The organism is Brevundimonas sp. KH_058, from assembly GCF_057838505.1.
The window spans coordinates 2175360-2229798 of record NZ_CM174469.1; the positions used below are offsets into that span (position 1 = coordinate 2175360).

Annotated in this window: 58 protein-coding genes, 1 tRNA gene and 1 other RNA gene (2 of these 60 only partly in view); 33 read left to right on the forward strand and 27 right to left on the reverse strand. The window is 66.9% G+C overall.

All coding sequences use genetic code 11. The features are described 5' to 3' along the window. Together AC3ISA_RS10525 and AC3ISA_RS10530 are read left to right on the forward strand one after the other, a co-directional pair. On the forward strand, positions 1 to 65 hold the 3' portion of the coding sequence (locus AC3ISA_RS10525; protein ID WP_489177847.1) for a hypothetical protein. The gene continues 76 nt to the left of window position 1, outside the view; 65 of the gene's 141 nt are visible here — the last part of the coding sequence; the start codon falls outside the window, past its left edge; the stop codon is at positions 63 to 65. Next, positions 62 to 313: a Tat pathway signal protein gene (locus tag AC3ISA_RS10530; RefSeq protein ID WP_489177848.1), complete on the forward strand. Its 252-nt coding sequence runs from the start codon at positions 62 to 64 to the stop codon at positions 311 to 313. The genes AC3ISA_RS10525 and AC3ISA_RS10530 overlap by 4 nt, the downstream gene beginning before the upstream one ends. A gap of 159 nt (positions 314 to 472) precedes the next feature. Here the strand turns inward: AC3ISA_RS10530 and AC3ISA_RS10535 are convergent, their stop codons facing one another. Continuing rightward, a complete protein-coding gene (locus tag AC3ISA_RS10535) occupies positions 473 to 1270 on the reverse strand; it encodes a hypothetical protein (protein ID WP_489177849.1) in 798 nt (265 codons plus the stop codon). A 74-nt stretch (positions 1271 to 1344) separates the two neighbouring features. On the opposite strand from AC3ISA_RS10535, the gene AC3ISA_RS10540 reads away from it, so the two are divergent. Next, positions 1345 to 1770, forward strand: a complete 426-nt coding sequence (locus AC3ISA_RS10540) for a hypothetical protein (protein WP_489177850.1) — start codon at positions 1345 to 1347, stop codon at positions 1768 to 1770. Positions 1771 to 1827: 57 nt separating this feature from the next. Then, entirely contained in the window at positions 1828 to 2028 is a 201-nt protein-coding gene (locus tag AC3ISA_RS10545; RefSeq protein ID WP_489177851.1) for a hypothetical protein, read from the forward strand. 132 nt (positions 2029 to 2160) lie between these two features. Here the strand turns inward: AC3ISA_RS10545 and purQ are convergent, their stop codons facing one another. Genes purQ through purC form a run of 9 tightly spaced genes read right to left on the reverse strand, consistent with a single transcriptional unit; the run spans position 2161 to position 6811 of the window. Next, positions 2161 to 2823, reverse strand: coding sequence for a phosphoribosylformylglycinamidine synthase subunit PurQ (purQ, locus tag AC3ISA_RS10550; protein ID WP_489177852.1), 663 nt, complete (start codon positions 2821 to 2823; stop codon positions 2161 to 2163). A gap of 33 nt (positions 2824 to 2856) precedes the next feature. After that, positions 2857 to 4059 carry an MFS transporter gene (locus AC3ISA_RS10555; RefSeq protein WP_489177853.1) on the reverse strand — a complete coding sequence of 401 codons (1203 nt, stop codon included), beginning with the start codon at positions 4057 to 4059 and terminating at the stop codon, positions 2857 to 2859. A gap of 52 nt (positions 4060 to 4111) precedes the next feature. After that, on the reverse strand, positions 4112 to 4591 hold the full coding sequence (locus AC3ISA_RS10560) for a YbhB/YbcL family Raf kinase inhibitor-like protein (protein ID WP_489177854.1): 480 nt from the start codon (positions 4589 to 4591) through the stop codon (positions 4112 to 4114). A 29-nt stretch (positions 4592 to 4620) separates the two neighbouring features. After that, a complete protein-coding gene (locus tag AC3ISA_RS10565; protein ID WP_372694178.1) occupies positions 4621 to 5025 on the reverse strand; it encodes a type II toxin-antitoxin system VapC family toxin in 405 nt (134 codons plus the stop codon). Further along, entirely contained in the window at positions 5022 to 5282 is a 261-nt protein-coding gene (locus AC3ISA_RS10570; protein WP_372694176.1) for an AbrB/MazE/SpoVT family DNA-binding domain-containing protein, read from the reverse strand. The genes AC3ISA_RS10565 and AC3ISA_RS10570 overlap by 4 nt, the downstream gene beginning before the upstream one ends. A gap of 44 nt (positions 5283 to 5326) precedes the next feature. Then, a complete protein-coding gene (gene purS / locus AC3ISA_RS10575) occupies positions 5327 to 5563 on the reverse strand; it encodes a phosphoribosylformylglycinamidine synthase subunit PurS (RefSeq protein ID WP_372694174.1) in 237 nt (78 codons plus the stop codon). Beyond that, positions 5563 to 5847, reverse strand: a complete 285-nt coding sequence (locus AC3ISA_RS10580; RefSeq protein ID WP_372694172.1) for a virulence factor — start codon at positions 5845 to 5847, stop codon at positions 5563 to 5565. The genes purS and AC3ISA_RS10580 overlap by 1 nt, the downstream gene beginning before the upstream one ends. Beyond that, complete coding sequence (locus tag AC3ISA_RS10585) at positions 5847 to 6053, reverse strand: DUF5397 family protein (protein ID WP_372694170.1); 207 nt, start codon at positions 6051 to 6053, stop codon at positions 5847 to 5849. The genes AC3ISA_RS10580 and AC3ISA_RS10585 overlap by 1 nt, the downstream gene beginning before the upstream one ends. Then, positions 6053 to 6811 carry a phosphoribosylaminoimidazolesuccinocarboxamide synthase gene (purC, locus tag AC3ISA_RS10590; RefSeq protein WP_159849540.1) on the reverse strand — a complete coding sequence of 253 codons (759 nt, stop codon included), beginning with the start codon at positions 6809 to 6811 and terminating at the stop codon, positions 6053 to 6055. The genes AC3ISA_RS10585 and purC overlap by 1 nt, the downstream gene beginning before the upstream one ends. 286 nt (positions 6812 to 7097) lie before the next feature. Here purC and AC3ISA_RS10595 point away from each other — a divergent pair, with 286 nt between their 5' ends. After that, positions 7098 to 7421 carry a DUF1476 domain-containing protein gene (locus AC3ISA_RS10595; protein ID WP_489177855.1) on the forward strand — a complete coding sequence of 108 codons (324 nt, stop codon included), beginning with the start codon at positions 7098 to 7100 and terminating at the stop codon, positions 7419 to 7421. Positions 7422 to 7608: 187 nt separating this feature from the next. Here the strand turns inward: AC3ISA_RS10595 and AC3ISA_RS10600 are convergent, their stop codons facing one another. From AC3ISA_RS10600 to purB, 5 genes are all read right to left on the reverse strand, one after another. Next, a complete protein-coding gene (locus AC3ISA_RS10600; RefSeq protein WP_159849544.1) occupies positions 7609 to 8241 on the reverse strand; it encodes a fasciclin domain-containing protein in 633 nt (210 codons plus the stop codon). A 106-nt stretch (positions 8242 to 8347) separates the two neighbouring features. Continuing rightward, positions 8348 to 9190, reverse strand: a complete 843-nt coding sequence (gene purU / locus AC3ISA_RS10605; RefSeq protein ID WP_489177856.1) for a formyltetrahydrofolate deformylase — start codon at positions 9188 to 9190, stop codon at positions 8348 to 8350. Further along, a complete protein-coding gene (locus AC3ISA_RS10610) occupies positions 9190 to 9711 on the reverse strand; it encodes a DNA-deoxyinosine glycosylase (protein ID WP_489177857.1) in 522 nt (173 codons plus the stop codon). Before AC3ISA_RS10610 ends, purU begins: the two co-directional genes overlap by 1 nt. Next, positions 9708 to 10439 (reverse strand): 2OG-Fe(II) oxygenase, encoded by a 732-nt coding sequence (locus AC3ISA_RS10615; RefSeq protein WP_372694160.1) that lies wholly within the window; start codon positions 10437 to 10439, stop codon positions 9708 to 9710. Before AC3ISA_RS10615 ends, AC3ISA_RS10610 begins: the two co-directional genes overlap by 4 nt. 4 nt (positions 10440 to 10443) lie before the next feature. Then, positions 10444 to 11742 (reverse strand): adenylosuccinate lyase, encoded by a 1299-nt coding sequence (gene purB / locus AC3ISA_RS10620; RefSeq protein ID WP_489177858.1) that lies wholly within the window; start codon positions 11740 to 11742, stop codon positions 10444 to 10446. 153 nt (positions 11743 to 11895) lie between these two features. Here purB and AC3ISA_RS10625 point away from each other — a divergent pair, with 153 nt between their 5' ends. The 3 genes from AC3ISA_RS10625 to AC3ISA_RS10635 are packed head-to-tail and all read left to right on the forward strand — an operon-like array spanning position 11896 to position 13084. Then, positions 11896 to 12216: a DMT family transporter gene (locus AC3ISA_RS10625; RefSeq protein ID WP_489177859.1), complete on the forward strand. Its 321-nt coding sequence runs from the start codon at positions 11896 to 11898 to the stop codon at positions 12214 to 12216. A 22-nt stretch (positions 12217 to 12238) separates the two neighbouring features. Continuing rightward, complete coding sequence (locus tag AC3ISA_RS10630) at positions 12239 to 12895, forward strand: glutathione S-transferase (protein WP_489177860.1); 657 nt, start codon at positions 12239 to 12241, stop codon at positions 12893 to 12895. A gap of 57 nt (positions 12896 to 12952) precedes the next feature. Next, entirely contained in the window at positions 12953 to 13084 is a 132-nt protein-coding gene (locus AC3ISA_RS10635; RefSeq protein ID WP_372694152.1) for a hypothetical protein, read from the forward strand. Here AC3ISA_RS10635 and AC3ISA_RS10640 read toward each other — a convergent pair. Beyond that, a complete protein-coding gene (locus tag AC3ISA_RS10640; RefSeq protein ID WP_489177861.1) occupies positions 13081 to 14721 on the reverse strand; it encodes a lytic transglycosylase domain-containing protein in 1641 nt (546 codons plus the stop codon). The two genes, AC3ISA_RS10635 and AC3ISA_RS10640, sit on opposite strands and share 4 nt — an antisense overlap. A gap of 127 nt (positions 14722 to 14848) precedes the next feature. Beyond that, positions 14849 to 15661: a uracil-DNA glycosylase gene (locus tag AC3ISA_RS10645; RefSeq protein WP_489177862.1), complete on the reverse strand. Its 813-nt coding sequence runs from the start codon at positions 15659 to 15661 to the stop codon at positions 14849 to 14851. A 195-nt stretch (positions 15662 to 15856) separates the two neighbouring features. Between AC3ISA_RS10645 and AC3ISA_RS10650 the strand changes: the two genes are divergently transcribed. The 8 genes from AC3ISA_RS10650 (at position 15857) to AC3ISA_RS10685 (ending at position 28959) form a co-directional block, all read left to right on the forward strand. After that, positions 15857 to 17512 carry an electron transfer flavoprotein-ubiquinone oxidoreductase gene (locus AC3ISA_RS10650; protein ID WP_489180096.1) on the forward strand — a complete coding sequence of 552 codons (1656 nt, stop codon included), beginning with the start codon at positions 15857 to 15859 and terminating at the stop codon, positions 17510 to 17512. Between the two features lie 206 nt (positions 17513 to 17718). Then, the gene (locus AC3ISA_RS10655; RefSeq protein ID WP_489177863.1) at positions 17719 to 19617 is read left to right on the forward strand and encodes a tetratricopeptide repeat protein; all 1899 of its coding nucleotides are present in this window, start codon (positions 17719 to 17721) and stop codon (positions 19615 to 19617) included. Between the two features lie 170 nt (positions 19618 to 19787). Beyond that, positions 19788 to 20660, forward strand: a complete 873-nt coding sequence (locus AC3ISA_RS10660; RefSeq protein WP_489177864.1) for a 4-(cytidine 5'-diphospho)-2-C-methyl-D-erythritol kinase — start codon at positions 19788 to 19790, stop codon at positions 20658 to 20660. Between the two features lie 207 nt (positions 20661 to 20867). Further along, positions 20868 to 21761 (forward strand): fasciclin domain-containing protein, encoded by an 894-nt coding sequence (locus AC3ISA_RS10665; protein WP_489177865.1) that lies wholly within the window; start codon positions 20868 to 20870, stop codon positions 21759 to 21761. A 57-nt stretch (positions 21762 to 21818) separates the two neighbouring features. After that, complete coding sequence (locus AC3ISA_RS10670; RefSeq protein ID WP_489177866.1) at positions 21819 to 22754, forward strand: glycine--tRNA ligase subunit alpha; 936 nt, start codon at positions 21819 to 21821, stop codon at positions 22752 to 22754. Further along, positions 22754 to 25063 (forward strand): glycine--tRNA ligase subunit beta, encoded by a 2310-nt coding sequence (gene glyS / locus AC3ISA_RS10675; RefSeq protein WP_489177867.1) that lies wholly within the window; start codon positions 22754 to 22756, stop codon positions 25061 to 25063. The genes AC3ISA_RS10670 and glyS overlap by 1 nt, the downstream gene beginning before the upstream one ends. A gap of 337 nt (positions 25064 to 25400) precedes the next feature. Further along, positions 25401 to 28079, forward strand: a complete 2679-nt coding sequence (gene ppdK / locus AC3ISA_RS10680; RefSeq protein ID WP_489177868.1) for a pyruvate, phosphate dikinase — start codon at positions 25401 to 25403, stop codon at positions 28077 to 28079. 352 nt (positions 28080 to 28431) lie between these two features. Then, positions 28432 to 28959 carry a porin family protein gene (locus AC3ISA_RS10685; protein ID WP_489177869.1) on the forward strand — a complete coding sequence of 176 codons (528 nt, stop codon included), beginning with the start codon at positions 28432 to 28434 and terminating at the stop codon, positions 28957 to 28959. Positions 28960 to 29031: 72 nt separating this feature from the next. Here the strand turns inward: AC3ISA_RS10685 and AC3ISA_RS10690 are convergent, their stop codons facing one another. Beyond that, positions 29032 to 29283 carry a hypothetical protein gene (locus AC3ISA_RS10690; protein ID WP_489177870.1) on the reverse strand — a complete coding sequence of 84 codons (252 nt, stop codon included), beginning with the start codon at positions 29281 to 29283 and terminating at the stop codon, positions 29032 to 29034. Between the two features lie 153 nt (positions 29284 to 29436). Here AC3ISA_RS10690 and AC3ISA_RS10695 point away from each other — a divergent pair, with 153 nt between their 5' ends. Further along, positions 29437 to 30630: a M48 family metallopeptidase gene (locus AC3ISA_RS10695; RefSeq protein WP_489177871.1), complete on the forward strand. Its 1194-nt coding sequence runs from the start codon at positions 29437 to 29439 to the stop codon at positions 30628 to 30630. 39 nt (positions 30631 to 30669) lie between these two features. Next, positions 30670 to 31131: a DoxX family protein gene (locus tag AC3ISA_RS10700; protein WP_489177872.1), complete on the forward strand. Its 462-nt coding sequence runs from the start codon at positions 30670 to 30672 to the stop codon at positions 31129 to 31131. A gap of 3 nt (positions 31132 to 31134) precedes the next feature. On the opposite strand, the gene AC3ISA_RS10705 is transcribed toward AC3ISA_RS10700, so the two are convergent. The 5 genes from AC3ISA_RS10705 to AC3ISA_RS10725 all read right to left on the reverse strand — a co-directional run bounded on the left by AC3ISA_RS10705 (position 31135) and on the right by AC3ISA_RS10725 (position 36734). Beyond that, a complete protein-coding gene (locus AC3ISA_RS10705) occupies positions 31135 to 32292 on the reverse strand; it encodes a beta-ketoacyl-ACP synthase III (RefSeq protein WP_489177873.1) in 1158 nt (385 codons plus the stop codon). Between the two features lie 117 nt (positions 32293 to 32409). Then, entirely contained in the window at positions 32410 to 34464 is a 2055-nt protein-coding gene (locus AC3ISA_RS10710) for a capsule polysaccharide biogenesis protein (RefSeq protein ID WP_489177874.1), read from the reverse strand. 215 nt (positions 34465 to 34679) lie between these two features. Beyond that, a complete protein-coding gene (locus AC3ISA_RS10715) occupies positions 34680 to 35513 on the reverse strand; it encodes an HpcH/HpaI aldolase/citrate lyase family protein (protein ID WP_489177875.1) in 834 nt (277 codons plus the stop codon). Then, the gene (locus tag AC3ISA_RS10720) at positions 35513 to 36190 is read right to left on the reverse strand and encodes an SDR family NAD(P)-dependent oxidoreductase (RefSeq protein WP_489177876.1); all 678 of its coding nucleotides are present in this window, start codon (positions 36188 to 36190) and stop codon (positions 35513 to 35515) included. The genes AC3ISA_RS10715 and AC3ISA_RS10720 overlap by 1 nt, the downstream gene beginning before the upstream one ends. A gap of 46 nt (positions 36191 to 36236) precedes the next feature. Next, on the reverse strand, positions 36237 to 36734 hold the full coding sequence (locus AC3ISA_RS10725) for a GAF domain-containing protein (RefSeq protein ID WP_489177877.1): 498 nt from the start codon (positions 36732 to 36734) through the stop codon (positions 36237 to 36239). Between the two features lie 381 nt (positions 36735 to 37115). On the opposite strand from AC3ISA_RS10725, the gene AC3ISA_RS10730 reads away from it, so the two are divergent. Beyond that, on the forward strand, positions 37116 to 38141 hold the full coding sequence (locus AC3ISA_RS10730) for a helix-turn-helix domain-containing protein (RefSeq protein WP_489180097.1): 1026 nt from the start codon (positions 37116 to 37118) through the stop codon (positions 38139 to 38141). Positions 38142 to 38181: 40 nt separating this feature from the next. Then, positions 38182 to 39654, forward strand: coding sequence for a S41 family peptidase (locus tag AC3ISA_RS10735; RefSeq protein WP_489177878.1), 1473 nt, complete (start codon positions 38182 to 38184; stop codon positions 39652 to 39654). A 36-nt stretch (positions 39655 to 39690) separates the two neighbouring features. Here AC3ISA_RS10735 and AC3ISA_RS10740 read toward each other — a convergent pair. Further along, positions 39691 to 39766: transfer RNA gene (locus AC3ISA_RS10740), tRNA-Ile, on the reverse strand. Between the two features lie 211 nt (positions 39767 to 39977). On the opposite strand from AC3ISA_RS10740, the gene AC3ISA_RS10745 reads away from it, so the two are divergent. Further along, positions 39978 to 40772: an SIMPL domain-containing protein gene (locus tag AC3ISA_RS10745; RefSeq protein ID WP_489177879.1), complete on the forward strand. Its 795-nt coding sequence runs from the start codon at positions 39978 to 39980 to the stop codon at positions 40770 to 40772. Between the two features lie 125 nt (positions 40773 to 40897). On the opposite strand, the gene panD is transcribed toward AC3ISA_RS10745, so the two are convergent. Next, positions 40898 to 41251: an aspartate 1-decarboxylase gene (panD, locus tag AC3ISA_RS10750; RefSeq protein WP_489177880.1), complete on the reverse strand. Its 354-nt coding sequence runs from the start codon at positions 41249 to 41251 to the stop codon at positions 40898 to 40900. A 223-nt stretch (positions 41252 to 41474) separates the two neighbouring features. On the opposite strand from panD, the gene sppA reads away from it, so the two are divergent. The 3 genes from sppA to AC3ISA_RS10765 all read left to right on the forward strand — a co-directional run bounded on the left by sppA (position 41475) and on the right by AC3ISA_RS10765 (position 44581). Further along, a complete protein-coding gene (sppA, locus tag AC3ISA_RS10755) occupies positions 41475 to 43253 on the forward strand; it encodes a signal peptide peptidase SppA (RefSeq protein WP_489177881.1) in 1779 nt (592 codons plus the stop codon). A gap of 196 nt (positions 43254 to 43449) precedes the next feature. Then, positions 43450 to 43806 (forward strand): hypothetical protein, encoded by a 357-nt coding sequence (locus AC3ISA_RS10760; RefSeq protein WP_489177882.1) that lies wholly within the window; start codon positions 43450 to 43452, stop codon positions 43804 to 43806. Positions 43807 to 43819: 13 nt separating this feature from the next. Beyond that, positions 43820 to 44581, forward strand: a complete 762-nt coding sequence (locus AC3ISA_RS10765; RefSeq protein WP_489177883.1) for a peptidoglycan recognition protein family protein — start codon at positions 43820 to 43822, stop codon at positions 44579 to 44581. Here the strand turns inward: AC3ISA_RS10765 and AC3ISA_RS10770 are convergent. Both AC3ISA_RS10770 and AC3ISA_RS10775 read right to left on the reverse strand, forming a co-directional pair. Next, a complete protein-coding gene (locus tag AC3ISA_RS10770) occupies positions 44578 to 44871 on the reverse strand; it encodes a type II toxin-antitoxin system RelE/ParE family toxin (RefSeq protein ID WP_489177884.1) in 294 nt (97 codons plus the stop codon). The genes AC3ISA_RS10765 and AC3ISA_RS10770 overlap by 4 nt on opposite strands. Next, positions 44872 to 45060 (reverse strand): hypothetical protein, encoded by a 189-nt coding sequence (locus AC3ISA_RS10775; RefSeq protein WP_372693208.1) that lies wholly within the window; start codon positions 45058 to 45060, stop codon positions 44872 to 44874. 78 nt (positions 45061 to 45138) lie between these two features. On the opposite strand from AC3ISA_RS10775, the gene rnpB reads away from it, so the two are divergent. From rnpB to murD, 9 genes are all read left to right on the forward strand, one after another. Further along, positions 45139 to 45530, forward strand: an RNA gene (gene rnpB, locus AC3ISA_RS10780) — RNase P RNA component class A. A 413-nt stretch (positions 45531 to 45943) separates the two neighbouring features. Beyond that, entirely contained in the window at positions 45944 to 46420 is a 477-nt protein-coding gene (locus tag AC3ISA_RS10785) for a division/cell wall cluster transcriptional repressor MraZ (protein WP_428154342.1), read from the forward strand. Continuing rightward, positions 46417 to 47394, forward strand: a complete 978-nt coding sequence (rsmH, locus tag AC3ISA_RS10790; protein ID WP_489177885.1) for a 16S rRNA (cytosine(1402)-N(4))-methyltransferase RsmH — start codon at positions 46417 to 46419, stop codon at positions 47392 to 47394. Before AC3ISA_RS10785 ends, rsmH begins: the two co-directional genes overlap by 4 nt. Beyond that, the gene (gene ftsL / locus AC3ISA_RS10795) at positions 47391 to 47834 is read left to right on the forward strand and encodes a cell division protein FtsL (RefSeq protein WP_489177886.1); all 444 of its coding nucleotides are present in this window, start codon (positions 47391 to 47393) and stop codon (positions 47832 to 47834) included. The genes rsmH and ftsL overlap by 4 nt, the downstream gene beginning before the upstream one ends. Then, complete coding sequence (locus AC3ISA_RS10800) at positions 47831 to 49603, forward strand: peptidoglycan D,D-transpeptidase FtsI family protein (RefSeq protein WP_489177887.1); 1773 nt, start codon at positions 47831 to 47833, stop codon at positions 49601 to 49603. The genes ftsL and AC3ISA_RS10800 overlap by 4 nt, the downstream gene beginning before the upstream one ends. After that, positions 49600 to 51060 (forward strand): UDP-N-acetylmuramoyl-L-alanyl-D-glutamate--2,6-diaminopimelate ligase, encoded by a 1461-nt coding sequence (locus tag AC3ISA_RS10805; RefSeq protein ID WP_489177888.1) that lies wholly within the window; start codon positions 49600 to 49602, stop codon positions 51058 to 51060. The genes AC3ISA_RS10800 and AC3ISA_RS10805 overlap by 4 nt, the downstream gene beginning before the upstream one ends. Further along, positions 51053 to 52471, forward strand: coding sequence for a UDP-N-acetylmuramoyl-tripeptide--D-alanyl-D-alanine ligase (locus AC3ISA_RS10810; RefSeq protein WP_489177889.1), 1419 nt, complete (start codon positions 51053 to 51055; stop codon positions 52469 to 52471). The genes AC3ISA_RS10805 and AC3ISA_RS10810 overlap by 8 nt, the downstream gene beginning before the upstream one ends. A gap of 9 nt (positions 52472 to 52480) precedes the next feature. Continuing rightward, positions 52481 to 53590, forward strand: coding sequence for a phospho-N-acetylmuramoyl-pentapeptide-transferase (mraY, locus tag AC3ISA_RS10815; RefSeq protein WP_159849636.1), 1110 nt, complete (start codon positions 52481 to 52483; stop codon positions 53588 to 53590). 4 nt (positions 53591 to 53594) lie between these two features. Next, positions 53595 to 54439 carry the 5' portion of a UDP-N-acetylmuramoyl-L-alanine--D-glutamate ligase gene (gene murD / locus AC3ISA_RS10820; protein WP_489177890.1) on the forward strand. The gene runs 649 nt beyond the window's last position, so 845 of the gene's 1494 nt are visible here — the first part of the coding sequence; the start codon lies at positions 53595 to 53597; its stop codon lies off the right edge, out of view.

Below are 54439 nucleotides of genomic sequence, written 5' to 3' on the forward strand. Positions count from 1 at the left end.
GCGCGTCCGCCCTGGCCGAAAAGGCCCAGAAACAGGCCGCCGACACCGAGGAGGATGCGGCATGAGCAAGCCCCACACAGACCGCATCGTCCCGGCCTCAGGCCAGCAGATGGATCGCTCGAACGATCCCGAAACGACGGCGGAGATGGATGCGGCGGCGCCAGAAGCTGCCCTGGCCAGCCGTCGTCAGCGACTGACCGGCTCGGCCGTCGGGGTCGGCAGCGTCGGCTTCGATGAAAGCGGCGCCTTCGACGTCGACGCCGACGATCACGACCCTAAGGACGACGCCATAACCGACACGCCGAAACCCTGATCAATCTCTTTTCCGCTCATCCCGGCGAAAGCCGAGACCCAGTGCTTTGGGCGCAAGTTGCTTGAGATCACGGGTCGGTGGTCATCTGACGCAATGAGGATGCGACAGAACTGGGTCCCGGCTTTCGCCGGGATGAGCGGGGAGTAGAGGGTCCGAGGCTTAGCGGGCGCGTTCGACGCCCGGCCGCAGGCGGAAGGTCAGCAGCAGCCCGCCGATCAGCAGGACGATGGCGCCGGCCAGGGCGGTGAAGGCGACGGCGGGCTTGTCCGCCTGTTCGGCGACGAAGGCGCCCAGCAGGCCCCAGGCGGTCGGCAGCGGATAGGCCATCGTCCTCAGGACCGCCGTCACCGCCAGGGCGACGACCACGACCGAAACGATGGCGACGATGGCCCACAGGCTGGGCGACAGGCCGGCGGGCAGGGCGTCGAACGCCGTAACCGTCGTGATCAGGTTCAGCGGCGCGGCCACAGTCAGCCAGCCGGCCAAAGCGGCGAGCGGCCAGGCCAGCAGGATGCGCTCGCGATCCATCAGCCGCAGCGCGCGGATATGTCCCGACACCGCCAGCAGCGGCAGCAGCAGGGCGATCAGAGAGGCGAAGATCACCCCGACGCTGGCGGCCTTCAGGTTCATGGCCGCCACGATGATCCAGAAGCCGATGCCGAAGAAGGCGACGGCGGACGGCAAGCCCATCCGGCCTAACAGCGGGCTCTCGCCCGTTTGAGGCAGGGCCTGGCGGATCGCATAGGCCAGGATGCCGATATAGATCAAACCCCAGATCGAGAAGGCGTAACCGGCGACCCGCAGGGTGGTGTTGCCGTCGGCGGCGAACTCGGCCTGATTCAGACCCAGGCCAGCCAGGTTCTGAACCACGGGCACGACGATGGCGAACAGGGCGGCGAGCAGAACGATCAGGCGCCGGGTGCGCTGGCGGGGCGTGGGGCGGATGATGGAGGACATTCGGATTCCAGTGCGACGCTTATCCGGCCTTTACGCGCCGAACCGACAGAAGGTTCACCCCGAAAGCCAGAAAAGTGAAGCTTGCATTGGCGAGCGGCGGCTTCATCTTGTGGGACATGACGCTCCGGGTCCGCCTTCTTTGCCTGTGCCTCGCGTCCTTCGCCGCCGTTGCGGTCGTGGGCGAGGGGCGGGCGCAAAATGCCTCGACCCTGACGGCGTCGGTCCAGGCGGCATGGACCCGCGTCCGCGCCGCCCTGACGCCAGAGCAACAGGCCAATGAGGTGCGCGGATTCCTGTCGGTCCTGGCCTCGGCTGAGGGTCGGCCGACCCTGCCGCCGCTGGATGCGCGCGACATCGCCTCGGGTCGTGCGGTCTCGCTGGACGATCCCGCCCTGCTGCAACGCCCCCAGGCGCACGAGATCACCGTGACGGTCGGCGGCCAGTTCCTAATCTTCCGCCCCCTGTCGCGCGCCAGCCTGGAGCCGTTTTTCGGTCGGTAGGAACAATCGCCGGGACCGAACGGTTGTCAGGATGATCCCTCAACACAGGAAACTCCCATGGCCGATATCGACAACGACCAACCCTCGTTCGAAGAAGAGGTCGAAGCCAACCGCGCCATCGAGCAAGGCCTGGGCGTCGGCGCCCGTGAACTGGCCGCCCAGCGCGAGGCCGGTGAAAAGGCGTTCGACGACGAAGAGGTCGAAGACGACGCGGCCGCAGACCTTTCGGACGGACGCGCTCAGATCAAGGATATCTAGACGGGCTCAAGGTTCGACCTTGAAATTGACGGCGAAGCGAACAAGGCGGCCGGTGTGCAGGTGTCAGCGGATTTTCGCTAGCACGGACATCATCGCCCAGCTCTCGCCGTGCCGACCAACTCGCGATTGCCGTCAAGCGGCGGCATAGATGCTCTTGAACAGCGTCGCGCCGTCGGCCGAGCCCAGTTCTGCCTCAAAAGCGCGGTCGGGATGGGGCATCATGCCCAGGACGTTGCCGCGCGCGTTCTGGATGCCCGCGATGTCGTTGACCGAGCCGTTGGGGTTGTCGACGTAGCGGAACACGACCTGCCCCTCGCCCTCGATCCGGGCCAGGGTCTCGGCTTCGGCGAAGAAGTTTCCGTCGCCATTGCCTTGTGTCATCGTCACTTCGGCCTGGCCTTGATAGCCGGCGGTGAACCGGGTCTGGCCGTTGGCGACCGTCAGGGCGATGGGTCTGCAGACGTATTTCAGGCCCTTGTTGCGCAGCAGGGCGCCCGGCAGCATGCCGGCCTCGCACAGGATCTGGAAGCCGTTGCAGATGCCGACCACGGCGACTCCGTCTTCCGCGGCCTTCTTGACCGCCTGCATCACCGGCGACTGGGCCGCCATGGCGCCGCACCGCAGATAGTCGCCATAGGAAAAGCCGCCGGGAATGACAATCAGGTCCAGGCCCTTGGGCAGTTCGGTCTCGGCATGCCACACCATGGAGACGGGCTCGCTGGTGGAGCGTTCGACGGCGACCTTGCAGTCGCGATCACAGTTGGAACCGGGGAAGACGATGACGGCTGCGCTCATGGCGCGGCCCTTTAGCAGGGTTCTTTTGGCTTGTCAGGCCGTCACGCGCGCCCGACCCGTCAGCCAGGCCACGATGAAGATGGCGAACCCGCCCAGCGACAGGCCGACGCCGACCCAGGCGGTCGAGGTCCAGCCGTAACCCGCAGCGATCGCCATGCCGCCCAGCAGGGGGCCGATGGCGTTGGCGGTGTTGAACGCCGAATGGTTCAGCGCCGCCGCCAAGGTCTGGGCGTCGCCGGCGACATCCATCAGCCTTGTCTGCAACACCGAGCCCAGTCCGCCGCCGCCGCCGATCAGGAAGACCACCCCCATCACCGCCCAAAGATTCGACGCCGCCATGGGATAAAGCGCCAGAGCCGCCGCGCTCCACAGCAACAGGCCGCCGGCCGCCTTGAACCCCACATGGTCCGCCGCCCACGCGCCCAGGATATTGCCCAGGAACATGCCGACGCCGAACACCGCGAAGACCCAGGGCATGACCTCGACGCCCGCGCCCGTCAACGCCTGCAGCGTCGAGGCCAGATAGGCATAGACGGCGAACATGCCGCCGAAACCCACGGCGCCGACACCCAGCGTCAGCCAGACCTGCCCCCGCTTCAGCGCGCCCAGCTCGCGCCAGGGGCTGGCGTCGGGATGCGCCGGATCGCGCGGCGCGAACAGGGCGACCAGAGCCATGGTGATGACCGCCAGCATGCCTACGATGGCGAAGGTCCAGCGCCAGCCATAGGCATGGCTGATGATGTTGACGACGGGCACGCCCAGCACCGTCCCGACCGTCAGCCCCATCAGTATGGTCGACACCGCCCGCGTGCGGAAATGCAGCGGCACGATGGAGGCCGCCACCAGGGCCGCCACCCCGAAATAGGCGCCGTGCGGCAGGCCGCTGAGGAAGCGGAACACCAGCATCCAGCCATAGGTGGGCGCAAGCGCGCTGAGCACGTTGCCGACGGCGAACAGGGCCATGAAGCCGATCAGCAGATGCCAGCGCGGCAGCCGCGCCCCCAGCACCGCCAGGATCGGCGCCCCCACCACGACGCCGGCTGCATAGGCGCTGATGACATGGCCGGCAGTCGGCGCATCGACGCCCAGGCCGGCGGCGAAGTCGGGCAGGATGCTCATGGCCGCGAACTCGGTCACGCCGATGGCGAACCCACCCATGGCCAGGGCGATCAGCACGAGGGCGACCGCCCCGCGCGAGCGGACGGGAAGGGCGGTGTCGAGGGCGGCGTCTGTCATGTTGCGCTGCAACCTAATCAGCGTTCATGACACGACAAGGGCGGCCGGCCGATCAGCCCTTGTTTTCGTAGGTCGCCGTGATCGAGGCCTTAGCCAGGGTGTGGAAGTGCAGGTTGAAGCCGAACACGGCGCCCGAGTTGTCGGCCGTGACGTCCAGGCTTTCCACATCCACGGCGAAGACCGTGAAGATGTATCGGTGCGGACCATGGCCGGGAGGCGGCGCAGCGCCGCCAAAGCCGGCCTGGCCATAGTCGGTGCGGCCCTGGATGGCGCTGTGCGGCAGGTGTCCGCCGGCCGATCCGGCCCCGCTGGCCAGTTCGGTCACGTCGGCGGGAATATTGGCCACGGTCCAGTGCCAGAAGCCCGAGCCGGTCGGCGCATCGGGATCATAGCAGGTGATCGCATAGCTCTTCGTACCCTCCGGCGCGCTGGACCAGGCAAGGTGCGGCGAGACATTGCCCTTGGCATGAACCTGGGCGTCCGGCAGCACGCCGCCGTCCTGAATGTCGGTGGAGGTGAGGGTGAAGGTCATTTGAAGGGGCTTTCTCGGGACTGTAGAAATCAGGCGGCGGACAGGAGGCGCGCTTTCACGCCGTTGCGATGCAAGAGCCGCACCGCCTGAACGTCGAACGAGACGAAGGTTTCCCCGCCCAGCCATTGTCCGTCATGGGCGATGACGCCGTCCGCGAAATCGCCGCCCGCTTCCAGCACGGCGAGGCCGGCCTCGGCGGCCGTGCGATCCACCGAAATGTTGCGCATATCCAGCAGACGACGAATGGCGGTGGCGATGTCCTCGCGAGAGGCGCGATAGCCCCGCGCCAGAACCCAGGCGAACTCGCAAAGGGATTGGGTGCTGACCGCGACCCGATCTGCGGTCTCCAGGGCCTCGACCGCCAGACGCTGCTGGTCTTCGTCGTCGCCGACGACGGCCCGTAACAGGACATTGGTGTCGGCGGTGATGTTCACGGCTGCTCGGGGGCTTCGCCGGCCTGCGCGGTCAGGGCGCCGATTTCTTCGATCGACAGGCGCGCGCCGTTCGTCCGGCCCTTCAGGAAACCGGACAGGTCGGACCATGAGCCGGTCATCTGTTCGGCGCTCAGCTCCGCGCGCCCGTCAGGCAGCAGATCCAGACGGATCTTCTGCCCCGGCTGGATGCCGAGATGCTGCAACACCTCCTTGCGGAAGGTCACCTGGCCTCGGCTCGTGACGGTCAGCGTGGTCATCTCGTCAATGTAATGCGATCATGCATTACATTCAACAGTCAGTGTCAGGCCGCCTCGATGCGGTAGCTTTCGATCACCGTATTGGCGAGCAGTTGCTCGCACATCTTCTTAGCCTCGGCCTGGGGGTCTTCGGCGCCGGCGAGGTCGAACTCGATCAGCTTGCCGACGCGGGCGTTCGAGACGCCCGACCAGCCCAGACCCTGCAGCGCGCCCTCGACGGCCTTGCCCTGAACGTCCAGGACGCCGGGCTTGAGGAAGACGTGAACCTTGATTTTGGCCATCAGCCGTTACCTTTCATGAAGGGGGTGAAGTCGGACCATTGTTCGATGCGGAAGGCTCGAACATCCCGAACACATTGTGGGAACCAGGTCAGCGCCTTCAGCGCGTTCATGGCTTGAAGCAGATTGGCCAGGTCCTCGACCTCGGTGACGTAGCCGCTGCCCTGGATGCGAGCAAAGCCGTAACGCTTGAGCGTGCGGCCGATCTCGTCATAGGCCTGGGTCACGCCTTTCGGATGGACGGCTTCCGTTTCGGCCACCACCAGGTCGAAAGCGATGGCGAACATCAGGCCTTGGGATCCTGTCGGGCGGCAGCGGCGGGATAGGTCAGTTCCTCGCCGCTTTGGACGACACGAATCCGAACCCTGTCGTCGCCGCTGGGACCGAGGATTTCGTAGAGGGGACCTTCTGCGCCGAAGTGGCGAAACCGTGCGACGCCCGTCATGTCGACGTCGTGGGCGAACACGGCTCCGGTCTCTTCGACGCTGCTCATCAATGCAGGCCGCCCTGGATCACTGTCGGCATGCCCTTCATGATGCCCAGGCGACGCGCGACTTCGGTATAGCTCTCGATGACATTGCCCAGGTCGCGGCGGAAGCGGTCCTTGTCCAGCTTCTCGCCGGTGGTGGTGTCCCACAGGCGGCAGCTGTCGGGGCTGATCTCGTCGGCCAGCAGCACGCGGCTGAAGTCGTTTTCCCAGACGCGGCCGAACTCGATCTTGAAGTCCACCAGGGTGATGCCGACGGCGCCGAACATGCCCGACAGATAGTCGTTCACGCGCACCGTCATCGCCAGCATGTCGTCCAGCTCCTGGGTCGAGGCCCAGTTGAAGGCGGTGATATGCTCTTCGGTGACCATCGGGTCGTTGAGCTCATCCTTCTTGTAGTAGAATTCGATGATCGAGCGGGGCAGCGGCGTGCCTTCCTCGATGCCCAGGCGCTGGCTCATCGAGCCGGCGACGATGTTGCGGCAGACGACTTCCAGCGGAATGATCTCGACTTCGCGGATCAGCTGCTCGCGCAGGTTAAGGCGCTTGATGAAGTGGTTGGTCACGCCGATGCCATTCAGGCGCGACATGATGAATTCGCTGATCTGGTTGTTGACCACGCCCTTGCCTTCGAGGACGGCCTTCTTCTGCGCGTTGAACGCAGTGGCGTCGTCCTTGAAATACTGGATCAGGGTGCCGGGCTCTGGTCCTTCGTAAAGGATCTTGGCCTTGCCTTCGTAGATTTTCTTGCGCTTGCTGTTCATCGTCCGGTCCCGCTTACGGGCGCCCTCCAGAAACAAAAATCGCGCGGCCATGATGGAGGGGAAGACCCGGTCCTGGCGGCGCGTTTCGGAATCGTTCGGGCAGTCAATCTCGTTCGGGGTCTCCTTAGCCGATGGCGAGCCGCGATACAAATGAGGATGGCGAAGGGTGCAAAGGATGGGGACAGGATGTCCACCCGAGTGAAGTCATGTTGCGTTCAGGGATGGGCGGTCTATAGACGGCCCTTGCCCCGACGTTAGCGGGGCGTACGGAGCTATGCTGAGCGAAATGACGACCTTCGACGATCGGGAAAAGGCCTTCGAGGCCAAGTTCGCCCTCGATCAGGAGCAGGAGTTCAAGGCCATCGCCCGGCGCAACCGGATGCTGGGCCTGTGGGCTGCCGAAAAGATGGGCCTATCGAGCGAGAGCGCGGATCAGTATGCCGCCGCCGTCGAGCGCGCCGATTTCGAGCAGCCAGGCGACGAGGACGTGTTCCGCAAGGTCGCCGGCGACTTCAAGGCCTCGGGCTTGTCGGTGTCGGAAGGCGAGATTCGCTCCAAGATCGACGAACTGGCTTCGATCGCCCGCGAAGGCATACGTGCCGGCGAGTAAGTCTTAGGCCTTCGGGCTGATTCCTGAGAATTCGAAAGGGCCGCACCCGGGGGAAAGTGCGGCCCTTTCTTTTTTGCCGGGGACGTTGGGGGATGTCTCACCCGGCGTACTGTGCGTCTCGCGCCCTTCAATAACTCGGGCGCCCAGATTTGGTTTCAGCCCTAAATGGGTGAGACGCGATTATTTTTTACGGCATCAAGACCGTATCCACGACGTGGACTACGCCATTGGACTGACCCACGTCGGCCTGGGTGATGGTGGACTTGCCGCCCTTGGCGTCGGTGATGACCCAGGTGTTGTTCGGGCCGGCCGAAACCTTCAGTTCTTCGCCCTGAACCGTCTTCAGCGTGGCGGTTCCGCCGTTGGCCTGGGCCTGGGCGGCGATGTCAGCCGCCGTCAGGCGACCGGCCACGACGTGATAGGTCAGGATCTTGGTCAGGTCGGCCTTCATCGCCGGCTGCATCAGGCTGGTGCGCGTCGCCTCGGGGATCTTCTCGAAGGCGGCGTTGTCAGGCGCGAAGACGGTGAAGGGGCCGGGGCCCTGAAGCGTCTCGACCAGACCCGCGGCGGTCACGGCCGAAACCAGGGTGGTCAGGTTGGAGGCCTTGGACGCGTTGGCGACGATGGTCTCGTTGGGGCTCATGGCGGCGCCGCCTACCATCGGATCGGTCGCGGGAGCCATGGCAGCACCCTCGGCCGGAGCCATGGCGGTCGATTCAGCCGGGGTCGCAGCCGCCGGTTCGTTGTTGTTGCAGGCGCCCAGCGCCATCAGCGCGCCGCCGGATACGGCGACGAGCATGAGATTGCGAAGATTGGTCATTGTGTTTCGTTCCCTTTGGGCCGCTCTCAAGGCGGTAACGGGAACGTTACGCGTGAGACCACACAATGGATGCACTGACCGCGTCAAGAAATCGCAGCTTCACCATTCAGTCTTCGAACACGACCGTCTTTGTGCCGTGCAGCAAAACGCGATCTTCTAGATGGCGACGAACGGCGCGCGCCAGGACGCGGCGCTCGATATCTCTCCCCTTTCGGATCAAATCTTCGGGCGTGTCGCGGTGGCTGATCCGCTCGACGTCCTGTTCGATGATGGGGCCTTCGTCCAGGTCGGGGGTGACATAGTGGGCGGTGGCGCCGATCACCTTCACGCCTCGCGCGTGGGCCTGATGATAGGGGCGGGCGCCCTTGAAGCCGGGCAGGAAGGAGTGGTGAATGTTGATGCAGCGTCCCACCAGCTTGCGACTGAGGTCGTCGGAAAGAACCTGCATGTAGCGCGCCAGCACGACCAGTTCGGTGCCCGTCTCCTCGATCAGCCGCAGCAGTTCGGCCTCCTGCGCCGGCTTGTCGGCCGCGCTGACCGGCAGGTGATGGAAGGGCAGGTCGCCCAGATCGACATGGCCGATCAGGTCGCGCGGGTGGTTCGACACGACCGCCGTCACCTGCATCGGCAGTTCGTCGATGCGCCAGCGGTACAGCAGGTCGGCCAGACAGTGATCGAACTTTGACGCCAGGATCATCACCTTGCGCGGCGCGGGACCTCGCAGGGTCCAGTCCATGGCGAACCGCTCGGCCAGGGGCGCGAAGGCGTCGCGTATCGCGGTCTCGGCGTCGCCGTCCGCCGGCTCGAACACCACCCGCATGAAGAAGGTGGCGCTGGAGGCGTCGCCGAACTGTTGGGCGTCGGAGATGTTGGCGTCCCGCTCCAGAAGGAAGGCGGAAACGGCCGCGACGATGCCGTGGCGGTCGGGGCAGGAGAGGGTCAGGATCATCAGGCGGCAGGCTTATCCGGGAGAAACTTCCCCAGTATGGCCCAGCTGTCCGCCTTTGCCGACAAGGATATTGCATGAGCGGGGCTGGACGACGGCAGATCGACCAGGGCGAGGCTATCCAGATCGCTCAAGATGCGCCGCCCCAGCCGGGCCGCCAGCCCGCCGTTGAAGGCGACGGCCCGCAGGTTGGGCAGGCTTTCGACCAGCCCCCGCAGATCGGCCGCCTCCGGCGAGCGGATGGCCGCGTCCAGACTGCCCGATCGCTCTGCCGAAGCGATCACGTCCCACAGACCCACGCCGCGCGCCTTCAAACGTTCGAGCCGTCGCTCATAGGGCAGGGCGGCCAGGTCTTCGCCCAGCACCCCGCCGATCAGGGGCCAAAAATCGTTGCGCGGATGGGCGTAATACTGCGCCGCCTTCAATGAGGCGTCGCCGGGCAGGCTGCCGAGGATCAACAGTCGGGTCTGCCCATCGACCACGGGAGCGAAGCCTTGCCTGCGGTCGCCGGTAGGGCCCTTCACTTGACCGGCGGGTCGTCGCGCAGCCAGCCGGTGATCGAGCGACGCTTGCCGCCGGCATAGGCGGCGACCGGCGCGACCGAGTGCATCCGCGGCGTCTTGAATACGGTCCAGACGTTGAAGCCCGGTTTGAAACCACGCTCGATGTCGCCGTTCGCATCGTGGAACATCAACTGACCGCCCCAGTCGGGCCGCCAGTCGCGCGACAGGCCCAGCGTATAGGCCGCGCGCCGTTCGCCCACGCCCGTGTCGTCATGCCGGGTCAGGAAGTCGCCGGGCCGGAACCAGGTCGCCTGGGCGTCGATCTTGGTCACGCCGGCCTCGCCCGTCACCGCCTTGGCGAAGGTGGTGAAGGGCGTGTCGTTGAAGAATTGCAGCAAGACATGGGTGGCGTGACCCTGGTCCTGGCCGGTCAGCAATGCCGGGATGATCGGATAGGCCAGATAGATGAAGGAGAATCCGCTGCGGGCTTCCGACAAGGCGTGCTGGATTCTGGCGGTGACCGCTTCACGACTCAACTCGGCCATCTCCTGAGGCGACAGCAGCTTGCCGCCTTCGGGGGTCTTCAGCGACAGGCGCCAAGCCGTGTCATGTTCCAGCGCAAGGTCCAGCCATTGGGCGCTTTCCTCGTCCAGCAGGTCTGGCACCTGCACCATGCCGTCGCGCGCATAGGCCGTCGCATAGTCGCGGGGATCGAGCCGGGGATTGAGCCGGATCGTGCGCTCGCTCATGGTCTCAGTCTCCGAACACCCGCTTGAACACCACGTCCACGTTCTTGGTGTGATAGTCGAGGTCGAACAGGGCTTCCAGCTGATCGGCGGGCAGGGTGACGCGCGCGTCGGCCTTCAGGAAGTCGATGAAGACCCCTTCGCCGCGCCAGACCTTCATGGCGTTCTCCTGCACCGCGGCATAGGCGTCTTCGCGCGAGATGCCGGCTTGTGTCAGGGCCAGCATGACCCGTTGCGAATGAACCAGACCGCCCAGGCGGTCGATGTTCTTCTGCATGTTCTCAGGATAGACGTTCAGCCGCTCGACCACGTTCGCCAGACGTTGCAGGGCGAAGTCCAGATGGATGGTGGCGTCGGGGCCGATGCCGCGCTCGACCGACGAGTGGCTGATGTCGCGCTCGTGCCACAGGGCGACGTTCTCCATCGCCGGGATCACGGCCGAACGGACCAGACGGGCCAGGCCGGTCAGGTTCTCGGTCAGGATTGGGTTGCGCTTGTGGGGCATGGCCGACGAGCCCTTCTGGCCCTTGTCGAAGAATTCCTCGGCTTCAAGGACTTCCGTGCGTTGCAGGTGGCGGATCTCGACGGCGAGGCGTTCGACGGACGAGGCGACGACGCCCAGGGCGGCGAAGAAGGCGGCGTGACGGTCGCGCGGGATGACCTGGGTCGAGACCGGCTCAACCTGAAGGCCCATCTGGTCGGCCACATACTGCTCGACCGCCGGATCGACGTTGGCGAAGGTGCCGACGGCGCCGGAGATGGCGCAGGTGGCGATCTCTTCCTTGGCGGTGATCAGCCGGCGCTTGGCGCGCTGGAACTCGGCATGATAGCCGGCCAGCTTCAGGCCGAAGGTCACCGGCTCGGCGTGGATACCGTGCGAGCGGCCCACGGTCGGGGTGTGTTTATGCTCCTTGGCGCGTTTCTCCAGCGCGGCCAGAACCCGGTCGACGCCGTCGATCAGCAGGTCCGACGAGCGCGCCAGCTGGACCGCGAAACAGGTGTCCAGCACGTCCGACGAGGTCATGCCCTGGTGCAGGAAGCGGGCTTCCTCGCCCACGATTTCCGACACATGGGTCAGGAAGGCGATGACGTCGTGCTTGGTGGTGCGTTCGATCTCGTCGATGCGGTCGGCGTCGAAGGTCGCATCCTTGCCCTTGGCCCAGATGGCGTCGGCCGCCTCCTGCGGGATCACGCCCAGCTCGGCCATCTTGGTGGCGGCGTGGGCCTCGATCTCGAACCAGATCTTGTATTTGGTCTCTTGCGACCAGAGGGCGGCGGCGACGGGGCGGGAATAGCGCGTGATCATGGGCGGGTCGTGTCGGTCTCAAGGGCTTCAGAGTCAAGGTTCGTCGCTTGACTTCGCGACGGCCTGTCCCAGATATCCGTTCAGAGGACGACCTCTCCCTTCATCGGGCATGACCGCCGGGACGACCCGGCTCGCCATGCAAGGGAGACCGTCATGGCCTGGATATTCCTTCTTTTCGCCGGCCTGCTCGAAGTCGTCTGGGCCTTTCTGATGAAGGCGTCGGCCGGTTTCACCAAGCCGTGGCCGACCATCGGCATGCTGGTCTTCATGATCGGATCGTTCGGCCTGCTGTCGATGGCGATGAAGACCCTGCCGCTGGGCACGGCCTATGCCATCTGGACCGGGATCGGGGCGGTGGGCGCCTTCGTCGTCGGCGCGGTCTTTCTGGGCGAGCCGCTGACGCCGCTCAGGATCGCGGGCGTCACCCTGATTGCCTCGGGACTGGTTGTGCTGAAGCTGGCGTCCAGCCATTGAGAGAGCGAACGGGAGACCTGCAATGGAACTGATCATCGGGCCGCGGGCCTATTCGACCTGGTCGCTGCGCGGCTGGCTGACGATGAAGGCGACGGGCGCGGACTTCTCCGTCATCGACGCCCGCTATGACACGCCGGAACACAAGGCGGCGCTGGAGGCCGTGTCGCCGTCTGGCTTCGTGCCGGCGCTGCGGGTCGGCGGCGAGTTGATCTGGGACACGCTCAGCCTCGCCGAATGGGCGGCGGAGACCTATCCGCAGGCGAAGCTATGGCCCGCCGATCCCATGACGCGCGCCCTGGCCCGGTCCGCGACGGCCGAGATGCATTCGGGATTCTCGGCGCTGCGCAGCTTCTGCGGCACGGGGCCGGATCATCCGATGGTGGGAGAGGCGCGGGCCGAGACCCCGTCCGATCCTGCGCTGGACCGCGACCTGGCGCGGCTGGTCGCGCTGTTCGGTCAGATGCGCAGGCGTTTCGGCATCGACGGTCCCTGGCTGTTTGGTCAGAGATGCATCGCCGATATCTTCTTCACTCCGGTCGCGGCGCGGGTGCGGCATTTCCAGATCGACCTTGCCGATCATGGCGACGACGGGACGGCGGTGACCTACCTCGCGGCCCTTCTTGACCACCCCGACTTCCGCCAATGGGAGGCGGAGGCCTTGGCTTCGACGTGGGCTTAACGGGCGAAAACCATCCCGGCTGACGCCGCGTTAAACGGACGCTGTTATCCGTTGGGAATGAAAAGCCCGACCCTCCCGACCGATCCGGCCGAACCCGTCTCGCGCGGCATTCATCCGGTGATGGGCTATGGTCTGGCGGCCCTGATCGGCGCAGCCTTCTGGGCCAGCCTGCTGTTTACGGTCTTCTAGCGCGCGCCGGCGACGGTGGTCGCCTCGGCGATCAGGACCGGCTCGGCCTGGGGCGGCGGGGCGACATAGTCCAGCGCGACCGGCACGGCCTTGGCGCCCGACGCCAGGGCGTCCAGCGTCTTCAACGGCCCGCCGAACAGGCGCTGATAGATCCAGTAGCTGGCCACGACCTTTTCGACGTAGTCGCGCGCCTGGGGTACATCGATCGTCTCGATCAGCAGCAGGGGATCGGCGTCCGGTCCCAGCTTGCGCACCGCCGCCAGCATCGGACCCGGCCCGGCGTTGTAGGAGGCCACAGCCCGCAGCAGGTCGCCCTGGAAGGCCGGCAAGGCCAGCATCCGGTTGATGTAGGTCTGGCCCAGACGCATGTTCACGGCCGGGACCAGCAGCTTGGACGGGTCGCTGACGAAGGTGCGATCTCCCGTCATCTCGGCCGCCGTCGTCGGCATCACCTGCATGATCCCATAGGCGCCGACGCTGGAGCGGGCGTTGGGATTGAAGTCGGTTTCCTTGAGCGCCAGCGCATAGACCAGCGACTTCTCGATGACGAAGCCGCCCTCGGGCGCCAGGTCCGGCATCGGATAGCGGGTCGCGTCGATACGGGTCGCGTCCGCATTGCCGACCGGCATGATGGCGCGCGCCAGGGCCGTCCACATCTTGGCCGCGTCGCCGACGGCGGTGCGCAGGCCCGAACGCAGCTCGGTCTCGGCGTCGGCGCGGCGTCCCACCTCGTAGAAGGCGACAGTGCGCTTGGCGCGGGCGTCGGCCTGGACAAAGGCTTCCAGCGCGGTCGGCTCGACGGCGGCGCTCTGGGGCACATAGGCGGCGCGGCGCAGGTGCGGCTCGGCCTCATAGGCGCGCGGCCCCATGTTCTCGATGGTCGGCTCCTCGCCCAGCTGACGCAGGGCGATCTGACCATAGAAGGTGGCGGGCCACTGGGCCGACAGACGCAGATAGTCGGTCACGCGATCCTGGCGGCCCGACTGGCCGGCTGCGCGTGCGGTCCAGTAGGCGGCGCCGGCGCGAACCCAGGGGTCTTCGGTCGGATCATTGGCCACGCGCTCGAAGGCGGCGAAGGATTCATGGAACTGGCCCAGGCGCCATTCCGCCAGTCCGACGGTCCACCAGTCGCCGATCTGGCGGCCCATGGCCGAGGCGCCGGTCAGGTCATCGTTGTTATAGGCGACGCGGGCGGCCTTCGCGGGATCGTCGACCCCGCCGCCCGAGACGGCCGTGACCAGGCTGTTCCAGGTGCGGCCGATCACGCCGCCGGGCCGCATCGGCTCGGGCGCGCCGTCGGGGCGGCGACGCAGCGCCAGCGTATAGACGCGGTCCGCGCATGGGAGGTCGGAATAGGTCTCCAGCCAGGCCGTCAGCTCTTCGTAGGTGGCGACATGGTCGGGGTGGAAGAGGCTCTCGAACTCGACCTGACCCAGCAGGACCCGGTCCTGCGCCTGGCGCGCCGAGGCGCGGGCGGTCTCGATGTCGCCGCGCCGCAGGGCGTCGAAGGCGGTGGTGTAGGAGATGCGGTCCGCAGAGCTGAGGGCCGTGGGCCGCGTGGAACTGGCGCTCGATTCGGCCGTTGATCCGTAAGGCGTTTCGGCGATGGCCGCGCCCGCTAGGGCGCTGAAAGCCACAGCAAGCGTCGGCGCGAGGAACGCGCGGCGGAACAGAAACATAAGCGGCGGCCCCCTCGTTGGCGACGCGCGTAATCTACTAGGCGCGTGTATGGCGATCGGTCGTCAGCATGCGAGCATGCAGCGATTAGCCTTGTTCTTCAACCGAGTCCGTTTCAAGGCGAACGGACAGCGCCAACAGGTCGGCCCACACCTGACGCTTGGCCTGGGGCTGACGTAGCAGGAAGGCCGGGTGCAGGGTCGGCATGACGGGGGCGGACACCGCGCCTTCGGCCAGACGCCATTCCTTCCAATTGCCGCGCAGCTTCATGATCCCCTCTTCGGCCTGAAGCACGGACTTGGCCGAGGCCGCGCCCAGCAACAAAACGGCCTTGGGTTGCAGCAGGGCGAAGGCGCGCTCAACGAAGGGGGCGCAGACCGCCTGCTCCTGCGGGCTGGGCGTGCGATTACCGGGCGGGCGCCAGAAGACGGTGTTGGTGATGAAGACCTTGTCGGTCAGGCCCGCCGCCGCCAGCATCCGGTCCAGCAGTTGACCGGCCTTGCCGACGAAGGGCTGACCCATCCGGTCCTCGTCCCCGCCGGGGCCTTCGCCGATGATCAGGACCGAGGCGTTGGGATTGCCGCGCCCGAACACCGACTGGGTCGCCCCCATGCCGCGCAGGGGACAGCCCTCGAACGCCGCGACGGCCGCCGCCAGATCCTGAAGCGTCGCCGCGCCGGCCGCCAGTCGGCGCGCCTCGGCGATGGCGTCGGCGGCGTTCGCTCCGGCCAGCGGCATGACGACCGAGGCGGTCGCCTTCTGCACGGCTTTTACCGCTGGCGGCGGGGCCACATGGGTGTGATCGACGGGCGCGTCGCCGTAGCAGGCGTCCACCCCCGCATCCCGCCAAAAGGCGAGCAGGCTTTCGACTGCAGCGATGTCATGGGGTTGCGCGTTCATGTCTCGGGCTACCGATAAGCCTTGACCGCCCTCGCGTCACCTTCCGATAAGCGGCATAACCACACGGACAACCGGGATTCAGGGGAAATCATGGCCGAAGAAGCCATCGAAGGCGGCGCGGAGAACGCCCGTCAGGAAGCGATCATCGACAATCTGCCGCCGCTGCAGGCGCTGGAAGGCGTCGAACGCGAGGTCATGGAATACGATGTCGTGATCGTCGGCGGCGGCCCGGCCGGCCTGTCGGCCGCTATCCGTCTGAAGCAGCGGGCGGAAAAGGACGGCAATCAAATCTCCGTTGCGGTGCTGGAAAAGGCGGCCGAGGTCGGCGGCCATATCCTGTCGGGCGCGGTCATCGATCCCAAGGCGCTGAACGAGCTGTTCCCCGACTGGAAGGAACGCGGCGCCCCGCTGGAGACGCCGGTCACCAAGGACAAATTCCTGCTGCTGGGTCCGCAGGGCGAGGCGTCCCTGCCCATGCCCCTGCTGCCGCCCTTCATGCACAATCACGGCTGCTACATCGCCTCGCTGGGCAACGTCTCGCGCTGGCTGGGCGAACAGGCGGAAGCGCTTGGCGTCGAGGTCTATCCCGGCATGGCCGCCAGCCACGTCGTCTGGGAAGAAGAGACGGGTCGGGTCAAGGGCGTCGTCGCCGGCGTGTTCGGCATCGACCGCGAGGGCAAACCGACCGGCGACTTGCAACCCGGCATCGAATTGCACGGCAAATATGTCTTCATCGCCGAGGGCGTGCGCGGCTCCCTGGCCAAGACCATCATCGCTAAGCACAGGCTTCAGGACGGCAAGTCGCCCCAGAAATACGGCATCGGCCTGAAGGAGCTGTGGCAGGTTCCGGCGGAACAGCACCAGCCCGGCCTGGCCCAGCACACGACCGGCTGGCCGCTGGACGAGCACACCGGCGGCGGCAGCTTCCTGTATCATTTCGGCGACCGCTACGTGGCCGTCGGCTATGTGGTCCACCTGAACTACAAGAACCCGTTCCTGTCGCCGTTCGACGAGTTCCAGCGGTTCAAGCACCACCCGTCCATCGCCCCGCACCTGGAAGGCGGCACGCGCATCTCTTACGGCGCCCGCGCCATCACCGAGGGCGGGTTGCAGTCGATTCCCAAGCTGTCGTTCCCCGGCGGCGCCCTGATCGGTTGCTCGGCCGGCTTCGTGAACGTGCCCCGCATCAAGGGCAGCCACAATGCGATGAAGACCGGCATGCTGGCCGCCGACGCCGCCTATGACGCGGTTCAGGCCGGGCGCAGCGGCGACGAACTGGTCGAATATCAGACCGCCTTCGAAAAGAGCTGGGTCTTTAAGGAGCTGTCCGTCGTCAAGAACGCCAAGCCCCTGCTGTCCAAGTTCGGCACGACCCTGGGCGGGGCGTTCGGCATGTTCGACATGTGGTGCCGCACCCTGCTGGGCGGCTGGTCGCCAATCCCGACGCTGAAGCACGAAAAGACCGACGCTGCCTCGACCGAGCTGGCCGCGAACCACAAGGAAATCTGCTATCCCAAGCCGGACGGGAAACTGTCGTTCGACAAGCTGTCGTCGGTGTTCATCTCCAACACCAACCATGCCGAGGACCAGCCCGCGCACCTGAAGCTGCTGGACCCGTCCAAGCCGATCCAGGTCAACCTGCCCAAATACGGCGAGCCGGCCCGGCTCTACTGCCCGGCGGGCGTGTACGAGGTCGTCTATGCGGACGAGGTCGCCAAGACCGATCCGCGCTTCGTCATCAACGCCCAGAACTGCGTCCACTGCAAAACCTGCGACATCAAGGATCCGTCGCAGAACATCGTCTGGACCACGCCTGAAGGCGGCGGCGGTCCCAACTATCCGAACATGTGACGGAACAACCCCTTCAACCCGCTCATCCCGGCGAAAGCCGGGACCCAGTGCTTTCGCATCGTCCGTGCGTCAGATGACCTCCGGCCTCCGACATCAGGCGCCTTTCGCCCAAAGGCCTGGGTCCCGGCTTTCGCCGGGATGAGCGGAGTGGGGAAGCAATCATCTGTCCTCTTGCGGGGGCGGGTGAAAGCGTGAAGGGTCGAGGCATGATCGCCTCCCGTTCGCGCCCCCCTCATTCGCGTCTGTTCGCCGCCTCCCTGACCGTTCTTGCCCTGGCCTTGGCCGGGCAGGCCGCAGCGCAGGAAGCTACGCCCCCCGCGCCGACGCCGCAGACCCATCCACCGGCGATCATCCTTGCGCCCGGCGAGCCCACGCCGGGCCAGGCGCCTTCGGATCAGGCGCCGTCCAACAAGGACGCCGCGCCCGATCCCCACATCATCATCACCGACGCCCCGGTCACGCCGCCGATCCCGGCGGTCTGGGCGCCGATCCCGACCAACGCCGAGGGCCGCAGCGCCTATGGCCTCTATCTGGCGGGCAAGCTGGCCCTGATGCAGGGCGAAGGCGCGATCGGCTCGAACTATCTGGCCCAGGCCGAGCAACTGGCGCCGGAACAGCCGCGCGTGCGCGAACAGGCCTTCACCTCCGCCCTGCTGACCGGCGATCTGGATGTGGCGGCCGCGCTGGCCCCCACCGATGCGACCGCCTCGCCCGCCTTCGTCGAGGGCGGACGCCTGGTCCGGCTGGTTCAGGACTTCGTGCGCGGCGACGCCAGGACGCCCAACGCCGCCCTGGCCCAGCAACCCATCGGCTCTCCCCATGCCCGCGCCGGCCTGCTGGTCGCGCCGTGGATCGCGGCGGCGGCCGGGGACTGGACCCGCGCGCTTCAGCCTGCGCCCATCAGCGGCGATCCCCTGACCCTGGCCTTCGCCCGCATGAACCGCGCCGCCCTGCTGGAAAAGCGCCGCGACTATGCCGAGGCCGAGGTCGAGCTGAAGGCCGCCGCCGACGTGGCCGGGGTCGGCGCCCTGTTCAAACGCCCCTATGGCGAGTTCATGGAACGGCGCGGCCGTCGCGACGAAGCCATCGCCCTGTATCAGGCCGCGATCGCGGTTCAGCCCGTCGATCCCGGCGTCGTCCGCGCGTTGCAGCGGGTGCGCGAAGGCGGCCGGCCTCCGGTCCTGCCCGACTTCCGCGAAGGTGCGGCGCAGGGCCTGATCACCGCCGCCGCCCAGGCCTCGGCCGAGCGCGGCAATGAGTTCGCCGCCGTCTATCTGCGGCTCGCCCAGAACCTGCACGATGACGACGAGACCGAGTTCCAGCTGGCCCAGGTCCTGTCGCGCGCCGGTCTGAAGTCGGCCGCCCGCAGCGCCCTGTCGCGCGTCGGGACCAACGATCCCCAGCTCTACGCCGCCGCCCGCGCCCAACTGGCCATCGCGCTGGAAGAGGACGGCCAGTCGGAAAACGCCCTGGCCGAACTGCGCCGCGCCGCCGCCGCCAGCCCCGATGACCGCCGCATCGCCCTGGTCCTGGCGGGTCAGTTGATGCAGTTGAAACAGCATGACGAGGCGCTGACCCTGCTGGACGGCCCGGTGCTGAACACCGCCGATCAGGGCGCCAGCGTCCACTTCTTGCGCGGCGCCGCCTATGAGGCCCTGGGCCGCACGCCCGAGGCCGAGGCCGAGCTGTGGGCCGCCCTCCAGACCGCGCCCAACGACGCCGACATGCTGAACTATCTGGGCTATCTGTGGGTCGACAAGGGCCTGCGGGTCCAGGAGGGCGCCGACATGATCGCGCGCGCCCACGCGCTGGAACCCGACAACGGCAACATCCAGGACTCGCTGGGTTGGGCCCAGTTCAAGCAGGGTCAGTTCGAAACCGCCGTCGACACCCTGGAACAGGCCGTCGACAAGGAACCCGCCAACGCCGAAATCAATGACCACCTCGGCGACGCCTATTGGCGGGTGGGCCGCGAACGTGAGGCCGTCTGGCTGTGGAACCGCGTCCTGGTGCTGGAGCCCGAACCCGAGCGCCGCGCCGATGTCGAGCGCAAGATCGCCAATGGGCTGGATGGAACTCCATCGGCTCAAGGCGTTTCGAACTAACCTAAAATCCGCTCATCCCCGCGAAAGCGGGGACCCAGTGCTTTGGGCGAACAGTGCGTAAGATCGTTGAGCGGCGCTCGTCCAACGCACTGCCAAGCGAAAGAACTGGGTCCCCGCTTTCGCGGGGATGAGCGGATGAAACGTATCGGACCTTGAGGTAGTCAAATTTGATGCCTGCCCTCACCGCCCTGGCTCCGGCCAAGATCAATCTGTTCCTGCATGTCGGGGCGGTGGACGCCGACGGCTATCACCCCTTGTCCAGCCTGGTCGCCTTCGCCGATGTGGGGGATCAGGTCTCCGTCGAACCCGCTGACCGGCTTTCCCTGACCGTAACCGGCCCTTTCGGCGAGGCGTTGGGCGCTGCGCCCGACAACCTGATCCTGCGCGCACTTCGGCGCCTGGGCGAGGTCACAGGCATCGCAGAGCCGAAGCTGAAGGTGACGCTGGACAAGCGCCTGCCCATCGCGGCCGGGCTGGGCGGCGGGTCGTCCGACGCGGGCGCGGCGCTTAAATTGGCGCGTCAAGCCCTGTCGCTGGACATCGACGATGCGGCGCTGGAGGCGGTCGCGGGCGTCGTGGGCGCGGACGGCCCCATGTGCCTGCGCATGCGCACCGCCTTGGCCGAGGGCAGGGGAGACGTGCTGACCGACGAGCCACGCCTGCCGCCGCTGGCGGCCGTCCTGTTCAACCCCGGCGTCCCGTCGCCGACCGGCGCCGTCTACCGGGCCTATGATGCGGGACCGATGCGTTCGTCCGACCGTCCCGATCCGCCGCAAGACTGGTCCGTCGCCGCCGTCATCGACTGGCTGTCGGTTCAGCGCAACGACCTCCAGCCGCCCGCGCTGGCCCTGACGCTCGCCATCGCGGACGCGCTCGCCGCCGTCTCCGCCACGCCCCAGGTCGCCCTGACCCGCATGTCCGGCTCGGGCGCGACCGTATTCGGCCTGTATCTCACCGAAGCGGCGGCCCAGGCGGCGGCGCGAACGCTCGCCGTCGCCCATCCAACAGCCTGGGTCACAGCAACGCGCCTAGCCGTTCAGTAGCGTTCTAGGTTTGTGGCCGAATACTGGCCATTCGCCCTCTGTAGCGCGGATATCGCCAAGGTCTCGCCTCGATCATCACGAATGTTACCGATTGTATCAAAATCTCGGAACCAGATCACGGTGTTCTGATTTGAGTCCGCAGTTCCGATGACTGGAACGGATCGCCACCTCCCGGAAGCGATCCTCAAACAGAAAAAGGATATCGCCATGCTTCGTGCAAAACTGCTTGCCGCAACCGCCGTCGTCACCCTGATGGCCGCTCCCGCCTTCGCTCAGGAAGTCACCCCGCCGACCTCGCCCGCTCCGGCTGAGGCCCCGGTGCCGCAGACCGATCCATCCATGCCTGCCGCGCCCGAGGCTGCGGCGCCCACCGCCCAGGCGACCGCCCCGGCCGCGACAGAAGTCGCCGAGGCCACGCCGGCCGCCGGTGAGACCGTGGTCGACAAGCTGAAGGAAAGCGGCCAGTTCACCACCCTTCTGGCGGCCCTCGATGCGGCGCAACTGACCGACACCCTGGCTACGCGACCGGCCATCTCGATCTTCGCCCCGACCGACGCGGCCTTCGCCGCCCTGCCTGAGGCGGATCGCACGCGTCTGATGGACCCGGCCAATGCCGCCGAGCTGCGTCAGCTGCTGCTCTATCACGTCATCGTCGCCGACGTCACGCCCGACCAGATCCAAGGCAAGAAGGGTGGCGTGCCGACCGCCGCCGATAGCCAGATCCTGCTGGACGGCACCGGCTCGGCGATCAAGGCTGACGGCGCCACCGTGGTCAGCGCCGAACTGGACGCCTCGAACGGCGCCATCTTCCCGATCGATCAGGTCCTGAACCCGGCGAACTCCATGGCCGCCATGGGCGATGAAGAGGCCGCCGCCCCGGCTGAAGCTGCAGCCCCTGCCGAAGCCGCCGCGCCTGCGGAAGAGGTTGCGCCCGCCGCCACCGCTCCGAGCGGCGAACCGGCTGCGGCCACCACCACCACGGCCTCGCCCCCGGTCGCCAATCCGACCGACGGTCAGGTTGACACCTCGGCCACGCCTCCGGTCGATGCGGCTGATCCTGCCGCTGACGGTGGCGACGAGGCTGCTCCGACCCCCCAATAATACGGGTCATGCAATCGCTCGCTTGGTAGCGTGTTGAAGCGGAAGGCGGCGGGCCCTATGGTCCGCCGTCTTTTTTGCACCCCTCCCCACGAGCCCGATTTGACACCCTCGACCGAGCCGCTCGCGTTTCAGGACCTGATCCTGACGCTCCACCGCTACTGGGGCGAGCAGGGCTGCGCCATCCTGCAGCCCTACGACATTGAGGTCGGGGCCGGCACGCTGCACCCCGCAACCGTCCTGCGCGCCCTGGGTCCCAAACCGTGGAAGGCCGCCTATGTCCAGCCCAGCCGCCGCCCCGGCGACGGCCGCTATGGCGAGAACCCCAACCGCCTCCAACACTATTACCAATATCAGGTCATCCTGAAGCCGAACCCGGACAATCTTCAGGAGCTCTATCTCGGCTCTCTGGCCGCCATCGGCATCGATCCGAAACTGCACGACATCCGCTTCGTCGAGGACGACTGGGAGAACCCCACCGTCGGCGCCTGGGGTCTGGGCTGGGAGGTCTGGTGCGACGGGATGGAGGTGACGCAGTTCACCTATTTCCAGGGCGTCGGCGGCATCGAGGTCGATGTGGTCTCTGGCGAGCTGACCTACGGGCTGGAGCGTCTGGCCATGTATGTCCAGGGCGTCGACAACGTCTATGACCTCAAGTTCACCAAGGAGGGTCTGACCTATGGCGAGGTCTTCCTGGAGAATGAGCGCCAGCAGTCCGAGGCCAACTTCCACGGCTATGACGTGGACGGGCTGAAGCGCCGGTTCGAGGACATGGTCGCCGAGGTCTCGCGCCTGTTGGATATGCGTGGGCCGCAGGATCAGCCCCTGGTCCTGCCGGCCTATGACCAGGTGCTGAAGGCCAGCCACCTGTTCAACCTGATGGACGCCCGCGGCGCCATCGCCGTCGCCGAACGCCAGAGCTACATCGGCCGCATCCGCGACCTCTGCAAAGCCTGCGCCCTCGCTTACGTTGAACAAGAGCGGAAAACCGCCTGATGCCCCAACTTCTTCTCGAAATCTTCTCCGAAGAAATCCCCGCCCGCATGCAGCAGGGCGCCGCGCGCGACCTCGACCGGATGGTCTCCGACCGGCTCAAGGCCGCCGGCCTGACCTGGGATGCGCTGACGACCTACGCCGGGCCGCGCCGCCTGACCCTGGTCATCGACGGCCTGCCCGTCGCCACGCCCGACCGCGAGGAAGAGGTCAAGGGACCGCGCGCCTCTGCGCCGGAACAGGCGCTGGAAGGCTTCCTGCGCAAGACCGGCCTGACCCGCGATCAACTGACCGAGCGTGACGGCGTCCTGTTCGCCGTCCTGTCGTCCAAGGGCCGGGCCACGACCGATCTGGTCGCCGAGACGGTGGACCATGTCGTGCGCACCTTCCCCTGGCCCAAGTCGATGCGCTGGGGTTCCGGAACCCTGCGTTGGGTCCGGCCGATCAAGCGCATCCTGTGCCTGTTCGACGGCAAGGTCGTGCCGTTCGAGATCGACGGCATCGCATCCGATGCGATCACCGAGGGCCATCGGTTCATGGGCTCGGGCCAGCCGCTGAAGGTCAGCGACTTCATCGACTACCGCGCCCAGCTGGAGAAGAATTTCGTCCTGATCGATGTGGCCGACCGACGCTTACGCATCCTCGAACAGGCCAAGGCCGCCTGCGCCGCGCGGGGTCTCGCTTTGGTCGATGACGACGGCCTGCTGGACGAGGTGGCGGGTCTCGCCGAATGGCCGACCCCGATCCTGGGCGACATGGACCCGCAGTTCCTGGCCCTGCCGCCAGAGGTCGTGCGCCTGTCGATGAAGGTGCACCAGAAATATTTCGCCGTCCGTGACCCGGCGAAGGAAGGCCTAGCGCCCAACTTCCTGGTCGTCGCCAATGTCGAGGCGACCGACGGCGGCAAGGCCCTGGCCGCCGGCAACAGCCGCGTGCTGAGCGCCCGCCTGAACGACGCCCGCTTCTTCTGGGACGAGGATCAGAAGGTCGGCTTCGACGCCTGGAACGCCAAACTGTCCGGCGTCACCTTCCACGCCAAACTGGGCACCCTGGCCGAGCGGGTCGAGCGCATCGCCGCCTTGGCCCGCGAGATCGCCCCCCTGGTCGGCGCCGACCCCGACGAAGCCGAGACCGCCGCCCGCCTGTCCAAGGCCGATCTGCTGTCGGGCATGGTCAGCGAATTCCCGGAACTGCAGGGGATCATGGGCGGCTATTACGCCCGCACCGCAACGAACTTCCCCACCCGGGCTTCGCTGCGCTCCGCCGTCCCTCCCCATGAAGGGGAGGGAGAATTCGCGCCCGATCCTCTCCCTCCCCTTCATGGGGAGGGACCGGGAGGCGACGCCGACCGAGGGTGGGGCCGTGACCAGCGCGACCGCATCGCCGACGCCGTCCGCGACCACTACAAGCCCCAAGGCCCCGCCGACACGGTCCCGACCGCGCCCGTCACGGTCGCCGTCGCCCTGGCCGACAAGCTGGACACCCTGGTCGGCTTCTTCGCCATCGACGAAAAGCCCACGGGCTCGAAGGACCCGTTCGCGCTGCGGAGAGCGGCGCTGGGCGTGATCCGGCTGGTGCTGGAGAATGGGGTGAGAATGTCGCTTTCACCTGTTGTGATAAAACACTCGCTTCAGTTTCTTTTGCTGAATGCAACTCAGGTTCTTTCGGAAAAGCTAGCCTTGGCCGAGGCGGCTAATGCGAGCTTGGGCGTCGATATTCCTGTTATTTCAGAGCAGTTGTCGATCACTTTTGAGAAGAGCAAGTCTGGGCAGGTCTTTTCTGGTGAGACAAAGAATCTTATCCCGTTCTTCGCCGACCGCCTGACCGTCCTCCTCCGCGACCGAGGCCAGCGCCACGACCTCGTCGCCGCCGTCTTCGCTCTGGGCGACGACGACCTTGTCCGCATCGTGCGTCGGGTCGAGGCGCTGGCCGCCTTCCTCGCCACCGACGACGGCACCAATCTGCTGGCTGGCTACAAGCGCGCCTCCAACATCCTGCGCGCCGAGGAAAAGAAGGGCCCGCTGCCGACCGGCATGGTCCAGACCGGCCTGCCGAACCAGCCCGAGCCCGAGACCGTCCTGGCCTTCGCCGTCGGCGCCGCCCGCACCGCCGTCGAGGCCGCGCTGGAAACCGAGGACTTCGCCGCCGCCATGACGGCCCTGGCCCGCCTGCGCGCCCCGGTGGACCGGTTCTTCGAGGACGTGCTGGTCAACTCCGACGTCCCCGCCGAACGCGAAAACCGCCTGAAGCTGTTGGGCCAGGTGCGCGACGTGATGGGCCAGGTCGCAGACTTCGGTCAGATCGCGGGCTGATCCTTCACCTCCCCGTCGGCGAAGGCCGACGGGGAGGACAGGCGATCGCGTCAGCGAGCGCCAGGTGGGGGCGACGGGGTGTCTGAAGCTGTCGTGGTCATCACCATTGTCGGAGTCGCCCCCTCCTGATCGCTGCGCGATCTGTCCTCCCCACGCGCCTTCGCACGCGGGGAGGTGAGGCGGCGCGGCCTCTCCGGGCGAGCCACCAGGAAACCGGTTACCCCCTCACGCATTGTTACATCCGCCATGGTCAAGCCGGTTCCTCCGCGCTAGATCGTGCTGCATGTGCGAGCGGGGCCAACCCGCCGGACGATCCGAAAAGCTCAGGGACTGCAAGATGACCAAGTGGGTGTACGGCTTCGGCGGAGGCTCCGCCGACGGCGACGCGTCGATGAAGAACCTTCTCGGGGGCAAGGGCGCCAATCTGGCGGAAATGTCTTCGCTGGGTCTGCCGGTCCCTCCCGGCTTCACCGTCACCACCGAGGTCTGCACCCACTATTACGCCAACGGCGAGACCTATCCCGCCGATCTGGAAGCCCAGGTGAAGGCCGCTCTGGATCAGGTCGAGGCCATCGTCGGCAAGACGTTCGGCGACGTGAACAACCCGCTGCTGGTCTCGGTCCGTTCGGGCGCGCGGGCGTCCATGCCGGGCATGATGGACACCGTCCTGAACCTGGGTCTGAACGATCAGACGGTCGAGGGTCTGGCGACACTGTCGGGCGACCGCCGCTTCGCCTTCGACAGCTATCGCCGCTTCATCACCATGTATTCGAACGTCGTGCTGGGCCTCAGCCACGATGATTTCGAAGAGGTTCTGGACCAGCACAAGGATCGGTTGGGCGTCACCGTCGACACCGACCTGAAGGCCGAGGACTGGCAAAAGGTGGTCGCCGACTACAAGGCCGTGGTCGAGCGCGAACTGGGCCATCCCTTCCCGCAGGATCCCAAGGACCAGCTGTGGGGCGCCGTGGGCGCCGTCTTCGCCAGCTGGATGAACGACCGGGCCAAATTCTATCGCCGCATGCACGACATCCCCGAAAGCTGGGGCACGGCCGTCAGCGTCCAGTCGATGGTGTTCGGCAATATGGGCGAGACGTCGGCGACCGGCGTGGCCTTCACCCGAAACCCCTCGACCGGCGAGGCGCGCCTGTACGGCGAGTTCCTGATCAACGCCCAGGGCGAGGACGTGGTCGCGGGCATCCGCACGCCGCAAAGCCTGACCAAGATCGGCCGCGAGGAGATGGGCGAGACCGCCCCCTCAATGGAAGAGGCCATGCCCGAGGTCTTCGGCCAGTTCGTCACGGTGGTGAACACGCTGGAGAGCCATTACCGCGACATGCAGGACATCGAGTTCACGGTCGAACAGGGCCGACTCTGGATGCTGCAGACCCGCAACGGCAAGCGCACGGCCAAGTCGGCGCTGAAGATCGCCGTGGACCTGGCCGCCGAGGGCGTCATCTCTCAGGAAGAGGCCATCAGCCGCGTCGAGCCGTCGGCCCTGGATCAGCTGCTGCACCCGACGCTGGACCCGGATGCGGCCCGCACCGTGGTCGCCGCCGGCCTGCCGGCCTCGCCCGGCGCCGCCACCGGCAAGATCGTCTTCGACGCCGACGAGGCCGAGCGCATGTCCGGCCTGGGCGAGGCGGTCATCCTGGTGCGCGAGGAAACCTCGCCGGAGGACATCCACGGCATGCATGCGGCGCGCGGCATCGTCACCGCACGCGGCGGCATGACCAGCCATGCCGCCGTCGTGGCGCGCGGCATGGGGCGCGCCTGCGTCTCCGGCGCCGGCGAGATCCACATCGACGAGGCCAGGGGAACCTTCACCGCGCGCGGCCGCACCTTCAAGACCGGCGAGATCATCACCATCGACGGCTCGAAGGGCGAGGTGCTGGACGGCGCCGTGGCCATGATCGAGCCCGAGCTGACCGGCGACTTCCAGACCCTGATGGCCTGGGCCGACAAGGTGCGGCGCCTGAAGGTGCGCGCCAACGCCGAGACCCCGCTGGACGCCAAGACCGCGCGCGGTTTCGGCGCCGAGGGCATCGGCCTGTGCCGCACCGAGCACATGTTCTTCGACGACACCCGGATCGCCGCCGTGCGCGAGATGATCCTGGCCGACGACGAGGCCGGCCGACGCACGGCCCTGGCCAAGATCGCGCCGTTCCAGAAGTCGGACTTCGTCGAGCTGTTCGAGATCATGGCCGGCTTGCCGGTCACGGTGCGCCTGCTGGACCCGCCGTTGCACGAGTTTATCCCGCACACCGAGGAAGACATCGACGCCCTGGCGGCCTCGTCGGGCATCGACGCCGAAAAGCTGAAGCGGCGCGCCAAGGAACTGCACGAGACCAACCCCATGCTGGGCCATCGCGGCTGTCGCCTGGGCGTGGCCTATCCCGAGATCTACGAGATGCAGGTCCGCGCCATCATCGAGGCGGCGCTGGAGGTGCAGAAGACGTCGGGCCAGGCCCCGCTGCCGGAGATCATGCACCCGCTGGTCGCCCTGGGTCTGGAGATGAAGTTCCTGCGCGAACTGACCGACCGCACCGCCAAGGCGGTGTTCGACGAGACGGGTCAGAGCATCGACTATCTGGTCGGCACCATGATCGAACTGCCGCGCGCCGCCATCCGGGCAGGAGACCTGGCCGAATACGCCCAGTTCTTCAGCTTCGGCACCAACGACCTGACCCAGACGACCTTCGGCATCAGCCGCGACGACTCGGGGCGCTTCCTGCAGGCCTATCTGGACAAGGGCATCTTCGAGACCGATCCGTTCGTGCGTCTGGACCAGGACGGCGTGGGCGGCCTGATCGAGATCGCCGCCGAGCGCGGTCGCGCGGTGCGGCCCGAGGTCAAGCTGGGCATCTGCGGCGAACATGGCGGCGATCCGTCGTCGATCGCCTTCTGCGAAAAGGCCGGTCTGGATTACGTCTCCTGCTCGCCCTACCGCGTGCCGATCGCGCGTCTGGCGGCGGCGCAGGCGGCGCTGAACGTGGAGCGTGAGAAGGACCGCTGAGGGGCAGGGGCGATCTCGCCCCCACCCCCGTCATCCTCGGGCTCGACCCGAGGATCGGAGGCGCCGCCGTTGGTGCGACGACTTTGAAGCACAGCCTATCCAACGCCTGATCCTCGGGTCGAGCCCGAGGATGACGGGTGGGAAGTATCGAAGGGCGGTCTCTGCCGAGGCCGCCCTTTTTTTTGTCACAAAACCGCCAACCTTGGCGGAACGCCGTATGTGTCCCGGCGTCCACAGGCATTCGTTGTGTTTCTCAGCCTCTGGAACAGATGACGGCCTGACCTATTTATGCACTCGCTGGATGGGGCTGATGATCGGTTCGGTCATCACATCTAGGAGTTAATAAGAAACAATGCGTAACATTCTTCTCGCCGCCGTCGCCGTTTCCGCAATCGCCGCTCCGGCCTTTGCTCAAACCAATCCCGAGCCGCGCGGTTACGGCTCTCTGGGCTACACTCATCTTGAGGGTGACAATGCAACGACAGGCGCCGTCACCGGTCGTCTGGGCGTAAACCTCAACCGTTACATCGCGCTGGAAACCGAAGCCTCGGTCGGCGTCAAGAACGACGACTTCAGTGTCGCCGGCGTCGATGGCTCGATCAAGCACGAGTGGGACGCCGCCGGTTACGTGGTCGGCAAATACCCGGTCTCGGACAAGCTGGAACTGTTCGCGCGCGGCGGCTACGGCCACACCGAGCTGAAGCAGGAACTGCCCGGCGCCAAAACCGACGTGGGTGCGGACAGCTGGAACTACGGCGCCGGCGCCAACTACTATCTGGATGGCGTGAACGGCGTGCGGGCCGACTGGACCCGTCGCGACTATCGTGACGATGCGGGCAAGGCCGACGCCTATTCGGTCAGCTACATCCGTCGGTTCTGATCCGAAGGATCAGTCAGAACGACGAAGGCGCGCTCCGTAAGGGGCGCGCCTTTCGCGTTCAGGACAATAATATCAGGCGAAGTCGCCCGCGAGGGCCCAGCGTTGAGAGTCTTCGCCGAACGGACGCACGAACCAGTCGCGATACTGTTCGAAGGTCTCGATGATCTTCTGGCGCAGATCGGGCGGATTGACCGCCTCGCCGCGCTGACGTTTCATCGCCGCGACGCAATCGACCACCATATTCTGGTGGGCCGAACCGCCCATGCTCTTCAGCACGGCGGCGATATCCTTGGCCAAGCTTTCCAGCACCTGCTTCGGTGTCATGTGAGCCATCTGGGAAATCCCCTGTTCTCGACAATCGAATGGGTGACAAAAACCTGTGACAGTTTCAAGCGTGGCGGCGCAAGAATCATCATGGATGGGAATTAACCTGACATAACGCGGGTCACGCGCTTTGGTTCTCTCAAGGGAGAATCCATGACGAAATTCGATCCGGCGGTCGCCACGGCCCAATGGTTGGCGACGCTGTCGCCGCAAGAGACGGCGCGCGCCGTCGCCTATACTCACGGATCGCACTGGCTGATCCTGTGGGCGTTCCTAGTCTCGGCGCTGGCGGCCTGGATCATCGTGCGCACCGGCCTGCTGGTCGCGATCCGCAGCCGGATCGAGCGGCGTCGGCGTCGCCCACTGATGGCCAGTTTCGCCGTCGCCCTGGTCTATTCGATCATGAGCTGGGCGCTGACCCTGCCGTGGGCGATCTATGAAAGCTGGTATCGCGAGAAACAGTATGGCCTGACCAGTCAGGCCCTGGGCGACTGGCTGGGCGAGGCGGCGATCGGGGCGGCCATCTCGGTCGTCGTAACCGCGCTGCTGCTGATGGCGATCTACGCCCTGATCCGACGCGCGCGGCGGTTCTGGTGGGCCTGGGCGGCGGGGGTGACGGCGGCCTTCATCGTCATCGGCCTGGTGATCTCGCCGCTGGTGATCGAGCCGATCTTCAACACCTATACGCCCGCGCCGAACGGGCCGGGGCGCGACGCCGTCGTGGCGCTGGCGAAACAGACCGGCACGCCGTCGGACAAGATCTTCATCTACAACGGCTCGAAACAGTCCGACCGCTACACCGCAAACGTCTCCGGCCTGTTCGGCACGGCGCGCGTGGCGATGAGCGACACCATGTTCAAACAGGGCGCGGATCTGGCGGAGGTGCGCAGCGTCGTCGGGCACGAGATGGGCCACTACGCTCAGGCGCACATCCTTTGGACCGTCGGCATTCTGGTCATCCTGTCGGCCCTGGCCTTCTGGCTGACCGATCGGCTGTATCCAGTCGCGCACCGCCTGCTGAGTGCCGACCGGGTGGGCGACATCTCCGATCCGGCCGGACTTCCCGTGCTGGCGCTGGTTCTGGCCTTCCTGGGCGTCCTGGCGACCCCGGTCTTCTCCACCATGACGCGGACGATGGAGGAGGGCGCCGATCATTTTTCGCTGGTCCACGCCAATGAACCGGACGGCCTGTCCAAGGCTCTGATCAAGACCGCCGAATACCGCGCCCCGTCGCCCTCCGCCGTCGAGGAGTTCATCTTCTACGACCATCCCAGCGTCGAGAACCGCATCCGTCGGGCGATGGAATGGAAGGCGACCCATCCTCCGGGGCAACCGACCCAACCCTGAGGCATTGAAGGCTCCGCCATCCAGCGGAGCCTTTTTCCCATGATCGACCTCTATCGCGGCCTCGGCCTGGGCATCCCCGCGCTGATGGACATCGCGCCCCTGATCGCGCGGGTCGTGGTCGGGGGAATGTTCTTCCTGTCCGGCTTCTACAAGCTGTTCACGCCGGCTCAAGCCGAGAAGATGCAGAAGACGATGGTCGAGGCCGGCGTCGCCGCGCCGCGTCAGACCGCCCGGTTCGTGTCGGTGTGCGAGTTCGTCTTCGGCGCCCTGCTGATCATGGGCCTGTTCACCAGCCTGGCGGCGCTGGTGCTGCTGATCATCAGCCTGGTCGCCCTGGTGACGGTGGCGTCCAAGTCTGTCGAGGGGACCAGTCTCGGCTATCGCCTCTCCAGCTATTTCGACCTGCCCGAGACCCTGCTGATGGTGATACTGATCTGGCTGATCGCCAATGGGCCAGGGCTGTGGAGCCTGGACTTCGTCCTGTTCCTGCCCCGGCTTTAGATCTTAAGCGCGCTTCCTGACGAAGACCGTCCCGGCGGAATAGCCGGCGCCAAAGCTGCAGATCAGACCCGTGTCGCCCGCCTCGAACCCGTCGTTGTGCAAGTGGAAGGCGATGATCGACCCGGCCGACGAGGTATTGGCGTAGTCGTCCAGGATGATGACGTTCTCCTCCGCCGAGGGCTCGCGCCCCAGCACCTTCTTGCCGATCATCGTGTTCATGTTGATGTTGGCCTGGTGCAGCCACAGCCGCTTCAGTTCGTTCGGATCCAGGCCCAGTTCGCCGGCGTGATCCACGATCATGTCCGACACCATCGGCACCACGTCGCGGAAGACTTTTCGTCCTTGCTGGACGAAAAGTTTGTCCGTCTGGCCTATCGCTGCGCTGCTTGAGGCCGTTGCAGCCGGGGCATCAGTGGGTTGTTCCGTCCGGTTCAGGAAGCCGAAGTTGTTGCGGATATTGTTCGAGAATGTGGTCTTCAGCCGCGTACCCAGCACGTCCCAGCCGCCCGGTCCCGCCGTCTCGGAAGACTCGACGATCACCGCCGTCGCCACGTCGCCGAAGATGAAATGGCTGTCGCGGTCGGTGAAGTTCAGGTGGGCCGAACAGACCTCGGGGTTGACCATCAGCACGGCCTTGACCGAGCCGCCGGCGATGAAGTCCGTCGCCGTCTTGATGCCGAAGGTGGCCGAGCTGCACGCCACATTCATGTCGAAGGCGAAGCCCTCGATGCCCAGAGCCTGCTGCACCTCGATCGCCATGGCGGGATAGGCGCGCTGCATGTTGGAGGCGGCGCACAGGACGGCGCCGATCTCGCTGACCGGCTTGCCCCAGGCCTCGATCGCCTGACGCGCGGCCTTGACCGCCATCTCGGCCAGGATCGAGATCTCGTCGTTGGAGCGTTCGGCCAGGTTGGGGGCCATCCGCTCGGGATCGATGATCCCGGCCTTGTCCAGGACGAACCGGCTCTTAATGCCTGACGCCTTCTCGATGAACTCGGGCGATGAGTGGGCCTTGGCCTCCAGTTCGCCGGCTTCGATCTGGGCGGCGTGGCGGGCGTTCCAGCCGTCGGCCCAGGCGTTGTAGCTGTCGACCAGTTCGGCGTTGGAGACCGACTGCTCGGGGGTGAAGAGGCCGGTGGCGGCGATGACGGCGTGGGTCACTTTATTTCGTTCCTATCGCTCGGCCCGCGGGGCCTCGCTACTTGAGGAGTGTTGTTCCTATCGCTCGACGCGCGGCGTCTCGCTGCTTGAGGACAGTCCGTTTCCTATCAGAACGCGTCAATAGGACGGCGGCGGCCTGCGGTCGAGACTGGCGAGGATTCCTGTGGCCCAGCGCTGCACCTGACCGCGCGGCGCCTTGGGCGTCGGCTGGTCGCGCGCCGCGATCAGGGCCTCCACCAGATCCTCGGCCTCGCAAGGCCAGCCCAAGGGCGTGACATAGATCGGATAGTGAATCAGCGCCGCCAGTATCAGATGATCCACCGTCGCCCGGCGCGTCCGACGCGCAAACGCCAACCGGTCATCGGTCAGTCCCCACCCCGCATAGAAGGGCCGCCCATAGACCGACACGGCCTTGCCCCGCATCAGCGCCTCGAACCCGGTCAGCGAGGTCAGGGTCGCCACCCGCCGGCACGCGTTCAGGCAGTCGACGATGTCCAGCCCGTCGGCGCTGGCGTCCACCGAGGCCATGGCCCAAGCGTCCAATTTACCGGGTCGGTTGCCCGCCAGGACGTCGGGATGGTTGCGATAGACCAAGAAGGCGTCGGGATGATCCGCCCGCGCGGCCTCGACCAGGGCGGAGTTGGTGGCCAGGTCCGGCTCGCAGCCCAGCAGGATCGACTTGTCGTTCTCGACCTGGCCGACGACCAGCAGGATCTCGCGATCCGCAGGCCAACCGGCCGGCGCCTGACCTTTCAGATTGTATTTCGACAGACCCGCCTGGACGATGCGCGCGCCCAGCGCTGCGGCGCGGGCGAGCTGCTGCGGCGTGGCGTCCGTCGTCTCGATCAGGGTCTCCAGACGCGACGGACGCGACGGGTCGTAATAGACGCCCTGGTCGTCTAGGGCGACCGACAGGGCGCCGACGAAATCCGACCCCAGGCCGCGCGACCGGATGAAGCCGTCCTCCATCCGCACGGTCGAGCCGGCGAATGAAGCCGCCGCCTGACGCGTCGCCTCGCTCTCCTTGCCCGCCCACCAGATCAGCCGGCCGTTCGTCGCGGTCGCATGGGCGGCGGCGCGCGACGGCGACATGAAATAGCGCATCGTCGCCTTGGGCGAGTTTAGCAGCCGGCGCACAGGCGGACGCTTGGCCGGCGCAAACCCCACCGCCGACCACGACCCCGCCAGCCGGTCGGCCCTGTCGCGCAGAGCAATCAACCGTTCCAGCGCCTGTTCGGCTTCGCACCGCTCGCCCGTCACCGGATCGACATAGCGGCTGTAGGCGATCAGGGCGGCGGCTGCGACCTGTTCAACGGACCGCGCCACGCCGCGCCGTCCGGTCTGAACCGCATCGGTCGTCAGGCCCCAGCCGGAATAGAAGGGCGCCCCGAAACACCGCACCGGCAGGCCGCGCAACAGGGCCTCGAACCCCAGCGCCGAGGTCACGCAGTAGACCGCATCCACCGCCGCCAGCAGGTCGGCGGGCCGCACGTCCGTATCGACCAAGGTCACGCCAGCCAGGTCGGTGACGCAGCCGCGCTTCCTGCCTGCCGCCACCGCCGGATGACGTTTGACGATCAACTGGGCGTCCGGTTCGTCGCGCCGGGCGGCTGCGATCATGGCGTCAAAGCTTTGCGCCGTCGCCAGACCATGGGCGATGGAGGCGTCGCCGAACGTCTGGTCCACGATCAGGACACGCCGACCGGGCTTCAGCAGGACCGGATCCAGCGGCCCGCCCATGTTTGTCTTGGACACGCCCGAGGCGACGATCCGGTCGATCAGCCCCCGTGCTCGGGCGGTCATGGCCGCGTCGCACCAGTCGTCGGCCGTCTGGATCAACTGCTCCAGCCGGCTGGGCCGTGTCGCATCGTAATAGACGCCCAGATCATCGACGATCAGGCTCAGGCTGGTCGCCCCCGCCTCGCCGATCCCGACCGAGCGCAGGAACCCGTCCTCCAGCGCCACATAGGGCCGCCCGTTCTTTTCGGCCCACCGCCGCCCCGCCGCCGCCGTCGGCTTCATCCCCCAGCCCAGCACCGCCTGAACCTCGTCCCCCGGCAGGCGACGCAGGTCGTAGTCGGCCAGGAAGACGTCGAGAAAGGGGACCTTCAGCACGCCGGGCGCACAGACCCAGGCCGGGATTTTCGAAGGCGTGTCGGCAGATAGGGGCAAGGCGGGTCCGCTGAGTTTCGACGCGAGGTTTAGGGCGGTTGCGTAAAGGCGGCTAGGGTCCACACCCGTCTCCTCCCCATTTCATGGGGAGGTGGCTCGAAGCGCAGCGGAGAGACGGAGGGGTTCTGCACCGCATCACAGGCGTCTGTGGGACTTCAAGAGCCCCTCCACCGCTCCGCGGTCCCCCTCCCCACAAGTGGGGAGGAGACAGGAGGTCAGCCTTCCGCTCGCGCCAGCAGCGCCTGCGCCTGCTCCAGATGCAGTCGCTCGACCATGGCCCCATCCACGCGGATCGCGCCCTGGCCCTCGGCGTCCGGCTGCGCAAAGGCGGCGATCACCGCGCGGGCCTGGGCGATCTCGGCGTCCGACGGCGAGAAGGCGGCGTTGGCCGCGGCGATCTGGGACGGGTGGATCAGGCTCTTGCCGTCGAACCCGTACAGCCTCCCTTGCGCCGCCTCAGCCGCCAGACCGTCCGCGTCGTCGATCCGGTTGAACACTCCGTCGATGGCCAGCAAGCCATTGGCCCGCGCGGCGGCGACCAGCAGGGCCAGCCACGGCTTGAACGGCTCGCGATCCGCAGACGCCCCGGTCCCCAGCGCCTTGGCCAGGTCGTTGACCCCCAGCATCAGCCCGTCCAGCGCACCGTCCGCCGTGGCGATGTCGGCCAGCGCCATCAGGGCGTGCGGTGTCTCGATCATGGCCCACAGGGCGCAGCCCTTGCCCAGGCCGGCCGACAGGGCGTGGACCGCCTCGGGCGTCTCCACCTTGGGCGCGACCACCAGCGTGGCCCCCGCCGCCTTCATCGCCGCCAGATCGTCCAGCCCCCAGTCGGTGTCCAGCCCATTGATCCGCACGCCCAGGCGCGGCCCGAACCCGCCGCCCCGAACCGCCTCGACGGCGGCGGCGCGCGCATCGGCCTTCGCCTCAGGCGCCACCGCGTCCTCAAGGTCCAGCACGGCGACATCGCAATCCAGCGTCCGCGCCTTCTCGATCGCCCGGGCGTTGGAGGCGGGCAGATAAAGGACGCTGCGGACCCGGTCGCTTCGCATCAGACGCGGCCTGTCACTGGGACCAGAGCGCCGGTCATGGCGCGGCTCTCGGGTGACGCCAGGAACAGGATCACCGCCGCCAGATCGGTCGGCGCGACCCAGGTCGCCGGATCGGCGTCGGGCATGTCCTTGCGGTTGGCGGGCGTGTCGATGATGGACGGCAGGACGGCGTTGACGGTGACCTTGGTGGTCTTCAACTCTTCCGCCAGCGCCTGGGTCAGGGCGTGGACCCCGGCCTTGGCCGCACCATAAGGCCCCATGCCCGCCCCGGCCTTCAGCGCGGCGGCCGAGCCGACGTTGACGATCCGCCCCTCGGGCGAGCCCTTCAGCGCCGACAGGGCGGCGCGACTGGCGTTGACGGCGGTCGTGACGTTTAGCGCGTGCATCCGGTCCCAGGCCGGTTCCGCATCGTCGGTCGTCTGCCAGACGAAGCCGCCGGCGATGTTCAGCAAGGCGTCCATCCGCCCGAACCGGGCGATGACCGCATCGACGGCCCCCTGCGCCTGGCCCGCGTCGGTCAGATCGACCCCGCCGACCTCCAGCACGCCCTGCGGCACGGGATGGCCCACCGCATGATCGATGACGGCGACCTGCCAGCCGGCCTTCAGCGCCGCCTCCAGCACCGCGCGGCCCAGCACCCCATGCCCGCCCGTGATTGCGACTGTCCGCTGTGTCATCCGATCCTCCATGTCGCCGGGGACCATAGAGCCGGGGGCGGCGGGATCAACCGGCCGCGAACACCCGCGCCATCAACCGCTCCAGCGCGACCTGATCCTCGGTATCGAAGGCGGCCGGCGTCGTCGCATCCACGTCCAGCACCGCGATCAGCGCGCCAGACGCATCCAGCACCGGCACCACGATCTCGCTGGCCGACCGGCTGTCGCAGGCGATGTGGCCGGGAAAAGCATGCACGACCTCGACCAGCTGAGTCTGGCCAGTCGCCGCCGCCGTCCCGCACACCCCGCGCCCGAACGCGATCCGCAGACACCCCAGCGTCCCCTGATACGGCCCGACCACCAGCTCGTCTTCCTTGTCCGGCGCCACGACATAGAAGCCGGTCCAGAAATAATGCGCGAACGCGTCCGCCAGCATCGAAGCGACCGTCGCCATCCGCGCCGTCACGTTCGGTTCGCCTTCCAGCACGGCCAGGATCTCCGCCTCGACCTCCAGATAGCGCGCGGCCTTGTCCGAGGGACGATCGGTGCGAGCGACATAGGCCATGGGGGAACTCCGAAAGGAACAGGCTGGCGATATAGGAGGAATGCGCCATGCAGGGGAGGGGTGTCGCGAGCATCTACGAGCGGCTCACTCGCATTCGTATCGTTTCCCACGGTCAAGGCCGCCTCGCGCCGAAAGTGGGAGGGACACTGTCGCCTGCGTAGCGACTCTCGATCACGCCCCAATGCGGGTCTGAAATGCCAACACGGACTTCCGGCAGAGGCTGTAAAAGCCTAGCCTGCAGGGATGGGCGAAACGAACCTGTATCTCGGCTGGCGGTCCGCCGTTCTGGGTTTGATTGTCGTTCAGATTCTTATACTGGCCGCGTCGATCCTGGCCGCGCCCGCCAATCGAGCGGCCAATCGCTGGCTCGGTTTGGCCTTGGTGGTGATCGCCGGACTTCTTGTTCCCTACGCCCTCGGGTTCGCCGGCGCCTATGATCTCTGGCGGGGTTTGACTTTCGCGCCCTTCGCTATTCCCCTGGCCCTGGGGCCGTTGCTCTACGCCTATGCTCGCGCGCTTGAATCAGAGACGTCGTCGCGGACCCTGATCTGGCATTTCGCTGCGCCTGCGGTCCAGTTCACCTATCTCGCCGTCTGTTTCAGCCAGCCGATCGGACCCAAATGGGCCTGGTACACAGGGGGTCACGACGCCGTCTTTGGCCCCGTATTTAGCGGCATCACGCTTGTTAGCCTCGCAGGATACGCCTGGGCGATCGGTCGGGTTCTGAAGCGCTACCGCATTTCCCTGGCGGACCATCGCAGCGACGACGACCGTTTCTCCGCTCGCTGGTTGTCGCGCGTCCGCGCCGCCATCGTCATCGTCTTGATCGTCGAGATCGGCTTCTGGCTCTGGTCCGTTTCGACTGGTGGGATCGACTATTTCCAGGAGACCGGGCTCTACGTCTCTCTTGGGGCTATCGGTCTTTATCTGGGTGTGGCCGGATGGGGCCAGGCCAGGCTGCCGGTCGCCCGGCTTGCCGGCGAGATATCGAAACCCCCGACCGAGAGCGGCGCGTCGTCGACGGACTGGGTCGTGATCGCTGCACAGGCGGTCGGCCGGACACAGACAGAAGGCTGGTGGCGCGAGCCCGACTTGACCCTGCCTCAGCTCGCGCGACGCCTGGGGACCAATAGCGGCAGGCTGTCACGTGCCATCAACCTGGGTCTGGGCGTCAATTTCTCGGCCTTCGTAAACGGACTGCGCGCCGAAGGGGTCGCCGAGGCCCTTAGAACGGGGCCGAACAACGATCTCATGGCGTTGGCGTTCGAGATGGGCTTCGCCTCTAAGGCCAGCTTCAACCGTGCCTTCAAGGCGCGCTATGGGTTGTCACCTTCCCAGTACCGGCGGCAGGTCTCAGATTCTGCCTATTCGACACTGGATGCGGATCTGAGGCGCGCGGCATCGTGATGCGCGACATGGAATGCCCGCCACCTCTTACGGAGCCTCCATGTCCCCGCTAATCCGTCGTCGTCTTATTCAACTTTCTGCCGGCTTGGGTTTCGCCGCCGCACCGGCATGGGCGCGTCAGACCTCAGAGGACTGGAGCGGCGATGTCGCCATCTTGCGTCAGGTTTGGGAGACGATGCATCCCGGCCTCTACCGCTACAGCGCCCCGGACGAGGTCACCGCACGACTGGACGGCCTGGCGGAGGCGTGGCGGAAACCCGGATCATTTCGAAATCGCTTTCTGGCCCTTAGCCGCGTCACCGCCTCCATCCGATGCGGTCATACCTACCCCAGCCCTTACAACGGCTCGGAGGCGGTGGTGGCGGCGATGTATCCTGACCGTTCGCTGGTTCCGTTCCGCTTTCGCTGGATCAATGGGCAGATCGTGGTCAGCGAGGACCAGACGCCGAACCAGATCCTGCCGCCCGGAAGCGTGATCACCGCCATCAATGCGGTCAGCACGGCGGACCTCCTCGACCGGCTGATCCCCCTGGCGCGCGCCGACGGCCACAACGACGCCAAACGGATCAACCTGATGGAGGTCCGTGGCGAAGACAGATTTGAAACCTTCGACATCCACCTGCCGCTGATCCTGTCGTTGGAAGACGCTGCCGATTTCACGCTTTCCGATGGGCGGATCGTCCGTGCCGGCCTCACGAACCTGGAAGACAGGCACGCTAGCCTGATGACGTCGGGTGCGCCCGCAAAGGACGCCAATCCCTGGACGCTGGAGAAACGACCGGACGGAATCCATGTTCTGACCATGCCGGGCTGGGCGCTCTATGATTCGGAATTCGCCTGGGAGGCCTGGCTGGGTCAGGTCATGGACGATCTTACCGGCGACGCGGCCCGGGGCCTGATCATCGATCTGCGCGGCAACGAGGGCGGACTGGACTGCGGCGCTGTGATCCTGAGTCGGCTGATTGATGAGGACCTGCCGCTGTCGCGTAATCAGAGATGGACACGCTACCGCACCGCGCCCGAGGCCGTGCGCCCCTATCTCCAGACATGGGACCGCAGCTTCCTCGACTGGGGTGAGCAAGCCCAGCCTTCGACGGAGCGGCCCGGCCTCTATCGCCTGACGCGATATGACGACACTGAGGCCGGCGACGTCATCCTTCCGTCTGGCACCCGCTACAAAGGACCTGTCGTCGTGCTGTGCGACGCCTCAAACAGCTCCGCCACCTTCGTCTTCGCCCAAGCTGTTCAGGAGAGCGGTGTCGCAACACTTGTCGGCCAGCCGACAGGTGGAAACCGGCGCGGCATCAACGGCGGCGCCTTCTTCTTCCTGAAACTGCCAGCTTCCGGCCTGGAGATCGACCTGCCGCTGATCGCCAGCTTCCCTGATACGCCGCAACCCGATGCGCCCATCTTGCCGGACATCGCCATAAAGACCACGTCTGAGGACATCCGCTTGGGACGAGACCCGCAGATCGCCGCCGCTGTCGCTCACATCACGACCACGGCGTCCTGACAATTGGCTGCGGTTCTAAGCGGCTCGACAAGAAGTTGGTAGGCCCGGAGGGACTCGAACCCCCAACCAGACCGTTATGAGCGGTCGGCTCTAACCATTGAGCTACAGGCCCCCAAGGCGCGCCTCGGCGGAAGGGGTCTCGCCTAGCAGGCGCGGGCGCGGCTTGCCAAGCGGGGGCGGGCAAGAAGGCGATCTTTCGGCGATTTCACGTAGATGAACGGAAACTGCCAGGGCGCACGGGCGTTCGTTCAGGCGAGAACGGCCAAGGTCGTTGCAACGGATCGGCGAACGCGCCGTCCTTGATCGCTTACGGAGAAGACCGCATGACCCGCACCCTGGCCGCCGCCCCCCTGAAGACCGTGTCGCTGAAGACCATCGCCCTGGGCGGCGCGGTCGCCGCCGCCGCCTTCCTGGCCGCCGCCACGCCGCGCGCCATGGCCCAGACGGCCGAACCCTCGATGGGAGCCATGCACATGATGCAGCCCGCGCCGTCCCTGAACCTGTCGGCCTATGGCGAGGTCAAGGCCGCGCCCGACATGGCCACCATCACCTTCGGCGTCCAGACCGAGGCGGTCACGGCTCAGGAAGCCATGCGCGACAACGCCACGCAGATGACGCGCGTCGTCGCCGCCCTGCGCCGCGCCGGCATCGCCGAGCGCGACATTCAGACCTCGGGCCTGAACCTGTCGGCGCAATATGACTATGTGCAGAACGAGCCGCCCAAGCTGCGCGGCTATCAGGCGGTCAACCGCGTGACGGTGGTCATCAACGACCTGACCAAGGTCGGCACGACGGCCGACGCCGTGGTCGCCGCCGGCGTCAACCAGATCGACGGCATCAGCTTCGGCCTGAAGGATCCCACGTCGGCCGAGAACCAAGCGCGCCAGCTGGCCGTGCGCAACCTGCAGGCCAAGGCCCAGCTGTACGCCCAGTCGCTGAACGTCCAGCTGTCGGGCATCCGCAACCTGACCGAAGGCGGCGGCTATACGCCCCAGCCGCCGATGCCGATGTTCGCCGCGCGCGCCATGTCGATGGACCGCGCCGAAAGCACCCCGGTCGCCGCTGGCGAACTGACGGTGCGGATCGACATCACGGGCGTCTACGATATCGCTCGCTGATCCCATCGGCCTAAACGAAGAAAGGCCCGCCGGCGACGGCGGGCCTTTTTTAGTTGGTCGGTGGGGAAAAGAGCCCCTCCACCGCTGCGCGGTCCCCCTCCCCACGATGCGGGGAGGAGACGCGGCTAGGCGTGTTTGATTTCGTTGGCGTCGTCCAGCAGGACCACGTTCGGGTTCCATTGACGCGCTTCCGCGTCGGGCAGTTGGCCGTAGGTGACGACGATCACCTTGTCGTTCTTCTGGACCAGGCGGGCGGCGGCGCCGTTGACGCCGATCACGCGTGAGCCGCGCGGGGCCTCGATGGCGTAGGTGGTGAAGCGCGCGCCATTGGTGATGTTCAGCACATCGACCTGTTCGTGCGGATAGATGCCCGCGGCGTCCAGCAGGTCCATGTCGATGGCGATCGATCCCTCGTAATCGAGATCGGCCTGGGTCACCGTCGCACGGTGCAGCTTGGACTTCATCAGGGTGACCAGCATTGCCCGGTCTCCAAATATACGCGGGGCGCAGGCCCTCGCTTTCAGGCCGCTCATATAGGGATTTCCGCCGGCCGCATCAATCGGGGCGCCGCGCCGCAGCAAACGCATTGCGGGTGCGAACGGGCCGCGGCGGGCATATTGCGCGAGCTTCATTTGACGACGGCCCGCGTCCCCCTATGCTGGATCGGCCATTTCCGGCCTGCGAGCGCGCGTTTCCCCACCGATGAAGCAATTCTTCCTGACGGTCCTTGGTGTCTTCACCGGGTTGATCCTGTTCGTCGTCGTCATTCCGGTCGTGCTGTTGACCGTCGCCGTCGCCTCGTCGTCCAAGCCGACGACGCCGGCCAATACGGTGCTGGAACTGGACCTACGCGGCGGGATCAGCGACCAGCCGTCGTCCAATCCGTTCGCCGCCTTCAGCGGTTCGGGCCTGGCCCTGACCCAGGTCGTGGACGGCCTGCATCAGGCCCAGGGCGACAAGAGCGTCAAGGCCCTGCTGATCCGTCTGCCGGAAAGCGGCATGACGCCCGCGACCGCCGATGAACTGCGCCAGGCCATCCACCGCTTCCGCAACTCGGGCAAGCCGGTCATCGCCCACAGCCAGGGTTTCGCGCCGTCGGGCGCGGTGATGTCCACCTATATGGTCGGCGCCTCGGCGTCGGAACTGTGGATGCAGAACACCGCCGGCTTCCAGGCCACGGGTTTCTCGGCGGACAGTCTGTTCCTGGGTCGCGCCTTCGAGAAGTACGGCGTCAAACCGAACTTCGAACAGCGTTACGAGTACAAGAACGCCGTCAACGAATACACCCAGAGCGACTATACCGGCCCGCACCGCGAGGCGATGACCGCCTGGATGACGTCGATCTACGACAGCGCCCTGGCCAACGCCGCAAAGGATCGCAAGACGACGGCTCCGGCGCTGAAGACGATCATCGAGGCCGGCCCCTATTCGGCGCCCCAGGCCCTGGCCAACCGTCTGATCGACAAGGTCGGCCAGGTCGAAGAGGCCGAGATCGCCGTCAAGGCGCGCGCCGGCAAGGGCGCCGAGATCGTCGAGTTCGGCAAATACGCCAGCCAGCAGGGCGAGCGGACCGGCTCGGGCAAGAACGCCATCGCCATCGTCGGCGGGGAGGGGGCCATCGTCACCGGTCGTGGCGGCGGTGGAAGCTTCGGCGGCGGTTCGTCCATCCATTCCGACGACACGGCCGAGGCCATCTATGACGCCATCGAGGACAAGAGTGTGAAGGCCATCGTCTTCCGCGTCTCCTCGCCGGGCGGCTCGCCCGAAGCCTCGGAACAGATCCTGGCCGCCGTGCGCGCGGCGCGGGCGGCGGGCAAGCCGGTGGTGGTGTCGATGGGCGCCTATGCCGCCTCGGGCGGTTACTGGGTCAGTTCGGAAGCCGACTGGATCGTGGCTCAGCCCTCGACCCTGACCGGCTCGATCGGCGTGTTCGGCGGCAAGTTCGTGCTGGCCGATGCGCTGGGTCGGTTCGGCGTCGACATGCGCGAGCTGACGGTGGGCGGCCAGTACGCCGACGCCTTCTCACCGACGCAGGAGTTCACGGCGGAGCAGCGCGCGGCCTTCTCCGGCTCGATGGACCGGATCTACGACGACTTCATCGCCCGCGTGGCGACGGGCCGCAAACTGTCGCCCGACCGCGTGCGCGAGATCGCCAAGGGCCGCGTCTGGACCGGGGCCCAGGCCCTGCCCCTGGGCCTGGTCGATCAGTTGGGCGGCGTCACCGAGGCGGTGAACAAGGCGCGCGAACTGGCGAAGATCCCGTCCAATGAACCCGTCCGCTTCAAGCATTTCCCCAAGCAGCAGTCGCCGTTCGAGGCCCTGTCGGAAATGTTCGGCGTCCAGACCGAGGCGGCCAAGGCCCTGGTCATGCTGGGCGGCGTCATGGCCGATCCCCAGGCCCAGGCCGTGATGCGACGTGTCGAAAGCGACCGGATGCGCGGCAAGGGCGCCGTGGTCCTGGCCGACCAGCCGATGTTCTGAACAGAGCGAAATCGGTTGAGTTGGATGCAGTTCAACTCGGCCCAGATTTCGCTCCGTCATGAATCTTGGAGCCTGATGCCCATCAGGCTCCAAGTCCGCGGCACACGCGACCGTGCGTCGCGGTCCATTGACCGCAGGCCCCGATGGACCGACATTGCATGTCAGGCGTTCCTCGGATCGCCTGAAAGGATGATCCATGTTCCAGCCTGAACGTCTCGCCACCATCGGTTTCACCGCGCGCCGCCGTCCCAACGGCCTCGTGGCCTCTGTCATGTGGGTCGCCGGCATGATCGCCGCCGTCTGCGCCATGGCCGTGGGCGCGGTGCTGGCCGTCGTCACTGCCGCAGCGGTGGCCGTGATCGCCCTGATCGCTGGCGTGCTGGTCTTCCTGGTCGGCCTGGTCATGCGGACCCGCCGCAACACGACGCCGCGCCGCCGCAACGGCGATCCCGACCTGATCGAGGCCCACAAGGTGGACGGTGATTGGGTCGCTTACGGGTGGGAACACAACGGTAGCAAGTGGGGTTTGGGGTGGCGGCGCGGCGCTCGCTGAGCCGGCGCCTGCCATGACCGCCTACATCGACGCGCCTTCGCCCAACTTCGACGCGCGCCGTGCGCCGCCGGACATGCTGGTGCTGCATTACACCGGGATGCAGACGGGCGAGGCCGCGCTGGCGCGCCTGCACGACCCGGATGCCAAGGTCTCGGCCCACTATCTGGTCGAAGAAGACGGTCGCATCTTCCAACTGGTCCCGGAGGAACGCCGCGCCTGGCACGCCGGTCGCGGCGTCTGGCAGGGCGAGGACGACTGCAACGCCGCCTCCATCGGCATCGAGATCGTCAATCCTGGCCACGAATTCGGCTATCGCGCCTTTCCTGACGCCCAGATCGCCGCCGTCATCGCCCTGATCGGCGACATCCGCAGTCGCTGGTCCATCCCCGACAACCGCATCATCGCCCATTCCGACCTGGCGCCGGATCGCAAGACCGATCCCGGCGAACTCTTCCCCTGGAAGCAACTGGCCGAGGCCGGTCATGGCTTGTGGTTCGAACCGGCCCCCGAACGGATCCAGGCCCTGGGCGGCCTGCTGCAAAAGGGGGATCAGGGCATCGGCGCCATGGTCCTGCGCGCCGGCCTGCACCGTCTGGGCTACGGGCTGAAAGGGGGCGGCGACTACGACGCCGAGACCGAAACCGCCGTCCGCGCCTTTCAGCGCCACTGGCGACCGGCCCGCGTCGACGGCGTCGCCGACGGCGAAACCCGCGCACGCCTGGTCGGCCTGCTCCAACTCGCCAGCGCCGAGAGCGTCACGGGCGTGCTGAACTAGAGGTCTGCGCGGTCCTGGAAGGGGCCGTAGATTCTCAGGATCGTGACGATGCGAGCTTGCTCGCTCCATTCATAGAAAAAGCGGTAGCTTTCGCAGACTCGCTCGCGGACGTTTGCATTGTCACCAAAAGGCCAGCGGTTGGGCGCCGTCTTCAAGCCATTCATCGCCTCTAACAGCGCGGCGTAGCGTGATCGGCCACGTAAACCGCTACCGGGTTGGGTCAGCCAGGTCTTGGCTTGGTCGAGGTCACGACGCGCCCGCTCGGTGACGATCAGAGTGTTGCGACGCATTCAGCGAGAGGCGGCGTTAGCCCAGGCGATTTCAGCTTCCAGCCATTTCTCGGCCTCTTCGCCTTCGATAAAGCGTCCGGCGGCGATGTCTGCATAGGCTTCGGCGAGCAGGCAGCGCTCATGAGCGAGGCGGCGCTCACGCTGCTCCGGTGTTTCATGACTGGCGATGTTCGCTGCGGGTTCGGCCATGTGCAGACCATACGCCATTTCACCTGCCGCCGCATCCGTTGGTTGACCTCGGCGGCGCGGCGGCGCATCTAGCGCGCGCCAGACGGCTGGGCGGTCGCGGCAGGGTTCGTCCTTGTCGAGGAAAGTCCGGGCTCCACGGTGAAAAGGCGGCGGATAACTTCCGCCCGGGGCGACCCGAGGGATAGCGCCACAGAAAGCAAACCTCCGGCCTCGCGAGGCCGGTAAGGGTGAAAGGGTGGGGTAAGAGCCCACCGCGTGCCTGGCAACAGGGACGGCATGGCAAGCCCCGCCTGGAGCAAGACCAAATAGGGACATCGCGCGGGGTTCGCCTCGCGGGGCTCACCGCCTCAGATGTCCGGGTAGGTCGCGAGAACCGTTCAGCAATGGACGGTCCAGAGGAATGATCGTCGCCGATCCAGGCTTTAAGCCTCGGAGCGGAACAAAACCCGGCTTACAGGCCGTCTGGCATACTTTTTCTTTGGCCTATCGCGCTTCGCGCTGCTTGAGGCCGTTGGGTGGGGCTTCCCGCCCGCCGATGCTGCGGTGGTTCGCGCGTCACCTTGGTCCGAGTTCGGATTATCCCCGCATTTCAGTGTTCTGGCAGCGGTCCCGCAGGTTTGCGGTCGTTAACCTATTGTCTGGTCAAGGAAGGTTAGAACGCTTCACAGCCTGTGAATACTTCGTCTGTTCCGTGTATGTTCCTACTGTTCGAGCGTGCTTAAGTCGTCACACGTCAAAACATGGTTAAATCTTGGCTTCGATCCCATTGAGGCCCATCTGATCCCATGCTATCCCACAATCAAGATTTGGGGCTGAGAGGCGGGCGCGGCGGGCGTTCGTCAGGGCATCTAGGGGCGGGCCGAAAGGCTCGATTGGACAGGGCGTGTTTCTCTCGACCTACGAGAAGCAGCTGGACGGCAAGCGCCGTCTCCTCATCCCCAACGATTTCCGCACGACCGAAAACGGCGCGGCCGGCGGCGTCTTCATCTTTCCCTCGATCGAAGCGGACTGCCTGGAAGCGGGCGGCGACCGCCTGTTCGCCGTCTATGCCGAGATGATCGAAGCCTTGCCGTTCGGCTCCGAAGAGCGTTCGGCCTTGGAGTGGCAGGTCATGGGCGAGCAGGTCCGCCTGGCCTATGATTCCGGCGGGCGCATCACCCTGCCCGAAGCGCTTTGCTCTGAAGCGGGCCTGGACGACACCGTCGTGATCGTCGGCCTGAACGACCGTTTCCAGATCTGGTCGCGCGAAAAATGGGCGGCCCGCCGCGCCGAGCAGCGCGCCCTGGCCAAGGCCGGCATGGCCCAGATCGGCGCCCTGAAGCTGGCGGCCCAGATGAAGCTGGCGGGGGGCGGATCGTGACCCCCCACGCTGAAGCTCCCCACGCCCCCGTCCTGCTGGCCGAAGTGATCGAGGCCCTGGCGCCGGCGCCCGGCGATGTCGTGATCGACGCCACCTTCGGCGCCGGCGGCTATACCCGCGCCATCCTGAAGACCGGCGCCCAGGTCATCGGCCTGGATCGCGACCCGACGGTCCAGCCGCACGCCGACGCCGTCGCCAATGATTTCCCCGGCCAGTTTCAGCTGATCCGCACCCCCTTCTCCGGTCTGGCCAGCGCTTTCGCCGACAGCGGCAAGGCTCAACTTGACGGCGCCGTCTTCGACATCGGCGTCTCGTCGATGCAGCTGGACCAGGCCGAGCGCGGCTTTTCCTTCATGCGCGACGGGCCGCTGGACATGCGCATGTCCGATGAGGGCGCGACCGCCGCCGACATCGTCAACGGCTGGGACCACGGTCCCCTGGCCCACATCTTCAAACTGTATGGCGAGGAGCGCCAGTCGGGCCGCGTCGCCACCGCCATCCTGCGCCGCCGCGTCGAACAGCCGTTCACTCGCACCCTGGATCTGGCCGAGGTGGTCGAGAAAGCCCTGGGCGGCCGTCGCGGCGCGCCCATCCATCCGGCGACACGGGTCTTTCAGGCCCTGCGCATCGCGGTGAACGACGAACTGGGCGAGCTGGAGCGCGGGCTGGAGGCCGCCGAGGCGACCCTGGCCCCCGGCGGCCGTCTCGCCGTCGTCACCTTCCATTCGCTGGAAGACCGCATCGTAAAGGCCTTCATGACCGAGCGCACGGGCAACAGCCCCGCCGGCTCACGTCACGCCCCCATGGCCGTCGATCCGCGCAAGCCCAGCTTCACGCTTCAGTTCAAGGGCGCGCGCGAGGCGGGCGACGAAGAGCGTTCGACCAATCCTCGCGCCCGTTCGGCCAAGCTGCGCGCCGCCGTCCGCACCGACGCCCCGGCCTGGGGCGAGATCGGTGGGGGAGTGGCGGCATGACCACGGCGCCCTTCTTCACCTATTCCCGCACCGCCCTTCAGCGTCTGTTCGACTGGAAGGTGCGCGGCGTGCGCTGGATCGAGATCATCGGCGTGGCCCTGGTCGCGATCATGATCGTGTCCGTCTATGCGGCCAAGGCCGCGGCGGCGCGCGAGAGCAGCCGCATCGCCCAGCTGGAACAGGATATCCGCGAGAACGGCCAGCGCGTCCGCCTGCTGCGCGCCGAGGTCGCCCGCCTGGAACAACCCGCCCGCCTGGAAAGCCTGTCGCGCCAGATCGGCATGGCTCCGGTGGACGTGCATCGTCAGGCCAAGGAAGCCCAGCTGACCGAGCTGAAACCCATGCCGGTCCCGACCGCACCGGCGGCCGCCGCCGTCGCCCCCGCTGCGGCCCCCGCCGTCGCAGACGACGCCGCCCCCGCGCCGGAGACGGTGCGATGAGCGTTCAGGACCACCGCTATCACCGCCCCGCGCCCGGCGTCGATCTTCAGGGCCGGCTGTCGCCCTTCTGGCGCTGGCTGTCGGAAACCGTCTGGCGTCTGGAGCACGGGTTCGAACGCGCCCGCGCCGATGCCCGGCCGGAAGAGGATACGCGCGTCCGCATCTTCCTGATCCTGATCGTCTTTTCCTGCGTCTTCGGCGCCCTGGCCATCGGCGCCTCGTACAAGGCCCTGATTGCAGAGGCGAACGGGCGCGGATCGGGCGTCAATCCGAACGCCCTGGTGCGCGGCGACCTGACGGATCGCAACGGCGAACTGCTGGCCACCAACATCATCCACTACGGCCTCTATATCGATCCGGCCGAAATCTGGGATCGCGACCTGGCCTATCGCCAGATCCGCCGCGCTCTGCCGCGCATCTCCGCCGAGCGGCTGAAGCGCGTGCTGGGCGGCGAGCGTCGCTTGATCGCCCTGACCGGCCTGACGCCCCAGGAAAAGGCCGCCGTCCATGACCTGGCCCTGGGCGGCGTCACGTTCGAACCTGAAGACCGCCGCGCCTATCCGCTGGGAACCTCGGCCGTTCACCTGATCGGCGACGCCGACACGGGCGGGCGGGGCGTGTCCGGCGCCGAACTGGCCTTCAACGACGAAATCCGCGCGGCGGGCCAGCGGGGCGAGGCCTTCCCCCTGTCCATCGACTTGCGTGTTCAGGGCGTGCTTGAAAACGAACTGGCCGCCGCCGCGATCAAGGCTCAGGCCAAGGGCGCCGTCGGCATCGTCACCGACGTCCAGACCGGCGAGGTCCTGGGCATGGCTAGCTGGCCGACCTTCAACTCGTCCAACCGCAACGCCGCGCCCGACGGCGCGACGCTGAACCGCGCCGTCTCGGGTCACTACGAGATGGGTTCGGTGTTCAAGACCTTCACCGTCGCCGCCGGTCTCGACACCGGCCGGGCCGACATGAACACCCTGTTCGACGCCTCCCAGGCCTTTCAGATCGGCGATCGCAAGATCAAGGACTTCCACGCTCAGAACCGCGTGATGACGCTGGAGGAGGTCTATCTGCACTCGTCCAACATCGGCACCTCGCAACTGGCGGTGCAGATGGGGCCAGACACGATGCGGGATTATTTCCGCCGCCTGGGCCTGTTGGACGCCTCGACCATCGAGCTGAAGGAATCGGCCAAGCCGGTCGTCCCGCGCCGTTGGGACAACTCGACCCTGGCCTCCCTGTCGTTCGGCTACGGCATCATGATCACCCCGGCCCAGATGGTTCAGGCCATGGGCGCCCTGACCAACGGCGGGCGGATGATCCCGCTGAGCCTGCGCAAGGGCGGCGCGCGCGGCGCCCAGCCCCAGCAGGTCGTCACCGAAGAGACCTCGCGCACCATTCTGGACCTGCTGCGTCGCAACGTCGTCAAGGGTTCGGGCGGGTTCGCCGATGCGCCGGGTCTGCGGGTCGGGGGCAAGACCGGCTCGGCCAATAAGCTGGTCAACGGTCGCTACGATCCCAGCCACGCGCTCGGTTCGTTCGCGGCGGTCTTCCCGGTCGACGGCCCGCTGAACGGCAAACGCTACGCCATCCTGATCGTCATGGACGAGCCGGGGACCTATCCCAAGACCGGCGCCTATGTCGCCGCGCCGGCCGTGAAGAACATCGCCGACCGCATCGCCGGCTTCCTGGGCGTCGAACGCCGCGAGGATCGCTGGCGCACGGCCCTGGGCGAAAAAGTGCCTGAGTATCAGGACGTGGCGGGGGACGGCCTGTGAGCGCCCTTCACCTGTCCGACCTGCTGCGCCGCGACGTGTCCAGCGATCCCATCATCACCGGCGTGACCGCCGACAGCCGCAAGGTCGCCCCCGGCGCCCTGTTCGTCGCCCTGCCGGGCACGGCCGCCGACGGCCGCGCCTTCATTCCGCAGGCCTTGGCGCAAGGAGCCGCTGCGGTCCTGGCCCCGACCGATACGCCAGATGGCGCGGCGCCGGTCCTGGTCACCTCGGGGGACGTACGCCGCGCCTACGCCATCGCCGCGCGCGGCTTCTACGGCGCCCAACCCAAGACCTGCGTCGCCGTCACAGGCACCAACGGCAAGACCTCGGTCGCCACCTTCTGCCGCCAGATCTGGGCCGGCGTCGGCCACAAGTCCGCCAGCATGGGCACCCTGGGCGTCATCGGCCAGAAGGGCGACAAGACCTACGCCCTGACCGGCCCCGGCCTGACCAGCCCCGACGCCGCCGAGGCCGCCCGCTTGATGGCCGAGCTGGCCGCCAAGGACGTGACCCATGTCGCGCTGGAGGCCTCGTCTCACGGCATCGACCAGCGCCGTCTGGACGGGGTGGCGCTGAAGGCCGCCGCCTTCACCAACCTGACCCAGGACCACCTCGATTATCACGGCACGATGGAGGACTATCGCGCCGCCAAGATGCGCCTGTTCGAGACCCTGCTGCCGCGCGGCCGCACCGCCGTGTTGAACGCAGATTCCGACGCCTATTCGGCCTTCGCCTCGGCCTCGATCATGGCGGGCCTGGGCGTGATGGGGGTGGGCGAGCGCGGGCGCGACCTGGCCCTGATCGGCCGCCGCGCCACGCCGGAGGGCCAGCGCCTGACCCTGGACGTGCGCGGCCAGGTGCATGAGATCCTGCTGCCGCTCGCCGGCGCCTTCCAGGCCTCGAACGCCCTGGTGGCGGCGGGTCTGTGCATCGCGGCCGGCGATCCCGCCGACGCCGTGATCGCCGCCCTGGAGGGCCTGACGGGCGCCCAAGGCCGCCTGCAACGCATCGGCGGCGCCGAGACAGGGCGCGGCGAGGTCTATGTCGACTACGCCCACACCCCCGACGGGCTTGAGACCGTGCTGAACGCCCTTCGCCCCCATGCGACAGGCCGACTGATCGTGGTGTTCGGCGCCGGCGGCGACCGGGATCGCGGCAAGCGCCCGCTGATGGGGTCCATCGCCGGGCGTCTGGCCGACCTCGCCATCGTCACCGACGACAATCCGCGTTCGGAAGATCCCGCCGCCATCCGCGCCCAGGTCCGCGCCGGTTGCCCCGACGCCATCGAGATCGGCGATCGCCGCGCGGCCATCGAAGCGGCCGTCGAAATGATGCGTGACGGGGATGTGGTGGTCATCGCCGGAAAAGGGCATGAACAGGGTCAGATCGTCGCGGGCGTGACCCACCCCTTCGACGACGCCACCGTCGCGTCCGAGGCCCTGTCTTTGAATGCCTGATACATCCGCCCGCCCGCTCTGGACGGCCGCCGAAGTCGCCGCCGCCACGGGCGGCGTGCTGCATGGCGACGACCGCCTCATCACGGGCCTGACCTACAGCAGCCGCGAGATCGTCCCCGGCGACCTGTTTCTGGCTCTGAAGGGCGAACGCGACGGGCATGAGTTCGCCGCCGCCGCCTTCGCCGCCGGCGCCGCGACAGCCCTGGTCGAACACCCTGTCGAGGGCGGCCCCTGCGTCGTCGTTCCTGATACGCTGCACGGTCTGGAAGCCCTCGGCGTCGCCGCGCGCGAGCGGGCGCCCCATGTGAAACGCGGCGCCGTCACCGGCAGCGTCGGCAAGACCAGCGTCACGCAAGCCATCAAGGCCGGCCTCGACCTTGCGGGTCCCGCACACGCCTCGATCAAGAGCTACAACAACCACATCGGCGTACCGCTGACCCTGGCCCGGATGCCGGTCGAGACCCGTCGCGCCGTGTTCGAGATCGGCATGAATGCGCCCGGCGAGATCGCGCCCCTGTCGCGCTTCGTCGCCCCCCATGCCGCCTGCGTCACCACCGTCGGCCCGGTCCATATCGAGGCCTTCGCCGACGGCGAGGCCGGCGTCGCACGCGAAAAAGCCTCCATTTTCCAGGGTCTGGTCCCCGGCGGCGCGGCCGTGGCCAACGGTGACGCGACCCTGTTCCCCGTCCTGCGCGACGCAGCCCAGGCCATCGGCGCGCGCCTGCTGACCTTCGGCTCGGACGCCGGTCATGACGCCCGCCTGCTGGACTTCCGGCCGGACGCCGAGGGCGCATCGGTCGCCGCCGAACTGTTCGGTCGTCGCATCGACTATCGCCTTGCGCAGTCCGGCGCCCACTGGGGCCTGAACAGCCTGTGCGTCCTCCTGATGCTTGACGCGCTGGACGTGACGCTGGACACGGGGCTTGAGGCCCTCGCCGGCTTCCAGCCGTTGGCCGGTCGCGGCCAAACCAGCACGGTCACGACGCCCGAAGGCGCCTTCACCCTGATCGACGAAAGCTATAACGCCAATCCGCTGTCGATGGCCGCCGGGTTCAAGACCCTGGGCGCGCGCGCCACATCGGGCCGCCGCATCGTCGTTCTGACCGACATGCTGGAACTGGGCGACCAGAGCCGCGACCTGCACGAAGGCCTCGCCGGCCCCATCGACGCCGCCGGGCTGGACCTGGTCCACGCCGCCGGTCCCGAGATGCGCTGGCTCTATGACGCCCTTCCGGCCTCGCGACGCGGCGTCTGGCGCGCGACGGCGGCGGAACTGGCGACCGAGGCTCACCTGCTGGTCGCGCCCGGCGACGTCGTCATGGTCAAGGGCTCGAACGGGTCCAAGGCCTCGCTGGTGGCCAAGGCGCTGGCCGATCTTCAAGGCCGCGACACGCTGCCCGCGACGCGATAGGGAACGAGAATGTTCTATCTTCTGTATCTCTATTACGCCGACGTGGCGCACCAGTATCCGCTGCTGAACCTGGTCCAGTACCAGACCGTGCGCGTCGCCCTGGCCATGGCCACGGCCATGATCGTCGCCGTCGCCATGGGCAGCCGCTTCATCAACTGGATCCGCACCAAACAGGGCCGGGGCCAGCCGATCCGCGACGACGGCCCTGTTTCGCACCTGTCCAAGGTCGGCACCCCCACCATGGGCGGGCTGATGATCCTCGCCGGCATCGGCGTGGCGGTCTTCCTGTGGGGCGACCTGACCAATCCCTACATCTGGATCGTCAGCTTCGTCACGGCGGCCTTCGGCGTGCTGGGCTTCATCGACGACTATGCCAAGGTGACCAAACAGACCTCGGCCGGCCTGACCTCGAAACAGAAGCTGCTGGCCCAGACGGTCGTCGCCGTCGTCGCCGGCGTCCTGACCGTGCTGTGGATGACCGTGTCGCCCACCTCGCCGGGGCTTGAGACCTCGATCGCGTTTCCGTTCTTCAAGGCCGTGTTGCTGAACATCGGCTGGTTCTATGTGGCGTTCGCGGCCTTCACCATCGTCGGCTTCTCCAATGCGGTGAACCTGACCGACGGTCTGGACGGCCTGGCGACCGTGCCGGTGATGATGGCGGCGGGCGCGTTCGGGGTGATCTCCTACCTCGCCGGCAACTTCGTCTTCGCCCAGTATCTTCAGGTCCACCACGTCCCCGGCGCGGGCGAACTGGCCATTTTCTGCGCGGCCATGATCGGCGGCGGCGCGGGCTTCCTCTGGTACAACGCCCCTCCGGCCAAGATCTTCATGGGCGACACCGGCTCGCTGGCCCTGGGCGGCGCCCTGGGCGCCATCGCCGTCACGACCAAGCACGAGCTGGTCCTGGGCATCGTCGGCGGCCTGTTCGTCGCCGAGGCCGCTTCGGTCATGATCCAGGTCGGCTATTACAAGCTGACCAAGAAACGCATCTTCCTGATGGCGCCGGTCCACCACCATTTCGAGAAGATGGGCTGGCCGGAATCCACCGTCGTCATCCGCTTCTGGATCATCGCCGGCGCCCTGGCCCTGCTGGGCCTGTCCACGCTGAAGCTGCGGTGATCCGATGATCCCCGTTCCCGGCTTTGAGGGCAGGCGGGTCGCAGTCTTCGGCCTGGGACGGTCGGGGATCACGGCCGCGCGCGCGCTCCAGGCCGGCGGGGCCATCCCCATCCTGTGGGACGACGGCGTCTCGGGCCGGATGCAGGCCGAGGCCGAAGGCTTCACGGTCAAGGACCTGACCACGGCCGACTGGTCAGCCTTCGCCGCCCTGGTCCTGTCGCCCGGCGCGCCCCTGACCCATCCCAAACCGCACTGGAGTGTCGACAAGGCGCGCGCGGCCGGCGTGCCCGTCATCGGCGACGTGGAACTGTTCGCCCGCGCCTTGGCCGCCCTGCCGAAAGACGCGCGCCCCCGCGTCGTCGCCGTCACCGGCACCAATGGCAAGTCCACCACCACGGCCCTGATCGGCTGGGTGCTGAAGTCGGCCGGCCTGACGGTCCACGTCGGCGGCAACATCGGCATCGGCGTCCTGGCCCTGCCGGCCCCCACGCCCGACGCCGTCTATGTGATCGAGGTCTCCAGCTATCAGCTGGACCTGACCACGACCTTCGCTCCCGATGTCGCCATCCTGACCAACATCAGCCCCGACCATCTGGATCGCCACGGCGGCATGGAAGGCTATGTCGCGGCCAAGGCGCGGATCTTCGCGGCCCAGGGACCGGACGCGGTGGCACTTGTCGGCGTGGATGAAAGCTGGGGGCAGGGGATCGCGCGCGATCTGGCTTCGCATGTCCTGACCATTTCTTCTTCCGCTCATCCCAGCGAAAGCCGGGACCCAGTGCTTTCGTCAGGACACGATGTCGGGGATCGGCGTCCTTCCGCATCCCCACGGCTGGAACGCCCAAAGAA

What these genes read in the sequence shown, in the direction of transcription:
- AC3ISA_RS10530 (WP_489177848.1), top strand. Translation starts at nt 62, where the DNA reads ATGAGCAAGCCCCACACAGACCGCATCGTCCCGGCCTCAGGCCAGCAG.
- AC3ISA_RS10535 (WP_489177849.1), bottom strand. Translation starts at nt 1,270, where the DNA reads ATGTCCTCCATCATCCGCCCCACGCCCCGCCAGCGCACCCGGCGCCTG.
- AC3ISA_RS10545 (WP_489177851.1), top strand. Translation starts at nt 1,828, where the DNA reads ATGGCCGATATCGACAACGACCAACCCTCGTTCGAAGAAGAGGTCGAA.
- purQ (WP_489177852.1), bottom strand. Translation starts at nt 2,823, where the DNA reads ATGAGCGCAGCCGTCATCGTCTTCCCCGGTTCCAACTGTGATCGCGAC.
- AC3ISA_RS10555 (WP_489177853.1), bottom strand. Translation starts at nt 4,059, where the DNA reads ATGACAGACGCCGCCCTCGACACCGCCCTTCCCGTCCGCTCGCGCGGG.
- AC3ISA_RS10560 (WP_489177854.1), bottom strand. Translation starts at nt 4,591, where the DNA reads ATGACCTTCACCCTCACCTCCACCGACATTCAGGACGGCGGCGTGCTG.
- AC3ISA_RS10570 (WP_372694176.1), bottom strand. Translation starts at nt 5,282, where the DNA reads ATGACCACGCTGACCGTCACGAGCCGAGGCCAGGTGACCTTCCGCAAG.
- purS (WP_372694174.1), bottom strand. Translation starts at nt 5,563, where the DNA reads ATGGCCAAAATCAAGGTTCACGTCTTCCTCAAGCCCGGCGTCCTGGAC.
- AC3ISA_RS10580 (WP_372694172.1), bottom strand. Translation starts at nt 5,847, where the DNA reads ATGTTCGCCATCGCTTTCGACCTGGTGGTGGCCGAAACGGAAGCCGTC.
- AC3ISA_RS10585 (WP_372694170.1), bottom strand. Translation starts at nt 6,053, where the DNA reads ATGAGCAGCGTCGAAGAGACCGGAGCCGTGTTCGCCCACGACGTCGAC.
- purC (WP_159849540.1), bottom strand. Translation starts at nt 6,811, where the DNA reads ATGAACAGCAAGCGCAAGAAAATCTACGAAGGCAAGGCCAAGATCCTT.
- AC3ISA_RS10595 (WP_489177855.1), top strand. Translation starts at nt 7,098, where the DNA reads ATGACGACCTTCGACGATCGGGAAAAGGCCTTCGAGGCCAAGTTCGCC.
- AC3ISA_RS10600 (WP_159849544.1), bottom strand. Translation starts at nt 8,241, where the DNA reads ATGACCAATCTTCGCAATCTCATGCTCGTCGCCGTATCCGGCGGCGCG.
- purU (WP_489177856.1), bottom strand. Translation starts at nt 9,190, where the DNA reads ATGATCCTGACCCTCTCCTGCCCCGACCGCCACGGCATCGTCGCGGCC.
- AC3ISA_RS10615 (WP_372694160.1), bottom strand. Translation starts at nt 10,439, where the DNA reads ATGAGCGAGCGCACGATCCGGCTCAATCCCCGGCTCGATCCCCGCGAC.
- purB (WP_489177858.1), bottom strand. Translation starts at nt 11,742, where the DNA reads ATGATCACGCGCTATTCCCGCCCCGTCGCCGCCGCCCTCTGGTCGCAA.
- AC3ISA_RS10625 (WP_489177859.1), top strand. Translation starts at nt 11,896, where the DNA reads ATGGCCTGGATATTCCTTCTTTTCGCCGGCCTGCTCGAAGTCGTCTGG.
- AC3ISA_RS10630 (WP_489177860.1), top strand. Translation starts at nt 12,239, where the DNA reads ATGGAACTGATCATCGGGCCGCGGGCCTATTCGACCTGGTCGCTGCGC.
- AC3ISA_RS10635 (WP_372694152.1), top strand. Translation starts at nt 12,953, where the DNA reads ATGAAAAGCCCGACCCTCCCGACCGATCCGGCCGAACCCGTCTCGCGC.
- AC3ISA_RS10645 (WP_489177862.1), bottom strand. Translation starts at nt 15,661, where the DNA reads ATGAACGCGCAACCCCATGACATCGCTGCAGTCGAAAGCCTGCTCGCC.
- AC3ISA_RS10650 (WP_489180096.1), top strand. Translation starts at nt 15,857, where the DNA reads ATGGAATACGATGTCGTGATCGTCGGCGGCGGCCCGGCCGGCCTGTCG.
- AC3ISA_RS10655 (WP_489177863.1), top strand. Translation starts at nt 17,719, where the DNA reads ATGATCGCCTCCCGTTCGCGCCCCCCTCATTCGCGTCTGTTCGCCGCC.
- AC3ISA_RS10660 (WP_489177864.1), top strand. Translation starts at nt 19,788, where the DNA reads ATGCCTGCCCTCACCGCCCTGGCTCCGGCCAAGATCAATCTGTTCCTG.
- AC3ISA_RS10665 (WP_489177865.1), top strand. Translation starts at nt 20,868, where the DNA reads ATGCTTCGTGCAAAACTGCTTGCCGCAACCGCCGTCGTCACCCTGATG.
- AC3ISA_RS10670 (WP_489177866.1), top strand. Translation starts at nt 21,819, where the DNA reads ATGGTCCGCCGTCTTTTTTGCACCCCTCCCCACGAGCCCGATTTGACA.
- glyS (WP_489177867.1), top strand. Translation starts at nt 22,754, where the DNA reads ATGCCCCAACTTCTTCTCGAAATCTTCTCCGAAGAAATCCCCGCCCGC.
- ppdK (WP_489177868.1), top strand. Translation starts at nt 25,401, where the DNA reads ATGACCAAGTGGGTGTACGGCTTCGGCGGAGGCTCCGCCGACGGCGAC.
- AC3ISA_RS10685 (WP_489177869.1), top strand. Translation starts at nt 28,432, where the DNA reads ATGCGTAACATTCTTCTCGCCGCCGTCGCCGTTTCCGCAATCGCCGCT.
- AC3ISA_RS10690 (WP_489177870.1), bottom strand. Translation starts at nt 29,283, where the DNA reads ATGACACCGAAGCAGGTGCTGGAAAGCTTGGCCAAGGATATCGCCGCC.
- AC3ISA_RS10695 (WP_489177871.1), top strand. Translation starts at nt 29,437, where the DNA reads ATGACGAAATTCGATCCGGCGGTCGCCACGGCCCAATGGTTGGCGACG.
- AC3ISA_RS10700 (WP_489177872.1), top strand. Translation starts at nt 30,670, where the DNA reads ATGATCGACCTCTATCGCGGCCTCGGCCTGGGCATCCCCGCGCTGATG.
- AC3ISA_RS10715 (WP_489177875.1), bottom strand. Translation starts at nt 35,513, where the DNA reads ATGCGAAGCGACCGGGTCCGCAGCGTCCTTTATCTGCCCGCCTCCAAC.
- AC3ISA_RS10720 (WP_489177876.1), bottom strand. Translation starts at nt 36,190, where the DNA reads ATGACACAGCGGACAGTCGCAATCACGGGCGGGCATGGGGTGCTGGGC.
- AC3ISA_RS10725 (WP_489177877.1), bottom strand. Translation starts at nt 36,734, where the DNA reads ATGGCCTATGTCGCTCGCACCGATCGTCCCTCGGACAAGGCCGCGCGC.
- AC3ISA_RS10735 (WP_489177878.1), top strand. Translation starts at nt 38,182, where the DNA reads ATGTCCCCGCTAATCCGTCGTCGTCTTATTCAACTTTCTGCCGGCTTG.
- AC3ISA_RS10745 (WP_489177879.1), top strand. Translation starts at nt 39,978, where the DNA reads ATGACCCGCACCCTGGCCGCCGCCCCCCTGAAGACCGTGTCGCTGAAG.
- panD (WP_489177880.1), bottom strand. Translation starts at nt 41,251, where the DNA reads ATGCTGGTCACCCTGATGAAGTCCAAGCTGCACCGTGCGACGGTGACC.
- sppA (WP_489177881.1), top strand. Translation starts at nt 41,475, where the DNA reads ATGAAGCAATTCTTCCTGACGGTCCTTGGTGTCTTCACCGGGTTGATC.
- AC3ISA_RS10760 (WP_489177882.1), top strand. Translation starts at nt 43,450, where the DNA reads ATGTTCCAGCCTGAACGTCTCGCCACCATCGGTTTCACCGCGCGCCGC.
- AC3ISA_RS10765 (WP_489177883.1), top strand. Translation starts at nt 43,820, where the DNA reads ATGACCGCCTACATCGACGCGCCTTCGCCCAACTTCGACGCGCGCCGT.
- AC3ISA_RS10770 (WP_489177884.1), bottom strand. Translation starts at nt 44,871, where the DNA reads ATGCGTCGCAACACTCTGATCGTCACCGAGCGGGCGCGTCGTGACCTC.
- AC3ISA_RS10775 (WP_372693208.1), bottom strand. Translation starts at nt 45,060, where the DNA reads ATGGCCGAACCCGCAGCGAACATCGCCAGTCATGAAACACCGGAGCAG.
- ftsL (WP_489177886.1), top strand. Translation starts at nt 47,391, where the DNA reads ATGACCACGGCGCCCTTCTTCACCTATTCCCGCACCGCCCTTCAGCGT.
- AC3ISA_RS10800 (WP_489177887.1), top strand. Translation starts at nt 47,831, where the DNA reads ATGAGCGTTCAGGACCACCGCTATCACCGCCCCGCGCCCGGCGTCGAT.
- AC3ISA_RS10810 (WP_489177889.1), top strand. Translation starts at nt 51,053, where the DNA reads ATGCCTGATACATCCGCCCGCCCGCTCTGGACGGCCGCCGAAGTCGCC.
- mraY (WP_159849636.1), top strand. Translation starts at nt 52,481, where the DNA reads ATGTTCTATCTTCTGTATCTCTATTACGCCGACGTGGCGCACCAGTAT.